This is a genomic window from Corynebacterium sp. H127 (assembly GCF_037482665.1).
Lineage (GTDB): Bacteria > Actinomycetota > Actinomycetes > Mycobacteriales > Mycobacteriaceae > Corynebacterium.
In genome coordinates, this window is the sequence record NZ_JBBHKY010000006.1 from 55862 (window position 1) to 112641 (window position 56780).

Genomic DNA, 56780 nt, shown 5'->3' on the forward strand with positions numbered 1-56780 from the left:
TGACGTTGCACCGGCGTCGTGCCAGGCAGATGATTGCTGCGTTGTGGCGCTTTCCTTCAGCGCGTTTGCGTTCGTAGTACTGTCTTGAAGGTTCGTAGCTGCGTATAGCGGCGAAAGCGGAGTAAAACAGCGCGTTTTTCAAGCGTTTGTTTCCAGACCGTGCGGGGAATTCCCCTCTGATCGACGATCCAGATCGTCTTGTGACTGGGGCAATTCCCGCGTAAGCAGCCAGGTAGCCAGCACTTTCGAAGTCGGAGTCATCACCGATCGCTAGGAGGATCTGTGCTGCGGTCTTGATGCCAACTCCAGGCATACTCATCAAGACCTCACAAAGAGGGAAATCATGAAGCATCCCTTCAACCTGCTCAGCAATTGTTTTACGCTGCTCTTTCAGTGCCTTGATGCTTGCAGCCAGCTGGGGAATGACGAGCTCAGCGTCGTCACTTCCAGGCACTGTGACTGTTTGAGCTTTCAAAGCAGCAAAAATCTCGTCTACAAGCGGGGTGGGGTTTTGCGTGTGTGCTTGATCATCCAGTTGAGTACTCGTTGGTATCCTGCCCGTTTAAGCCCCTGTGGCCCCTTGTAATGGATCAGCAAATCTAGGATGGGAGTGCGGGTCAGGGTGCTACCAGCAAAAACTCGTTCCAAACTTGGATAAATCTGGGTAAGGATGCTGCGTAGCCGGTTGACGGTTCGAGTGCAATCACGGGCGATGTCCTCATCGAATCCGGATAGCATCTTTAGCGCCGAGAGAACTTCGTTGTTTCGGTCTACAGCACGTAGCGTGTGGGGCATTGTACGAGCGGTATCGGCGATGATGAAAGCGTCCCGCTTGTCTGTTTTCGCACGCCCTGGATACAAGTTAGCTGCCTTGCGCATGGCCAGGCCCGGCAAATAGCCGACTTCGCATCCGCACTCACGGGCTACCGCAATAGGAAGTGCCCCGATCGTGTTGGGTTGGTCGACGACAACGAGTACTGTGCCGTGTTGTTGAAGTTGATGGAAAATGCCTGCTAGTTCGGATTCGAGTTGTGACAATGGCTTGTCGAAAACCTTGTTGCCGCCACGGTCTAGGACGCAGGCATGGTGTTCAGACTTGCCGACGTCTAACCCGAGGAAGATGTCGATGGAATGCCCCGGTGACATGATGAGCTCCTAGAAAACGAGATGGGTATGGCGTTGTTCTAGTCGTTGGTGTCGTGGCATTCGTTGCGAGCACCCACGCCTGCAAAGAGACCTAGTTTACCTACTGGACGTGCCCCTATTAGCTGTCATCGAACGTCCTGGTTCCCGGCGGCAACACCCCCGGATCATGGAAACTACAGGTCAGATAAGCCATACCGGGACCAGCGAGTATCCCCATTATCGGGGATACTCACAACGTAACGGGCAAAGGCTGTCGCAGAGATCGTGATACTGGCCAGACCCACCTAGATTAGTTTTGAGCATTCTGCTACCCGTTGGATTTGATGGCGCTTCTTCTGTTGGTAAGGCCCGAAGTCAGGCGGGCGTAGTGACAGTATCTGTCACCGCAGGGGGTAACCGAAAGCATAGCGGGGACTAGCAGGAAAGAAAGCAATAGTTTGTAAAGTTCTCGAATTGTTGAACTTTGATCCTCAACTCCATGCAGCTCGGTTTCAAATGAGAGAGCTGAACTGGATCAATGCAGCTCATCGTAACAGGTTTATAAATCATTGCTGAAAAGGTTTTCATTTTTGATAAATCGGTATAAATTGAATTCGTATCCAGTAAGGGATCGTTAGAATTAGTCCATCAGGGAGGTTCCATGGGTTGGAAAAAACAAGCGCTATATGTGTTAGTGCTCTAATGACAGTGCCACCAGTCGCGGCTGCTGCATCTCCAGATGGTGCAGAACCGGTGGTTGAACAAATTGTGGTTCAGGTCGATGAAACTGGCAAAATTGCCTCGTTGGATGCACCGACCTTCGGAGGGGGAATCAGTCGGGCTGGCGAAAGGGCCCCCGATTGTATTCGTGCACAATCCGAATGGGGATTTGTTCAGGTATATAATGATTGCCCGTTTGACTTGCGGGTCAAAGTGATTTTTGCATTCGCGGCTGATTCTGTGTGCAAATTGGTGCTTGCTGGTACGCGTACCAATATTTCCCCTTCCATTGGTCGGATTGATGGGATTGAAACATGCTAATCAGTGACAACGGCTTACGATGTCAGCTTATGCGTCTTAAGGTTCGAACAGTCCTTATTGGATTTGTAATTGTGTGTGTATCCAGTGTGTCAGCTCTTTTTCCTGCATCGGCATTCGCAGACATTGGTCAATTCATGTACGAGACAAAAGATCAATGCGAGAGGTCTCTTGAAGCGCTTCGAAGTGATCCGAGCACTGCTTATTGGGCTTGGAGCAAAGAATGTTATTGGCATCCAGATTTAAATGAAGGAAGAGGGATTTGGTGGTTGCATGGGTAGAGGTGCCACGGTTAATCTAACGAGGGGTGTACATGCTTGACAGATATGAAGAGTTTTTCGGCCACAGGCTCGAGAAATTCATCCGAGAAGCTGTTCCTAGGGTAGTAGGTGGGCTGACCGAATCCGAGCGCGCTGTGGTGTGTAATGCTAGTGGCCCGTTTCCGCGCGGTCTAGTTCAATCCATTCATAACGGGGCCAAATCTCCCAGTGATCAGGTTCTTGAAATTCTCGTGGTGATTGGTTCGTGGATCAATGCGTCTTCCGGATCTGTGTGGGCTATCGGCCCAATTGAGGATGGCTTTTACTCTGAGCGGGTAGGGATCGGAATTGCGGGATCCGACGGTAAATCCTTTACTCCATTGCTTGCTCTTGTTGAGCAAATGGTTACAGAAGATACTGCCAGAAGTGAAACTTTGGACATGATTGAGTCGCTGGCAGAGTTTAACAAAAGACAAATTCAATAGGCTCTTTCGAGTCTTTCGAGGTCTTTGTAGAATTTCGATTGCTGCTCGTTTGTTGCTGAGTCGACTTTGATTTCGCGAAGAACTGCGGATTGGCTCTCATTTAGTTCCAACTCCGAGCAATTCGCTTCCGCGTCGGAATCACCATGCCTAATCGTCGTTGGTCTCGCACGGGAGAGTTGGGAAAAGACAAATGAGTTTCCGGTAAGGGGTTCGCTCTACGTGATTGGTTGCTAGGTGACTGTCGCGAGATATCATTGCCTCAATGACTTCGCGTAAGAGCTGGCCTTTGCAGGTGACGACCTCTAAGTTGGGTTCCGACTTTTCGAAAGTTAGATGGGAGTATTTTTTGATTCTCCTCGTTTTGTAGGAGCCAATTCTGAAGTTGCGTCGGGAAACTGTTCAGGCAGGTTTCCGTAGCGCCCTAAGAACTAACTTGGAGGCTTTCCGCCCTGTCGCAAGGTTGAGCATGGATCAATTCTAGATTGCCCGTGAAAAGCCGCGGAATTTCGCAACTTTTCACGGGCAGTTGCTGTCGAATTCAGAAAACTAGTCCTGTGAAGCGATACCAGCTTCCCATGTCAGGTAACCGCCGTCGAGGTTGATCGCCTCGACTCCCAGGCCGGCAAGGGTGCGGATTGCAATATGGCCACGCAAGCCAACGCGGCAATGCACTATCACGGGGCCGCCAGCAGCCAATTCGCGTACCTCATCGATGCGATCGCGGAGGTCATCCACCGGGATGTTCACCGCGCCCGGGATCGGCTCGGAAGAATATTCTCCGGGGGTACGCACATCGATGAGCGGAAGCTTGGATGAAGCCAGCTCATGCCACTGGATCGTCTTCTCACCTGCGACCATGTTGTCATTCACCATGCCGATAAGCGCAACGGGATCCTTCGCCATGCCGAATTGCGGAGCGTAGGCCAGCTCTAGGTCGGCTAAATCAGAAGCCGTTAGGCCACCCGTCATGGCGGTGAGGATGACGTCGATACGCTTATCGACGCCGGCCTCACCCGCAGCTTGGGCGCCCAAAATCGCATCGGTAGCTGGATCGACCAGCAGCTTGATGGTCATTTGCTTCGCGCCCGGATAGTAGCCAGCGTGATTGATCGGGTGGGTATGGATCGCGCGATACTCGCGGCCCGCAGCCTGCAGTCGCTTCTCATTCCAGCCGGTGCCTGCGACTGCGAAGCCGAAAGCACCGATGATAGAGGTGCCATACACCGGTTTGGTAGCCACCGAACGTCCAGCGATCACGTCGGCGATGACACGGCCATGGCGGTTCGCATTCTGCGCTAGCGGCAGGGGGTTATCGGAGCCATCGAGGAAGTCGCGCTTCATCACGGCGTCTCCTAAGGCGTAGACGTTCGCCACGTTGGTGCGGCCGAATTCATCGACGAGGATGTGCCCGGAGCGTGCCGTCATTATGCCTGCCTCGGCGATAAAGCCAGCATCTGGGCGCACGCCGATAGCTGCGATGACCACATCGGCGGGGAAGTGTTCCTCGCCGGCTGTCACGTCCTTTTCGCCGATGGCGGTGACCATGGCGTTGGTGCGCACGTCAATGCCGCCCGTTTCGAGACGACGCTGCAGTAGGATCGCTATCTCGGGGTCGAAGGGCGCCATGATCTGGGGAGCTGCCTCGATCAGAGTGACGAACAGGCCACGGTGCTGCAGATTCTCCGCGACCTCAACGCCGATGAAACCGCCACCAATAACAACAGCAGTCTGTATGTCAGGGGAGACCAGGGACTTCAAGTGATCAAGGTCCTCTACGGTGCGCAGGCAGGCGGCACGCTCAATACCCGGGATAGGCGGGATGAACGGCTGCGCGCCGGGTGCGAGAACGAGATTGTCGTAGGGCTCCTCAGTGTCCACTCCCGAGTCGAGGTTGCGCACGACCACGGTGTTTGTGGCGGTATCAATGGACATGACTTCATGCCGCACGCGCACATCGATGTTGAAACGCTCGTGCAATGACTCCGGAGTCTGCAGGAGCAGTGCCTCGCGGTTCTCGATCACTCCACCGAGATGGTACGGCAAACCGCAGTTGGCAAAGGAGACGTAACCGGAGCGTTCAAAGACAGTGATCTCATGGTCTTCGTCGTTACGGCGCAAGCGCGTTGCGGTAGACATGCCACCAGCGACACCGCCGATGATGATGGTGCGTGCCACGTTAGCGACCCCCGAACAGCCGGCCCAGCATCCCGGCAGGCTTAGCAGCACGTGCTTCGGCCGTGGTCTGTGGCTTGCACTGACAGCGATTGGCGGGTGCGATGCCTGCCATCACCTGATCGACATGGTTTCCGCAACCGCTCCAGGTGGTCTTGTTGCACTTAGGGCATTGGACGGCTTGGCACATGGAAAGCTCCTTGACATAACTACTGGATAAGTTCACTTAAAAGAACGTGTAACTGAATTTCATTATTCCAGTAATGTGCTACGCGGGGGTAACTGTTTTGTGAGAATCACATATCCTTGGGACATAGATTTCATTATCCAAGGAGTAGCTATGCGTTTCGACCATCTCATTGCGGGGCCAGCCATCCTTTTCGCACCCGCTGGGCGGGCTGAGATTATTCCTAAGGCGGCGGCGAAATCGGACATGGTCATCTTGGATTTGGAAGACGGGGCGGGGGACGTCGATAGGCGCGTGGCTTATCACAACATCCGCGACTGTGGCTTGGACCCGGCGCGCACCATCGTCCGCATCGTAGGGCCGGATTCTCCGCACTTCTCGGCTGACGTAGAGTTTGTGCGAACTACCGATTATCGGCTGGTAATGGTGCCGAAGGTGGGGGCTGAGATCCCGGAGCAGCTGCAGGGCCTGCAGCTCATCGCAATGGTGGAGACTCCGCAGGCTGTCGTTGCGCTGCCGCAGTTGGCTGCCCATGAGGACGTGGTTGGGCTGTTCTGGGGTGCGGAAGACCTCACGGTACTGCTCGGTGGGACGCACTCGCGATTGCTTATCGACGAAGGTGCCCCAGAATCGCGCCCCGGACCGTACCGTACACCGATGGCGCTGACTCGATCGCTGATGCACATCCATGCCGCAGCACACGGCAAGTTTGTTATCGACGCAGTTCATGCTGATTTCCGTGATGAGGAAGGGCTGTATCTGGAAGCGGTTGATGCGGCACGCGCGGGATTTGTGGGTTTCGCTTGCATCCATCCGCAGCAAGTGGAGGTCGTGCGTCGGGCTTTCGCCCCAGATGCTGAACAGCTGGATTGGGCCCAGCGGGTGGTCGCGGAGGCAGAGCGTCATGCGGGCGCATTTAAGTTAGATGGGGAAATGATTGACGCGCCGCTGATTTCCCAGGCGTATCGGGTTGTGGCTCGTGGCAACCGCTAGGGAACAGGCTAAGCAGCGACGACGTGCCGAACTGCTTTCGGCAGCAGCTGTAATTATGGCGGATAAGGGCTTCCATCAGATGCGGCTGAGTGATGTAGGTGCTGCGGTGGGGATATCGGGCCCGGGCGTACTACGTCATTTCTCGAGCAAGGATGAATTGCTGGAGACAGTGCTGGTGGACATTTCGATTCGGCTGGTGGATGGCGCTCGGGAAGCGATTGCGCAGCATCAGGAGTCGGGTTCAGAGGATGCTGGCCAGCTGTTGCGGGCGTTGGTGCAGCGGCACGTGGACTTTGCCACTACCGAGCCGGACATTATTCGGGTGCAAGCGCGGGAGATTCACAACTTAGCGCCAGAGGCGATGACAAAGGTGCGTTCCTTGCAGCTGATGTATCTGCGACTCTGGACTGATGTGCTCCAAGAAAATTGTCCTAACCTTGATCGTTCGACTGCTCGCTTGCGAGTGCAGTTTGCTGCAGGGCTGATCAATTCTGCTCGGCACGTAATCCACTGGGCTGGTCCGGAACTGGTGAGCGAGCAGGCATATGAGATGGCCGTGGAGGCACTCACCGCTGGGGCTGGAGCTGCCTAGGGGGTATTTGCAAGGGGTGAATAAGGGGAATCAACATGGCGCTGGTAGCGCCATTTTTTCTGCCTGTTAACACCAGCAAATTGGTGTGATGCAAAATTAACACAGCAATAAAAGTGTTACGGGTCACACTGTGGCGGTAGTCTCGCATTTAAGTTAATCGCCATTAACTGAAATGGGAAGCGAGCCAAATGACTGCACCTAAGAACAACCGTCAACGCCACGAAGAGCTGGTCGCTGAACTGCGCCACTTTGTGCATACCACCGCAGAAGGTGGCTCCGAACGTGCCCGCGAACGCCACGTCAGCCGCGGCAAATTGCTGCCACGCCAGCGTATTCAAGAACTGTTGGACCCCGGCAGCCCATTTCTAGAAGTGGCACCGCTGGCAGCTCATGACATGTATGACGGCAAAGTAGCTGCTGCAGGTGCCGTCGCCGGCGTCGGTTTGGTGCAGGGGCGACGCTGCATGATCGTGGCGAATGACGCCACCGTGTCTGGCGGAACCTACTACCCGATGACGGTTAAGAAGCACTTGCGAGCACAGGAAATCGCTGCGGAGAATCGCCTGCCGTGCATCTACCTCGTCGACTCCGGTGGTGCGATGTTGCTGAACCAGGATGAGGTCTTTCCCGACCGTGAGCACTTCGGCCGGATCTTCTTCAATCAGGCCCGCATGTCCGCCGCTGGTATCCCACAGATCGCAGCCGTCCTCGGCTCGTGTACCGCTGGTGGCGCCTACGTTCCAGCTATGTCCGATGAGGCGGTGATCGTTAAGGAACAGGGCACCATCTTCCTGGCAGGACCGCCACTGGTGAAGGCTGCCACTGGTGAAGACGTCACACCGGAGGACCTGGGCGGCGGTGACTTGCACTCCAAGATCTCTGGCGTCACTGACCATCTCGCATTAGATGATGCGGACGCCTTGCACCGTGTCCGCAAGATTGTGGAGACTTTCCCTCAGGATCGCCAACCAGACTGGGACTTGAGCGAGCCAAAGGATTCAGTCCGCCCACAAACGGATCTTTATGACATCGTGCCAGTCGATGCCAAAGTCCCCTATGACGTCCATGAAGTCATCGAGGTAATAGTCGATGGTGGCCAATACCAGGAATTCAAGTCAGAGTATGGCACCACCCTGGTCACTGTTTTCGCCCGCATCTTTGGGCACCGGGTAGGCATCATCGCCAATAACGGCATCCTCATGGGAGAGTCCGCAGTGAAAGGCGCGCATTTCATTGAGCTTTGCGATCAGCGCGGCATCCCGCTCGTGTTCCTCCAGAACACCACCGGATTCATGGTCGGCCGCGAGTACGAGGCCGGCGGCATCGCAAAGCACGGCGCGAAGATGGTTAACGCCGTCGCCACGGCGCGCGTGCCCAAGTTCACCGTGGTTATTGGTGGCGCGTTCGGCGCCGGCAACTACTCCATGTGTGGTCGCTCCTACAGCCCACGCTTCTTGTGGATGTGGCCCAACGCCCGTATCTCCGTCATGGGTGGCCCACAAGCTGCAATGACCATGTCTACTGTCCGCCGGAACCAAATTGAGCGTGGCGGTGGCACCTGGTCAGCGGAGGAACAAGAGGAGTTTGAAAAGCCTATCCGCGAGAAATTCGAGCGAGAATCCAGCCCCTATTACTCAACGGCTCGCCTCTGGGATGACGGCGTGATCGACCCTGCCGATACTCGCCGTGTTCTCGGCTTGGCACTAGAAACCGCTGCTGGCGCACCACTGACTGACACCTCTTTCGGTGTCTTCCGGATGTAGGAGAAAACGCATGATTGATACAGTTTTGGTTGCAAACCGTGGTGAGATTGCTTGTCGCGTCATCCGGACCCTCAAACAACAAGGTGTCACTGCCGTAGCGGTGTACTCCGACGCTGATGCTGACGCGCCGCATGTGCGCGCAGCGGACGTTGCGATCCACATCGGTCCGTCACCCGCCCGCGAGTCATATCTAGTGATCGACAAGATCATCGATGCAGCCAAGCGCTCTGGCTCGCAGGCGATTCACCCCGGTTATGGGTTCCTCTCCGAGAACGCTGAGTTCGCTCATGCCTGCGCCAACAACGGCATCGTATTTATTGGCCCGCCCGCCAGCGCGATTGAAACGATGGGCGATAAGATCTCAGCCCGCGCGGCTGTGGAGGCGCGTGATGTACCCACTGTCCCAGGTATCTCTCGCCCTGGTTTATCCGATGAGGACATTATTGCTGCGGCTCCTGAGATCGGTTTCCCTGTACTGATTAAGCCTTCTGCAGGTGGCGGCGGTAAGGGCATGCACCGGGTTGAGAAGATCGAAGACCTTCCGGAGGCACTGAAGTCGGCGCGTCGAGAAGCAGCGGGTGCCTTTGGCGATGACACGCTGTTCCTGGAGCACTTCGTGGACACCCCGCGCCACATCGAGGTCCAGATCATGGCTGATACCCACGGCAACGTGATCCACCTCGGTGAGCGCGAGTGCTCTTTGCAGCGCCGTCACCAGAAGGTCATCGAAGAAGCGCCATCGCCGCTTCTCGACGCCGAGACCCGCGAGCGCATCGGCCAGGCAGCCTGCGATGCCGCCCGATCGGTGGGATACCACGGTGCCGGCACCGTCGAGTTCATTGTCCCGGCTGCGCGCCCGGACCAGTTCTTCTTCATGGAGATGAATACGCGACTCCAAGTGGAGCACCCAGTGACGGAAGAAGTCACCGGCCAAGACCTGATTGCTCTCCAGCTCGCTGTTGCTAGGGGAGACGAACTCCCGGTAAAGCAGGAGGACATCACCCTCACCGGGCATGCCATCGAGGCGCGCATCTACGCCGAAGATCCCGCCCAAGGCTTTCTGCCAACCGGCGGTTCGATTGCTAAGGTCACGATCCCGACTGGTCCTGGGGTCCGGGTAGATAGCGGTATTGCGGACGGCTCCGAAGTCTCTTCCCTGTATGACCCAATGCTGATGAAGGTCATTGTGCATGGTCGGGATCGCGCAGAGGCGCTGCATCGCCTAGACAAAGCGCTCGCAGAGACAAATGTGGCTGGGATTACCGTAAATACCGATTTCTGTCGCTTCCTCATGCAGGTCCCCGCGGTCGTCGCCGGCGATCTTGATACGGGACTGCTTGATAGCGTTAGTGACGAGTACCAGGTGTCCACGGTTTCTGATGGAGCATTGGCGGCTGCTGCGATGATTTGGCTGGCCAAGCGCTGGCCAAGCGGTCCCGCCTCCCCATGGGCGATACCCGATGCCTGGCGCCCCGGTCGCACGGCCGCGCAGCAAATCCGGCTTGCGCACGGCAATGACAGCACTCTAGTCAGCATCACCGGAACCCCTGCCCAGGCGGAAGTCGTGTTGCACGACACCATCGCAGGAACCCCAGAGGATGAGGGGGCCACTCCGAAAACAGTCACTGCTTCCGTGCACGCGGGCGGTAGCGAAGAAGACTGGCGAGTCAGCATCGATGGCACATCTGCTCACTGGCATCTGGTGGACATCCGGGGAGACTACTCACACTTCATCATCTCCGGACCTGGAGGCTCAAGCGAACTGCGTCGCGCCGAAGTAGTCCGGTCCGCTGAAGATGATGTGGATGGGGACCTCAACCTGGTGTCGCCGATGCCGGGCACTGTGATCGCACACGCCGTGGCAAACGGTGCAGCTGTGGCTGCAGGCGATGCGGTGATCATCGTCGAGGCCATGAAGATGGAGCACACGCTGCGCGCCGCAGCGGATGGCGTGGTCACGTTCCACGCAGAACCGGGTGAACAAGTGCCGGCCGGTAAGTTGCTCGCCTCCGTAGAACCAACGTCCTAACAACAACTCACAGCAAAGGATTTTCGCCATGACTGATATCAACATCTCCGATTTGCCAGAAGAGTACCGCGAGCTGCAGAGCGTCGTTCGCGAGTTTGCCAATGAAGTGGTCGACCCAGTGGCCTACAAGCACGATCAGGAGCATTCCTTCCCCTACGAAATCGTGGCCCAGATGGGCGAGATGGGACTGTTCGGACTGCCATTTCCTGAAGAGGTCGGTGGCATGGGGGGCGATTACCTCTCCTTCGGCATTGCCCTCGAAGAGCTCGCCCGCGTAGATCAATCCGTTGCCATCACCCTGGAAGCAGGCGTTGGCCTCGGCGCGATGCCCATCTTCCACTTTGGCAATGATTCCCAGAAGCAGCAGTGGCTCCCAGAACTGACTGCTGGTACCAAGCTTGCCGGATTTGGGCTCACCGAGCCCGGCGCAGGTTCCGATGCTGGTGCTACCCGCACGACCGCGCGTGAGGATGGATCCGATTTCATCATCAACGGTTCGAAGCAGTTCATCACCAACTCTGGCACCGATATCACCAGCTTAAACACGGTCACCGCCGTGACAGGTGAACGGGACGGTAAGAAGGAAATTTCCACCATCATCGTTCCCGCCGATACCCCGGGTTTCGTAGCAGAGCCCGCTTACGACAAGGTTGGTTGGAATGCCTCTGACACCCACCCGCTAACCTTCGCCGATTGCCGCGTGCCACAGGAGAACCTGTTGGGGGAGCGTGGACGTGGCTTCGCGAACTTCCTTTCCATTCTGGCGGAGGGGCGCGTTGCAATTGCTGCCCTGGCTACCGGCGCCGCCCAGGGGTGTGTTGATGAATCCGTGAAGTACGCCAAGGAGCGCACTTCTATGGGGCGTGCGATCGGCGAATACCAGGCCATCTCATTCAAAATTGCGCGCATGGAGGCCCGTGCTCACACGGCCCGCTTGGCCTGGATGGCCGCTGCTGCACGCATGGCCAAGGGCTTGGACTTCCGCAAGGAGGCTTACATCGCTAAGTTGATTTCCTCCGAGGCAGCGATGGACAACGCGCGGGATGCGACCCAGATTCATGGTGGCTATGGCTTCATGAACGAGTACCGAGTCTCCCGGCACTACCGCGACTCGAAGATCCTGGAAATCGGCGAGGGCACCTCTGAGGTCCAGCTCATGCTGATCGCGCGGGAACTGGGGCTGTAACCATGACAGATATCATTCAGCGTGGGTTGTGGTTCGAAGAGTACGAAGAGGGAGCGCGCTATCTGCATCGGCCGGGCCGTACCGTCACGGAAACCGATGACGTGGTGTTTAGCACCCTCACCATGAACACACAGCCGCTGCACCTTGATGCTCATTGGTCTGCTGCACAACCGGGATTCGATGGTCAGCGCCTTGTCAATTCCATGTGGACCATTTCCACGGTGGTGGGGCTATCCGTTTCGCAGCTGACTCTGGGCACTATCGTCGCCAACCTGGGCTTTAAGGAAGTGAGCTTCCCGAAGCCGATGGTCCACGGCGACACCCTCTACGCGGAGACTGTTTGCCTTTCCAAACGCTTGTCTAAGTCGCGTCCGGGCCAAGGAATCGTGGAACTAGAGCATATCGGACGTAATCAGCATGGGGATATCGTCTGCAAGGCGGTGCGCACCACCTTGGTGCAGTGCCAGCCGGAGGGACAGTCATGAGTGCCTGGACCCCGCTTGGGCCTGCGATCCTGTTCACCCCAGCTGACCGCGAGGATCGCTTTGCTAAGGCCGCTGAGCGTGCCGACATGGTCATCCTCGACCTCGAGGACGGCTGTCAGCCAGGCAATCGGGAGCAGGCACGCGCGGCCATCGAAAGCTGTGATCTTGATCCAGCGAAGGTTATTGTGCGGATCAACCCAGCAAACTCTGCCGATGGAAAGCTGGATCTCCAAGCTGTAGCTCGAAGTGCGTTCCGCCAAGTCATGATCCCTAAAGCGGAAGGGTCGGCCGACGTTTCCGCAGTAACCGCAGTGCTTAACGACGCCCAGCTCATCGCACTCATTGAGACCCCGCTGGGGGTACTGCGGGCGGATGAAGTAGCTGCCTGTGACAGTGTGGTGGCCATGTTCTGGGGCGCCGAAGACCTAGTGGCTGGGCTCTCGGGGACGTCGTCACGGCACGCCGATGGCACTTACCGGGGCGTCGCACAGCATGCGCGCTCGCGCGTGCAATTGGCTGCGGCGGCCTTTGACAAGGCAGCCCTAGACGCCGTGTTTGTTGATATCCCGAACACGGCGGGGCTTAAGGCAGAAGTAGCGGACGCCGCCGCACTGGGCTACGCCGCCACTGTGTGCATTCACCCATCTCAAGTGGATGCCATTCGCGCTGGTTACCAACCTTCAGAGGAACAACTCGACTGGGCTACCCGCCTATTGGCCGAGGCAGAACACAACCAAGGAGCCTTCCGCTTCGACGGCCGCATGGTAGATGAACCTCTCTTCAGACAAGCACAAGCAATTCTCAGCCGAGCAGGGCGTTAATCCTTCAAGAGAAAGTTGACCACCGATATGAGCACCGCAGCACCATTCAAATTTCAGTCCACCTCATATGGCAGCATCGCTACCGGCGAAGACGGAAAGCTTTTGTCCCACGTGATTGGGGCTACCGTGGACCAGGGCGCACCACCGCTGCGTGAAGAAACCCTCGGCCAGATTCTGCGTGCAATGGTGGAAAAGTTCCCGTCCCGGGACTGCATCGTTGACGTTTACGCTGATGTTTCCTTCACCTATGAACGCTTCTACAACCGTGTGCTACGCCTGGCCAGCGAGTTGGTACGAAAGGGCTATCGCCAAGGCGACCGGGTGGGCATTTGGTCCACTAACCGTTGGGAGTGGCTCGTCGTACAGTGGACCTGCCATCACCTGGGTCTGGTACTGGTGAACATCAACCCTGCGTACCGTCAGTCTGAGCTCAACTATGTGTTGGAGAAGGCCGGCGTGAAGCTGGTCTTTGCTGCCCGTCGCTTCAAGGACTCGGAATACCGCACGATGCTCAACGAGGCGCGTAAGCAGCGTGGTTCCCAGCTGCAAGAAGTGATCTACTTCGGCTCTTCCGATTGGTATGACGCTATGCATGGTGACATCGATGATCTTTCCGAGCACACGGCAGACATCAAGAACACCGATGCCATCAATATCCAATTCACCTCCGGGACCACCGGTTTCCCTAAAGGGGCGACCCTGACTCATCGCAACATCCTGAACAATGGCTTCTTCGTCGGGGAAAACCTGGGATACACCGAAGAAGACCGCGTGTGCGCACCAGTGCCGTTTTTCCACTGTTTCGGCATGGTGATGGCTACCATCGGAATCTTCAGCCACGGTGGTTGTCTCATCGTCCCAGCACCGTCCTTCAAGCCTCGCGAGACCCTCATGGCCGTGCAGGCTGCGAAAGCGACGTCCCTCTACGGTGTGCCGACGATGTTCATTAAGGAACTTGATGAGGCGCACGATCACGAGGAATACGGCTCCCCATATGGCCTGGAAACGCTGCGCACCGGCATCATGTCTGGCACCTCCTGCCCGTCCAAGACGATGCGTGAAGTCATGGAGAAGTTCAACATGGAAGGAATTTCCATTTGTTACGGCATGACGGAGACCTCCCCGGTGTCCTTCCAGACCCGCTCGGACGCGCCGCTGGAAAAGCGCGTGAATACCGTTGGCCAAATCATGCCGCATATTGAGTGCAAGCTGGTCAATGAGGAAACTGGGGAAACTGTCCCGGTGGGGACCCAAGGTGAAATTTACGTCCGTGGCTACTCAGTCATGCAAGGCTATTGGGAGCATCCGGAGAAGACTGCTGAGGCCATTGACGAGGACGGCTGGATGCGTTCGGGCGATCTCGGCACCTTCGATGAAGACGGCTACTTGATGGTTACCGGCCGACTTAAGGACATGCTCATCCGCGGTGGCGAGAACATCTACCCGCGTGAGATTGAAGAATTCCTGTTCACCCACCCAGACGTGGTGGACGCTCAAGTTATTGGTGTGCCAGACGATAAGTATGGCGAAGAGATCATGGCCTACGTCATCGTCCATGATGGCGTAGAGGATCTCTCCGTGGATGAAATCGCCGAATTTGCCCAAGGCAAACTCTCGCGCCACAAAATCCCGAAGTACGTCCACATCGTTGACTCATACCCGATGACCGTCTCGGGCAAGGTCCGTAAGGTTGAGCTGCGCGAGATGGCTCCGCGAGTCCTGGGGTGGGTGTAACACATGGATAAGGTTCGTTCCAACGCTGTCGAGTTAATCGGGGACCTCGTCAAAGATGGCGACACTATCGCCGTCGGTGGCTTCGGGCTCTGTGGTGTGCCATTCATGCTCATCGAGGCGTTGAGCGACGTTGGTCGCCGCAACCTGACGGTGGTGTCGAACAACATGGGTGTGGATGGCAAAGGCCTGGGCATCCTGCTGGAAAACAATCAGGTCCGCAAGGTGCTGTCCTCCTACGTTGGCGAGAACAAGGAGTTCGCCCGCCAGTTCCTTGCCGGGGAGCTCGAGGTGGAGTTCAACCCGCAGGGCACCCTTGCTGAAAGACTCCGAGCAGGCGGTGCTGGCATTCCAGCGTTCTACACGGCTACGGGCGTCGGCACGCTGGTGGCGGAAGGAAAGCCGACCGCTGAGTTCGACGGCCGCACCTATGTACAGGAGCGTGGCATCGTCGCAGATGTCGCGCTGGTGCATTCCTATCAGGGCGATGAGGCCGGCAACCTGGTGTACCGGCGAACGGCTCGGAACTTCAATCCCTTGTGCGCCGAATCTGGTCAGGTCACCATCGCCGAGGTGGAGCAATTGCTTCCGCGTGGTGGGATCGACCCGGATCTCGTGCATACCCCGGGCGTTCACATCGACTACATTTTGACCACTTCGCTTGAAAAGCAGATCGAACAGCGAACCGTGAGGAGCAGGTAATGCCTTGGAGCAGAGATGAAATGGCGGCGCTCGCTGCTAGTGAACTAAACGACGGCGACTACGTCAACCTGGGCATCGGGATCCCAACGATGGTGGCTAATCACCTGCCGGAGGGCGTACACGTGGTGCTGCAGAGTGAGAACGGCATTCTCGGCATGGGGCCGTTCCCCTACGAAGGTGAGGAGGACGCCGACACTATCAACGCCGGCAAGCAGACCGTCACGCTTATCGACGGCGCCGCCACCTTCGATTCCGCAACCAGCTTTGCCATGATCCGTGGCGGCAAAGTCAAGATGGCCGTGCTTGGAGCAATGGAAGTGGCCCAGAACGGGGACCTGGCCAACTGGATGATCCCAGGGAAGATGGTCAAAGGTATGGGCGGCGCGATGGACCTGGTGGCGGGCACCCCGCGCGTGGTGGTGATCACCGAGCACGTGTCTAAGAACGGCACCCCGAAGTTGGTGCGCGAATGCTCTTTGCCGCTGACAGGCGTAGGAGTGGTGCAGCGCATCATCACTGACCTGGGTCTTTTCGATGTGGAGGACGATCACCTCGTACTCCGACGACTCGCGCCGGGCGTGACACTCATGGATATTGAGAAAAACACAGCAGCAAACTATCGCGTGGAGTTGGAAGACATAGCCACGCGGTAGCGGCCAGTCGCCACTACCGGAAAACCGCCCCGTGAAACCGTGAAAAACACTCCGGAAAACCGGCTATTTCGCGGTTTCACGGGGCGGATTTCTTGTCCCGATCCGAAAGGACTAATCAACATGGCCCAAAACAGCTTCTTTACTCGCATCGGCGAGGATATTTATGTCCCGACGATCCACGCCGAAGGTGCCTGGTCCAAGGAGGACTATCACTTCGCCAGCCTCGCCGGACTGATGACGCATGTGATCGAGCAACACCGAGCGCAGCACGACGGCGGACTGCTCGACATGAGCCGCATCTCTTTTGACATCCTCGGGCGCCTGCCGTTCCAAGAAGTTGCCATCGAGGTTGAACTTAAACGACCAGGTCGGACGATCGAGTTGGTGGAATCCACTGCCACAATCGGTGGGCGAACAGTGATCATCGCGCGAGCCTGGTACCTGTGTACCTCGGATACTTCCGCGGTAGAAGGAATCGAGTATGACACTTTGCCTGCACCGCAGGATTGCCCCGAACGGCCGTTCAACCAGGAATGGGGTGGCGGTTACATCGCTCAGATCGAGGCGCGACAGGCCGTCGATAAGCGGGCCGGCAGGGGAGCGACGTGGTTGACCTCGCCGAACACGCTTGTCGACGGCGATGAGCCCATCGCTCTGGCGGAGTTCATCTCGCGTGTGGATGCGGCCAACGGTATTAACCCGCGCCAGTCGCCGGAGGACTGGGTTTTCCCGAACGTTGACCTGACCATCCACCTGTTCCGGCAACCGGCAGGCGAGTGGACTGGCCTGGACACCGCTGTGACCTGGGGTGCGCATGGCATCGGGCTGACCTCCTCGGTGCTGCATGATGTGCACGGTCCGGTCGGGCGTGCGGAGCAGTCGCTTACGGTGCGGAAGACGTAAGTGACTTAATCCTTAATGATCGGTGAAGACCTCGTGTAAAGAATTGATGAAATCTGTGCAGGAGGATTAAGGAAAAGAGGAATCTGTATTTTTTTACCTCTCCTTATCCAGGATGAAAACAGAGCCGATATTTCGAGATCCGTTGAAATCGTCTTGAATATCATTTTTATCTATAAAGGCGGATCGTGGAATTTTTGTTAATGCGTTAGATTCATTGGGCTTGGAGATTCTAAAAGTTGCAATATTGGTTTCCCCATCTTGCGGGGTGATGAAGTCGATTGATACAAGTGGGTCATCGAAAGTGGCCGAAATGACCATACCTTCACCAATGTTGAATTTTCCTTCAATTGTTGGGACTGTGGGCTCGGTGTCGATCAATTGGAATGAACCGTCCCTCTTTACTGTGAGGAGACCCTGGCCCAGCATCTGGGACCCTCTTGGTACCTCAAGCGGCCAAAGCTTATCCACAGTCTCACGAAACTCGAGCTGCGGAGAATCTAGTGGATTAGCGATGCGTACCTTTTGTGTTGCTGGTCCAGATTGAATCACAAGATCGAGGGACTTGCGATTACAATCAAAAATACCGTCGATAGTCTCGGATGGTTGTAAAGGGATTTGCATCTCTGTTTGTCGGCCATCAATTGACAGTGATTTTGCTAGAGCTTGGTTCGCGTCCCGATCGACCCAGAACAGATTTCCATCGTCGCACACCGTCAAGGCCAACGGAAAATAGTTTGACTCTGCCCTTGCTTGCCGATCCTGGGTTTGGAGATACAGAACATTGCCTGCCTTTAGAGGACCGAAACCTTCATTGAAAACGATCGCAACGGCTTGGTTGTTTTCTGAACTTTTGATATCAGTGAGGATGGAATGGTCTGAGTGCGGAATCCGATCAGTCTCAGATCCACTCTTGCTCAGGAGAATGAAATCAGTACGTGTCGTTGTGAGAAAACCGTCCTGAAATCTGACGGCCTGACCATTATATACTGATTCCATTTCTTCGGTAACAACACTTTTCCCTTGCTCATCAATTAATCGGACCCTAGTGGAAATGTCTGGTTGAAGAGTATCGGTGTTCTGGCCTAGCAAAGACCAATACTGTGGAGACGAGATCGATTCATGTTCTGCTGTATTATTGTTGTTCGAATCTGTGGCACAGCCTGCTATGAGAAATATGATTGTCAGGCTGGCGATATACCGCAGCGCGCTAGAAGCGTTCATCTATTGAAACTCTCGTGTATTGATAGAATTGGCGATGTCGATCGGGAAGACCGAGAACCGAGCGCCTGATTTTGGAAAATATTTGTTATCTCCAATGTCTACGCTCCCATCTGAAGCTGGCATGTATGCGGCCCACACTCAGGGCGTCCAGCTTCCCGGCCGTTGCGTGCCCACACGATGGAGTTGTGGGTGGTGACTGACCGTGCCCAAATGTCGGGGTAGATGCTTAATTCGTGGGCTTCTTTTTTGTCCACTTCGATTGGAATGTCCATGTAATCCGAGCTCATGTGTCCTTCGATAATCTCTGGCTTGGGATCGTCGGTGGGGATTTTGCCTTCGTAGATGTCCGGTTCGGAAAGACGCCGCAACTGAGATATTTCAGGCGCTAACTCCTCCTCGGTGGCGGTGGCGGTCAACGCTGGCGCGATTTTTAAGGTGGCCATCACTTGTGAATCTTTGGGGTATCGCGTGTGATGCGCGATGCGCTTATAGCTGGGTATGTTATAGATCTATCGTCAAATGTAAACCATCGACAACAAAAATGAACAGCGTTTGAGAGAAAGCTCACCAAACCCGCTAAGTTTGAGCTAACTGCCCCCGCCATCTCTCCATGCTTAAGGAGCGACGGCGGGGGCAGTTGAGTATCAGCTAGCGGTTCGTTACCTTTCCGAAGATGCGCGCGATCGGCGCGATCAGCATTGGGCGAGCTGCGAACACTGCGCCAACTGTGACCACGACAGACACGAGGAACAAAATGACGCCCATCCAGCCGCCGTCCGGGGTAGCGGCGAACATATGGCCGAGGTTCTTCTTCGCACCGGTGGCAAACACCAGGAACACATGCCCGAAGATGAACAGCACAAAGTACAGCATCGTTGGGAAGTGAACTTTGCGGGCGAATTCAATTGGGTAGAACTTCCATTGCTTCGGCCACCAATTGCTCATGCGGTAGCCAGTGATAGCTGCCAGCGGCGCGGCAATAAACACGGTGACAAAGTAGGCCACCTGTTGGAGTGCGTTGTAGTGGATCCAGCCGTTCTCGGACGGCCAATCCAGCGAGAGATATTGGATTGCTGCCGAAGCCATGTTTGGGAAGATATCCAAGCTGGTCGGCACGATTCGCATCCACTGACCGGTGGCGAACAGCAAGACGAAGAAAACAACGCCGTTCAGCAGCCACAACAGATCAAGCGAAGTGTGGAACCAGATAGTCAGGGACACTTTTTTCCCAGACTTTGAGGTGAAGTACGCCGGTGGTTTGCGCTCGCCGCGGATTTGCAGACCGGTGCGAATGATCATGACCATCAGGAACATGTTGAAGAAGTGCGACCAACCGAGCCATGCCGGAAGTCCTACCGGGGTGCTTGCCGGGGTCGGAGCTACGCCGGTGTACTTGGCGATGAACTCCGCACCGGACTCGCTACCCACGAAAGCACGCGCCGCGAACACGAGGAGTGCCAGTAAGATCACGCCACCGACGCCGGCGCCGATGGCCTTACCGAGCCACGCTGGACGCTCGGCAGGCTGCTTTTCAACGCTCTGAGCCTTCGTCTGCGACTTCTTTTGCGTTGCGCTTGCAGCAGCACCCGCCGCGCTTGCGGCTACCGTGGGTACAGCTGCGCTAGGAGGCGTGGCTGCGGGTGGTGTCGCGGTTGGTGCGGCAGCAGTAGGAGGTAGGGCCGCTGGCGGAGCTGCTGCCGGTGGAGCTGCTGCCGGTGGAACCGCCGAAGGGGGCGTGGCGGCTGGCGGTGCCGAAACCTGGGCAACATCTTGTTGCGGCCACGGCTGTCCACCTGGGGTGCGTGGCAATCCCTTACGCAGCTCGACTTCCGTTTGCGATGCTGCCGAGGGCCCAGCGGCGGCAGCTGGAGGTGCGGCGATCGGAGGCGCGGCGATCGGAGGTGCTGCAACTGGAGGTGTCGCTACTGGCGGGACTGCTACTGGAGTGGCACCTGTTGGGGGCGCTGCAGCCGGCGGAGTCGCAGCCACGTCAGGCCAAGGATCTCCACCTGCCACCCGTGGCAGTCCTTTGCGTAGTGGCTGTTCGGTTGCTGCAGCGGATGGCTGCGCTGGCGCGGTGTGCTCAGCGGTGTTAGCTGTATCAGCATTAACGGATGCCGCAGGCGCTACTGCCTGATGCGCCGGTTGTTCCGGCGCGGCATCTGTTGCTGGCGTGGCGACACCTTCTGGCGGCCAGGGGTCGCCGCCTGGCACGCGCGGCAGGCCGCGACGTATATTTCGTGCGCTCATGGCTTATCCCTTGCGCTTCTGGATCTCTTCAATGAGTTGCGGAATGATTTCAAAGACATCGCCTACGATACCGAAGTCAGCAATCTCGAAGATCGGCGCCTCCTCGTCTTTGTTAATTGCCACGATATTCTTTGAAGTCTGCATGCCTGCCAGATGCTGGATTGCCCCAGAAATACCTAGAGCAACATACAAGTCTGGGGAGATCGAGACACCGGTTTGGCCTACTTGGGCTGAGTGTTCGATGTATCCGGCGTCGACAGCCGCGCGGGATGCGCCAACCGCAGCTCCGAGCTCATCAGCGAGCTTGCCGACGAGCTGGAAGCCTTCCTCAGAGCCGAAACCACGGCCACCGGACACAACCTTCTTCGCGCCCACTAGGGATGGGCGGCCACTAGCGGTAGCGGCAGGGGAGGCGTTGAGCACTGTAGCCAGCCTGCGCTCACGTGGTGCTACGTCTACCGCTGAAACGGTTCCGGCGGCAGTGACAGCGCGCTCAGAGACGGCACCTTTGCGGAGCGTGACAATCGGGGAGCCGAATGTTGGCGCGGAGGTGACGTTGTAAGCCCCTCCGAAGACGGAATGCTTGATGATGACACCTTCGTCGTCGCGAGCAACCCCGATGGCATCAGTGGCAAGGGCTTGCTTAAGTCGCACCGACAGGCGAGCGGCCACGTCGCGGCCGGCAACGGAGTGCGAGAGCAGGACCACGGCAGGGCTTTCGGATTGGAAGACGTGCTCGGCGGCGTCGACAAGCGCGTCAGGAGTGGTGGTGAAGATCTTTTCCGCGCCGAGCTCTCCCAGGTTGCCAGCCTCGCCGGCTACGAGTGCGATCGGGGTGCCCAGCTCGGCTGCAGCCCCAAGTAGCTCTGCGGCGGATGGAGCGATAGTCCCGTCCAGGGCGGTATCGATGATTACGAGAATAGTCATGATGAGGTCCTTAGATGAGGGAATTGGCGGCCAGGAAATCGGCTAGTTGGGCTGCGGCGGTGCCGTCATCGGTGATTTTGACACCTGCATCTCGTGGCGGCTGCTTGCCAGCCTCCGTCATGATCAGGCGAGGATGAGAGAAATCAGCTGCATCAACACCGATCTCATCGAGGTCAAGCGTGGTGACGGGCTTCTTCTTGGCCGCCATGATGCCCTTGAAGTTCGGGTAGCGCGGGTCGGGGAAAGACTCAGTGATGGAAACTACCGCAGGAAGCTCCGCCTCAAGTTGGTAATCGCCTTCGTCGGCGCTGCGGGTGCCAGAGACCTTCCCGTCAAGCTTAAGCTCAGTGAGCTGGGTGAGGTGTGGCCAGTTCAAATGCTCCGCGATCATCGTGGGAAGTACTCCAGCGTTGCCATCGGTCGAGAGGTTGCCCGCGATGACCAGGTCATAGCCCTGCTTCTCGACGGCCTTTGCCAGCACTTCCGCGCTGAGGGTCAAGTCCGCTCCGCGTAGTCGCTCGTCTGAGATGTGGACGGCCTCATCGGCGCCCATGGCCAGGCCCTTTCGGATGCTCGTCAGCGCAGATTCGGGACTCATCGAAAGAACGTGGACCTCGTCTCCGTCCTGTTTGAGAGTCAATGCGGCCTCGATCGCGCGCTCGCAGATCTCATCGAGGACATTGTCGCAATTTTCGCGATCGGTGAGGCCGGTTTCGAGCGTCAGGTCACGTTCTCCGTAGGTGTCGGGCACTTCCTTCACCAAGACAACAATTCGCATTATGCTTCCTTTCCGCAGGTGGGTGGGGCCTGACGGGCAATTCAGTTAACGGTCATTAACTAACTTAGTGTACGAAGTGTGATCTGGGCAACGTTTATAGGGAGATTGTTGTGTTTTGAGTAAAAGGGTAGGGGCTCCGCGAGCATGATTTCACGATCATGATTATGCAAGTAGTGAAAGTGATACCTCGGCGTACTTCAAGGCTTCTCTCTCGCAATCATGATCGTGAAATCATGGTCCCCGAGTGCCTAACAAAACAAGCAGAGGCCCAACCAATAAAGGTTGGGCCTCTGCTAAGAGTTGTGCCGTGTCACGATTGCCAGCGGCACAAGCTCGCTGTGTTATCGATTAGCCCCGCTAGCGGGGCAGAGCGTTTTGCAATTACTCAGTCGACTTAGCGGCTGGTGAACGGCAGGAGAGCCATCTCGCGTGCGTTCTTCACAGCGGTAGCGACTTGGCGCTGCTGCTGTGGGGTCAGGCCCGTGACGCGACGAGAGCGGATCTTGTGGCGGTCGGAGATGAAAAGGCGAAGGGTGTTGATGTCCTTGTAGTCGACCTTCTCAACGCCTGCGGCCTTGAGTGGGTTCTTCTTTGGGCGGCGGGACTGCTCGATCCGCGCCTTCTTCATGTTGGTGCGCTTCATTTTAGGCATATCTCCTACTACCAGCTGGACTTACGGACGCCCGGCAGCTCACCGCGGTGAGCCATTTCGCGCATGCGAACACGGGACAGGCCGAACTTACGAAGGAAGCCGCGTGGACGGCCGTCAGCTGCGTCGCGGTTGCGAACGCGTGCTGGGGAAGCGTCACGTGGCTGACGGTTCAGTTCGAACTGAGCGTCAAGACGCTCTTCGTCAGTGGAGTTAGGGTTCTTGATGATTGCCTTGAGCTCGGCACGACGCTCCGCGTAGCGGGCGACGATTTCCTTGCGCTGCTCGTTCTTGGCGATCTTAGACTTCTTAGCCATAGATTATCGCTCCTCGCGGAATTCGACGTGCTTGCGGACTACCGGATCGTACTTCTTCAGAGTCATACGGTCTGGATTATTGCGCTTGTTCTTACGGGTGACGTAGGTGTAACCGGTGCCAGCCGTAGACTTCAGCTTGATGATTGGACGAATGTCATTACGTGCCATCGGTTAGATCTTCTCCCCACGTGCGCGGATCTGTGCAACAACGGACTCGATGCCGTCGCGGTCAATGACCTTAAGACCCTTGGTAGATACGGTCAGGGTGATGGAACGGCCCTCAGAGGGCAGGTAGAACTTACGACGCTGCACGTTGGGATTCCAACGGCGAGACGTGCGTCGGTGCGAGTGAGACACAGACTTGCCGAAACCCGGCTTGCGTCCCGTTACCTGGCAAATAGCCGACATAACTTTCTTTCTCCTAGCCGCCCACATAACAACTAGACGAAAGGTGCCGCACCTAACTAGCAGGTTAGGGGCACAACAATGTCAGCTGAGGAGGGCGAAAACGAATAATTCGACAACAGCAAGGGGAAACCTTACCGCGTGAAAGGTAAAAAACCTAATCCCCTAGTGGGGCACGCTTATCGACGCCACATGCGCCACAATCACATCGCCTGTGCCAGCTTAAGGGCCAATTGCGTGCGGTCAGCGACATGGAATTTTCGAAGCAACTGGGACACGTGGTTCTTGACCGTCCCTTCAGCAAGGACAAGTTTATCTGCAATATCGCGATTATTCATGCCGAGCGCCACCAACTTGGCGACCCGAGCTTCTGCCGGTGTCAGAATGGACAGCTCCTCGTGTCGAGCAAAGCGCGCTACGCGTGGATCGAGCACCAAGCCTCCCGAGGCGACGGCCTTGATTGCTTCGACGAGTTTGTCCAATCCGACATCCTTCAATAGGTAGCCAGCGGCGCCGGCATCGATAAGCTGCGAGACCGCCTGGGCGTCCTCAAATGTGGTCAGGATGATAACGGGAATGTTGGGGTGTCGCGCACGGGCCACCCGGACAAGCCCGAGGCCATCGAGTTCGGGCATGCGCGCATCGCTGACCACTACGTCTGGCTGTGCAGAGTTTATGACTGCGAGCGCTTGGTTGCCGTTATAGGCGGTGCCGACGACATCGATGTCGGTCACCTCTTCGAACATCAGCTGCATGCCTCTAAGGAGAAGATCATGATCATCTACCAGGACGATGCGCATCAGACTGTCACCTCCGCTGCTGGTAGGGAGAGGGATATTGTGAATCCGTTGTCAACGGAGTAGTTGAGGCTCGCGCCGAGTTCGCTGGCACGTTCACTTAAAGAGCGGATTCCAAAGCCTGGTGTGATCTGGCCAGCGAAGTTCCCATTGTCTCGGATTTCAAACTCGATTGGATCGCCGGAGCGCAGGCGCATGTGGACTCGCGTCGCATCAGAATGGCGTACCACGTTGGTCAGTGCTTCTTGAGCAAAACGAAGCACCAGGAGGGCCTGGTCCTCTGGGAGGGAAGCAACATCGGAATGAAAGCGCACATCTAAGTTAGTAGAGGCGAATGACTCCGCAAGAGCGGAAACGGTGGTGAGAGGGTTGTTGTCAATGGCAATCGGGTTCATCGCGCGCACGACTTTGCGCATGTCATCGATGGCCTCCGAAGTCAAGGACCGGGCGACCTGAGTTTCTTGGGTCGCACGTTCCGGACGAGTAGCGATAGTTTTTCCCACGTAATCCAAACTCATACAGACCGCGGTCAATTTGTGTCCGAGGCCGTCGTGCAAAGTGTTTGCGATGCGTGCTCGTTCTTGGCTAATTGCCAAGTCCTGGCTCTGCTCCAGCTGGCGTTGTAGCTTTAAGTAGGCGCCAGCTCGCTCCTGGTCGAGTTTCACAGCGCGTTGAAGTAGCTGCGCAAAATTGAGACCGACCGCCATCAACAGTGCCAACGCGGTGGATTCCCAAATGCCTCGGAGCAGATCCTCTCCCACGATGGCGTGCAGCACAAAAGTGATGCTGGACAGGATAGCTACGTAGCTCCACGCCCACTGGCTGTTTAAGCTGAAGATGAGTTGGGTCAATGCCAGCCAGAGCAGCGCCAGCCCCAGCAAATTTCCAATGAGGATGAACCCCACGGTGCAAGCGAGCGTAAAGACTACAGCCGTAACGGGAGAATCCTGTGGCGCTTTTTCCCAGCGGTGCCAGGACACGATCATCACAACGAGCGCGCTGATAGAAAGCACCCATCCGGCGGTGTCCTCAACGTAGCCGAACACTCGTAGGTACAGCGCAATGGTGATGTAGAAGAAGGCGTCGAAAAGCTTGGGATCAATGACGCTGCTTTCAAAGGAACGGCCAGTCATACTCTCAAGTTTAGGCAGCTTGGGCATGAAAAACCCGTGACTGTGGTCATGGGTTGTCGTGACCGTGGGGCATAGTTTTTGCCATCAAACGAGCCGAAACTAAAAGCATGACAACGAACTCTTTCCCCAAACCCCTTATCCCACTGACCTGGTGGGGCATCGCTATCCGGAGCGCCATCGCGGTAGGGATGCTGTTGGGAGCCAACCTCCTCGCTGGCGCTCTGCTGGAGGCGGTGGTCCCCATGGAAACACTGAGCAATAATCAGCAGTTGTGGGCAGTCCTGGGATTGTTCCTAGGGGTGTTCCTGCTAGTACTGGGGGCAGTCGCGCTATGGATGAAAACCATCGAGCGACGCCCGCTTTCTGCAACAGGAATGACTGTGCACTCCAAGTGGCTGACAGGATTGTTGCTCTCCACCGCACTCAGCGTCGTCATCGTCGTGACCACGCGTTTGATCGCGACTGGACTCTTTCCGGAAGCCCCGCGCGAAGCCATCGACGCTTCCCAGTTTGGCGAACTATCCTGGTTTACTTTCACCATCTTCATTTTGGGGCGAGCCTTCTTCTTGCAGGGGATTCCAGAAGAGCTGCTGTTTCGTGGCTGGCTGTTTCAGCTCTTGCCACAGCGTCCCAAAGTCACACTTGCCTTCACGACGGCTGTCTTCACTATCATCCACCTGACCTCGAATGGCGGTCAGCAAAGCGTCCTCGACCGTTTCCTCTATCTGATGATCCCGCTCGGATTTGGTCTCCTTGCTGGCGTCCTAGTATTGGCGACGGGCAACTTCTGGCATGCAGTCGGAATTCATGGCGGATTCCATATCGGAACAGTGCTCGCAGCGGTTGTGCTCCCAGAAACTATGGTGTCAGTGGACTGGGTAATTATCGGCGCAGGATATATTGCGGTTGCTGCCGGGATTGGCTGGTTCGACTCTCGGCGTCGACAAGCGAGTGCGATTTCTTCACAGGCCCGCCAAGGGGTATAGTCTTTGCGGTGCTGGCTTTAGTCGGCCTATTTTGTCAATCCCAACTCAGGCACGATCGGCAGCCGCCGCATAATGGCTGCGCAGAAGCGACCTGAAGTTCAATCCTGAGGGAATTAATACGTATGAAGAAGGATATCCACCCTGATTACCACCCAGTGGTATTCCAGGATGCAGGCACTGGCTTCCAGTTCCTGACCAAGTCCACCGCCAAAGGCGATCGCACCATTGAATGGGAAGACGGCAACGAGTACCCACTCATCGTCGTCGATGTGACCTCTGAGTCTCACCCATTCTGGACCGGTGCACAGCGTGTCATGGACACCGCCGGCCGCGTCGAGAAGTTCAACCAGCGTTACGGTGCACTCGCTCGCCGTAAGAAGAACAAGTAAAGAAGGAGGGAAAGTACCATGGCAGTTCCAAAGCGTCGTATGTCGCGTGCAAACACCCACGCACGTCGTTCCCAGTGGAAGGCTGACAATGTCGCCCTCCAAACCGTCAAGATCGACGGCCGCGAGGTTCAGATTCCTCGCCGCCTCGTCAAGGCAGCTCAGCTCGGTCTCGTAGACGTAGAGCAGTTCTAGGACGTTCTTAAGCTTAGAATTAACAGCCGACTCGATTCTGGTATTAGTTTCTCAGGATCGAGTCGGTGTTTTTGTATCTTCATGCACTAGGATTAGGGGTTATAGTCGGTGAAGTTACCGACGTTCCACTTTGGGCTGGTCATGCCGCTAATGGAAGTTAACCACCCTTTAAGCCAGACAGTTGGTGCACATGAAGCTCCTTGTAGTTGATGACGAGCAAGCCGTCCGCGAATCCCTGCGCCGTTCCTTATCTTTCAATGGTTATGAGGTGCTGTTGGCCGATAACGGCGCTGCAGCGCTCGAAGCGATCCACAAAAACCAACCAGATCTCGTGATCTTAGATGTCATGATGCCGATCCTGGATGGTTTGGAAGTGTGTCGCACGCTGCGCAGCGGTGGCGACAATCGACCAATCCTCGTACTAACCGCGCGGGACGGGGTGTCTGATCGTGTCGCCGGCTTGGACGCCGGTGCCGACGACTACCTTCCAAAGCCTTTCGCCTTGGAAGAATTGCTGGCCCGAGTTCGTTCTTTGCTACGGCGCTCCTTCAACGAGTCTGGTGGCAACGCCGAGGTTTCTGCAGAACTCGAGTTCGAGGATCTGCGTCTGAATACTGAAACCCGCGAAGTTTTCCGCGGTGAACGCCAGATCAGCCTGACTCGAACTGAATTTGCTCTCTTGGAATTGCTGCTAGCAAACCCACGTCGCGTGCTCAGCCGTACCCTCATTCTGGAAGAGGTATGGGGATATGACTTCCCCACCTCCGGCAACGCCCTCGAGGTATACATCGGGTACTTGCGTCGAAAGACTGAAGCAGAAGGGGAGAGCCGGCTGATCCACACTGCTCGTGGTGTCGGCTACGTGTTGCGTGAGAGCGCGCAGTGATTCTGAAAGATCCTGCCGCAGCGAAACCAGATTCGGCGCAGAATAGTTGGCAACGCAGTTCCTGGAGCAAAGCTCCACTGCGCTGGCAACTCGCAATAGTTACCGCCGTCATGGTCGCGGCGGCGGTGAGTGTGATGACCATCGTCGCCTATTGGACTGTCTCAACCTCCTTGAATCGCACGGTGGATCAAGAATTGAAGGCCACCGCGCATTCGGTGCTGGACCGAAGCGAAGCGCCTGGTTTCCGAGACTCGATAGAAGATGAGATCGGGATTTTTAAGACGTATAACCCCGATACTCAGATTCAGTTCTTTCCTAAGGACGCGGTGCGCGGTACGGGGGACAATATCCCCTTGAGCGTTGAGGGGAAGGTTGTTCGTGGTGAAGTTCAAACTACCCTCCGGAACCAGGGCGACCAGCGGGTAATCGCATTGCGTAATGATGCCGGGTCCACTGTGATCCTGTCTCAAGACCTCGGACCGACCTATGCGCTCGTTAGCTCGCTGGGGATGGTGTTGCTCATCATCGCAGGACTGGGAACACTGATGGCTATCGCAGCCGGCATGGTGGTCTCCACCACGGGGCTGCGGCCAGTAACCAGGTTGCAGCGGGCGGTGGAACACGTGACCGCCACGGATTCGCTTGAGCCGATTGAAGTTTTCGGTCGCGACGAATTGGCGCAACTCACCCGAAGCTTTAATGACATGCTTGCCTCGCTAGAGGCGTCGAGACGCAGGCAGACGGAACTGGTCGCGGATGCCGGCCACGAGTTGAAGACCCCTTTGACCTCGCTACGCACCAACGTTGAGCTGTTGATGATGGTCAGTAACTCGCCGACAGCCACCATTTCCGCGGAAGATCGTCGAGACCTGGAAAACGACGTTGTTGCGCAAATCGACGAACTATCAACGCTCATTGGGGACCTCGTCGATTTGGCCCGCGAAGATGCTAAGCAGGGCGAGATGGAACTGGTCGATTTGGAGGACACCATGGCAGGTTCTCTGGAGCGGGTGCGACGCCGCCGACCGGACGTTGAGTTCACGTTCAATCGCGCAGACTGGTACCTCAACGGTGACTCTTTCGCTCTTGGCCGGGCGACCGTCAACTTGATGGACAACGCTGCCAAATGGTCCCCGCCTAACGGGGTCGTTCGTCTAACCATGACACCGGTCGGGAACCGTTCCATCCGGATCGGAATTGCAGATTCTGGTCCCGGTATTCCAGCAGAAGAACGGGAAAAGGTCTTTGAAAGGTTCTTCCGTTCGGTGCAAGCGCGCTCAATGCCGGGATCGGGTTTGGGGCTTTCGATCGTGAAACAAGTGGTGGAACGGCATCACGGCACGATCGAGGTACTCGGCTCTGACGATGGTGGCACGCTGATGCAAATCACCTTGCCGGGAGGCCCGACACCGGAGCTCGGTGCCGCCAATACCACCCTCGACGGTGCCCGTTGAGTATATCGCCCCCAGCTAGGCTATTGTGCCAGCTTGGGGGCTTTTTGAGCTTGCTGAACCTTGCGAAGCCGTTGAAGAAGCGGGTACAGCTAACTTACAGTTAGTGTTCAGCTAGGTACTGGATCTGACACAGAACACGGACAGCGCGGAAAGGTTCAATTGATTCATGAACGAAAATACGGGTTCGAACCCACACCAGCCCCCACAGCAACCGCGTGAGAATCAGAGCAACAATCCTTATGCCCAGTTGGGTGGAGCAGGGCAGTCTGCTCCTGCGGGAGGCTTGCAGTGGCAAGCAGATTCGGGAAGTCCCGCAGGCTCAGATGCCAATGCACAAACGCAGCAATTTTCCCAAGCAATACCTCCGCAAGGTGATAGCCCTGAGCCGTATGCGACTAGCGCTGAGTCGAAGCCGAAGCGCACAGTGGGCCTCGGCACTGCGCTGGCGCTCATGCTGGCCGCATCAGTAGGTACGGGCGTAATTACTGGAGTGGCGCTCTCCGGAGACGGAGCGGGAAAAGGCACCGTTTATAACTCCCTGAATGAGTCACCGGTTTCCCGAAAAGAGCCCGCAGCGGCCGGATCTGTTGAAGATGTGGCCAATAAGGTGCTACCGACGGTTGTCTCAATCCAGGTCGCAACTCGAAACGGTTCCAGTGAAGGCTCCGGCTCAATTATTTCCTCCGACGGCATGGTGCTGACGAATAACCACGTCGTGGGCGATGCCAAATCCAACGGTCTCATCGAGGTTTCCCTTGCCGATGGCACCATCCACGAAGCCGATCTGGTGGCTGGTGATGCCAGCACGGACATCGCTGTGATCAAGATCCGGAACATCTCGGGCCTGCCTGCCATCAACTTCGGCAATTCTGATGATGTTGCCGTGGGACAAGAGGTTGTCGCGATCGGATCGCCACTTGGGCTTTCTGCAACCGTGACCTCGGGCATCGTTTCTGCGCTCAATCGTCCGGTGCGCGCCTCCGGTGGCGGCGGCGGGGAGAGCTCGCTTATCGACGCCGTCCAAACCGATGCCGCGATTAACCCCGGCAATTCAGGTGGACCACTCGTCGATATGCAAGGCAACCTGATCGGTATGAATTCGGTGATCGCGACCATGAGTGAAGGGGCATCGGGGCAGTCCGGGTCCATCGGTCTTGGTTTCGCAATCCCGGCGAACCAGGCCAAGCGTATCGCGCAGCAGCTCATTGACACTGGGGAAGTGAAGCAGCCCATGATCGGTGTCAAGGTCTCTCAAAACAGCAACTACCGCGGCGCGCTGATCGCGGAAGTCGACGCCAATGGGCCAGCTGGCAAGGCTGGAATAACTGCAGGAGACTTGGTGACCAAGGTCAACGACAGGACTATTGACAACGCTGACGCACTCATCGCCGCAGTGCGTTCCCATGATTTTGGTGAGAAAATCACTCTGGAGGTTACCCAGCCTGATTCTGATCAGCGACGCAGCGTAGAGGTGACACTACCTGCGCAATAGGTAAATCTGCGCTATCGGTATCATTTCTGGCTATCGCGCATTATTCTTCGTATAACGGACGTAACTACCAAAGTAGGGAAACTTCAGGAGATATGGACACCACCCTAGACCCCGCATCCTCGGCGGAATACCCCAACGACTTGATCGAACGAGAGGTATTGGCGCGGGGCGGAAGAAATTCCGGATTGCTCGACGGCCTTGATGAGCCGGATCCTGATTTTCTCATTGCGACCGAAAAGGAGGAGTCCTCCAGGAAGGCTATGCGACGCGCATTAGTCGTGTTGGTAGCCGATCATGCGCTGCCCGCCGGACATGATGCGGATCGCTTGGTCACTGAGCTGCTGGCAGAGGACGGTTTTGCTGTCGATGCCGTGGTGGAAGTGCGCGCCAAGAAATCCGCGATTCGGCAAGTTATTGAAACAGCCGTCGTTGGTGGCGTGGATCTAGTGCTGACGGTGGGGGGCGTCGGAGTCGGGCCACGGGATAAGACCCCGGATGCCACTCGCGCTGTCCTAGATCAGCTTCTTCCTGGAATCTCGCAGTCTTTGCGATCCTCTGGCTTGGCTTGTGGAGCAGTTGATGCTTGTACCTCCCGTGGTGTTGCGGGTGTATCCGGCTCCACTGTCATTGTCAATATGGCTGCTTCTCGCGCCGCGATTCGAGATGGCATGGCGACCCTTGGTCCGCTGGTGCACTTTGTCATTGACCAGCTGCAGACTGTCTCGGTTGATTAACATGACTGGCCCGCAGCGCCCGGCACGTCGACGCATTCAGCGTCCTACCGATGCCGAGAATATCGATCGAACGTGGGACTCCGCAGAGGCCGCAGCGGTTTTCACTGGCTCCGGTGAGGCAGTAGATCCGAAGGATCCGAAGCAGGCTGATGACTTCGTTGTCATCCTCGATGAGGGGCCTACTGACGAAGACGAAACTGGGGCCTTGGATGAAGAGTTTTGGCAGCAGCAACGGCCACCTCACTTCGGCCAATAGCTTGCCGTCTTACTGCACTACAAAAAACTGCCCTGAATGCGCTCGCATTCAGGGCAGTTTAGGTTTAGCTAATCACTAAGCGTTGCGGGCCTTGAGCAGATCGCGGATCTCTTCGAGGAGCTCAGCTTCGATGGAAGCTGGGCTCTCTTCGTCTTCATCAACGTTCTTGCGGGCAGCCTGGATTTGCTTGATCTTGTTCATCGGAGCAACGAGCACGAAGTAAACAACGGCCGCAATGATGATGAAGTTCAGTGCAGCGGTGATTACAGCGCCGAAGTCAAGGAACGTAGCATCGTTGCCATTAATGAGCTGGAAGCCGAGCCCGTTGACTTCCGCGCCACCGATAGATGCAATCATCGGGTTGATCAAGTTATTGGAAAATGCGGTGACGATAGCGGTGAAAGCACCACCGATAACCACGGCGACTGCCAGATCAATAACGTTGCCACGGAGAATGAAATCCCTGAATCCCTTAAGCATGTGAACTCCTAGTTTTGTTGGGGTAAATGAACAATGCACATGTTAGGGCCATGTACCTAACAATGCGCGACAGTTGTACTGTAGCCAATCCCCATGTGGAGATGTAAACAAAAATTCAAGAATAAAATGTTAGATTGCGTCAGCTGCTTCAACACTGTGCGGGAAGTCACATTGCAGGATTTGAACCTGCTCGCGTCCCTGCCATGACGATGGTCATGGGTTGACTAAGGGCGGCAGCGGCCACTTGTTGGGCTTGTGCCTCTGCCATCGCAAGCAGTACGGTTCCTGCCTCAGTACTATCGGATGCCTTCGCCGTTCCAAAGACAACTCGAGCGTTCTCGGCGATCACTTGTGACGCACCCGTGTCTGTCTGGGTCACAATGGATACTTGCGCCCCGCGTACTGCCAGCTCGGCTGCTGCGGGGTCAGCAAGCCGCACTGGAACCAAGCTGCTTCCGGTGCCGGTAAAGGCACGTGCAAGCTCTGTTCCAAGTATTGAGCGCTCGGTGAGAATATCGCCAGATGTTAGTGGCGCTGCGGCCACCTTGCCAATGGCATCCTCCGTGGTTGGTACTGGATTGGCAACGCGAAGGGTATTAGGGAAAGCAGCAGTTTGGATATGCTCCGCGGTGAGTATGGTGCCCGGGCGGATGTCAGTCCGTGCGACTACATAGTGGGATTGTGCCGCTAGTTGATCATGCAGAAAGCTTCCTGCAGCGAGGAATATCAGGGCGAAAGCTAGCGCTCGTCGTAGCAGCCAGCTGCGTCGCCAGCCAGGTGTTCGGAGAATAGTCGGGATTCGGTCATGAAAGCTGGATAGTTTTGAGTCCATACCTAAATAGACTGCAACCCGGCATTAAAAGGTTGCATTAATTGCGGAAGATGCGGGTGGGGGTAAGAACGATGCTGGTGGGGCGGTCGTGCGGCTGGGTCGGTATTTCGGGTAGGACCTCGGAATCGTAAACCAAGGCAATGGTGGTTGCTTCCTGCTGGGATGCAAGCGCGCGGTCGTAGTAGCCGCCGCCTTTTCCGAGTCGAAAGCCCGCAGGGGTGGCCGCCAACGCAGGTACGAGCACCAAGTCGCACTGGCTTAGCGGGTCGCCGGCGATGTGTGTGCCAACTGGCTCGGCGATGCCAAAAGCGCCCGGCTTGAATTTGGTTTCCTCGCGCACCAAGATCCATGACATAGTGCGATCCGGATTGCTGATCGGCACGATCACCTCTAAACCGCGGTTGCGGAGGAAACCAACGAGGTCAGCGCCCCCGGGTTCGGTGGGGAGCGGATTGTAAGCTGCGATGCGCCGTGGCTGAAATTCGTCGATGAGCTGCGACAATTGTTTGCGCAATCCCGCGTCGAGGTCGGCTTTGGTTGCCGCGGAGAGCAGGTTGCGGGCGTCGAAAAGCGCGGTGCGAAGTGCAGATTTCTCGGCTGCGGTAGTCATAAGGGTCACACTAGCGAACATGTATGTCGAGTCGCTCCCTGGGGCGGGGGAGTCGCCGGGTATCCTGATCACTTATGAACTTCCCTATCGACGAGCACAAGCATGCAGTGAAGACAGTGATCGTTCCTGCAGCGGGTATGGGCACCCGTTTCCTGCCTGCTACTAAGACAGTGCCAAAGGAGTTGCTCCCGGTCGTGGATACGCCGGGCATCGAAATGATTGCCGAAGAGGCTGCCAACCTCGGGGCCTCCCGGCTTGCCATCATCACTGCCCCGAAGAAGCAAGGCGTGCTCGCACACTTTGACGCGCACCCGGAGCTTGAGGCCACCCTGGAAGAACGCGGCAAGATGGATCAGCTGGGCAAGGTACGACGCGCCCCTGAACTCATCAAGGCTGTGGCAGTACAGCAGGAACATCCTCTTGGGCTGGGGCACGCCGTTGGTCTCGCTGAGTCGGTCCTAGATGATGACGAAGACGTAGTCGCAGTCATGCTGCCTGATGACCTCGTGCTGCCCATGGGTGCCATGGAAAAGATGGCCGAGGTGCGGGCAAAGTTCGGTGGCAGTGTCCTGTGCGCTGTCGAGGTCCCGCGTGAAGATGTTTGTAACTATGGCGTGTTCGACGTGGAAGAATGCGCCGAAGACTGTGCCGATATGAAGGTTAAAAAAGTCCGTGGCATGGTGGAAAAACCTGATGTTGAAGACGCGCCATCCAACTTTGTTGCCACTGGTCGCTACTTGCTTGACCGGGAAATCTTCGCCGCTCTCAAGCGTATTACGCCTGGTAAGGGTGGGGAGCTGCAGCTTACCGACGCCATCGAGATGCTGATCCTAGAAGGGCACCCAGTTCATATTCTGGTTCATGACGGCGTGCGCCATGATCTCGGCAATCCGGGTGGTTACATCCGGGCTTGCGTAGACTTTGGTTTGAAGCACCCTACATATGGCAAGGGACTGCGTCACTACATCACCGAACTGCTTAACGAGGGATAGCTCCCCGCAAAGCCTCAACGCACGAAAGGGGAACCACGCGCGTGCGCTCTGTAGAACAGCAACTTGCAATGGTCACTGACGCAGTGATCACACCTCAGCCGGTCCGAATCGCGATCGCAGAAGCCCTGGGGCTGATGTGCGCAGAGGAAGTACAAGCCACGCGTGCGCTTCCTGGTTTCCCGCAAGCTGCTATCGACGGCTACGCTGTGCGTGCCGTCGACGTGGGCGGTGCCCGTGCGCTGACCAACCGGAACCCGACTGTAGAAGTACAGCCTGCGCCCGTGAACGAGAAGTCCTTGCCGGTGGTGGGCGAGGTCGCCGCTGGCTCGCAGCAACCCTTGCGTTTGCAGCCAAAGCAAGCTGTGCGGGTCCACACCGGTGCGCCGTTGCCCACGCTTGCTGACGCCGTGCTGCCATTGGAATGGTCTGACCGCGGTGTTAAGCGCGTAGTGGCACATCGCCCGGTGAAGTCCGGCGAGTTTGTCCGCAGAGTCGGGGATGATATCCAACCTGGCGATGTTGCTGTCACCCCTGGTTCCGTACTGGGAGCAGCCCACATTGGATTGTTGGCCGCCGTCGGCAGAAACAAAGTGCTGGTCTATCCACGCCCGCGGATTTCCATCGTCTCCATCGGCCCTGAGCTGGTGGATATTGACCGCGAACCAGGGCTTGGGCAGGTCTACGATGTTAATTCCTACGCGCTCGCGGCAGCAGCACGAGAAGCAGGAGCTGAAGTACACCGAGTCGGCGTGGCCGCTGGTGAACCGCGACGCCTGCGCGAGATCATTGAAGGTCAGCTGATGCGCAGCGAGTTAGTGGTGATCTCCGGCGCAGTTGGCGGAGCTGCCTCTACACGCGCTCGTGACTTGCTGGGGGAGTTGGGGGAACTCGATATCACCCGAGTTGCTATGCATCCGGGCTCGGTGCAGGGATTCGGCTTGTTGGGGGACGCTCGCATCCCTACATTCCTGCTGCCGAGTAATCCGGTAGCAGCCCTGGTGAGCTTTGAAATTTTCGTGCGCCCCTGCATTCGGGCAGCGTTGGGGAAGAACTCTACTCGGCGTCGTCACGTGCGAGCCCGTGCGCTCGCTCCGATTGCCTCAAAGGAAGGACGTCGCGGCTACGTGCGCGCTCGTCTCATGCGAGATTCCGAGACCCAGGACTACCTCGTCGAGGGGCTGGGCGGCGCAACGGGAGCCCCTGCGCACCTCCTGGCCGGTATGTCAGAAGCCAATGCGCTGATCCGCATTCCGGAGGCAGTAGCTGAAGTGCGTCCCGGAGATGTGGTGGACGTGTTGTTCTTGGCACAGGGCAGCTAGTGGGCCCACTGCAGTTCGGACGCAATTTCAAGGTTGCAGGTGCAGGTGTTGCGCGTCATCATCGCCACCCCGGCTGGCCAGAACAAAGCCAACCAGTTCGGCTTAATGACGGTGAAGAGTTGCTGCTTCGCCCGATCATGCGACGAGATGGCGCGTCGTGGCGCTCACTGCGTTTGGCAAATCAGCCCGTGTTGCAGCCGGTAGAGCCGACCGTCCTTGGAACTTGGGAGGACGCGCACTCCTCGGAAGCATGGCGATTGACGTTTGGCTACCTGAGAAGTTCCGCCAACCAAGGGAACTTGGTGCCACTCGTCATTGAGCTAGCTGGTCAATTTGTAGGTCAGCTCACCCTCGGCAATATTCAACGCGGTGCCGTGTCGGAAGCTTGGATCGGATACTGGGTAGATCAGGAGGTCAGTGGCCGAGGCGTCGCTAAAGCCGCGGTTGCGTTGGGGATTGACCTTGCATTTGAGCGCGTCGGTCTGCATCGCCTAACGGCGACTTATCTTCCCAACAACCCTGCGTCCGGCGCGGTACTGGCGGCCAATGGCTTTCAACAAGAGGGAGTGCTGCGGCGCAGCCTGCATATCGACGGCGATTGGCAAGACCACGTCTACATGGCGCTGCTCGAGGATGATTTCGCAACCGGCGCTGTAGCGCGGCTGCGGCAGCGCGGCGCAATTCAGTGATTTCTTCGCCTCTTGTTTCGGCGTGGCGCTGCTGAGAAGTGCAGTTCGCTGGATAATCTCGGGAGGAAGAATACCGCGAAGCTTAAACATTAGGAAAGGCAGGGTGCTCTCCGCGTGTCCGGAACTCTTCCCATCGTTCTGATCGTGGTGGTATGGCTGTTTGTGCTGGCACCCATCGCGTTGCGGGGCCGTAAGCCCATTCGCCACACCAACGAGGCGTTTGAAGAAACACGCCTGATCCATTCGGGCGGTGATGATATCGCCCCGCGTCGACTTAAGCCCCGCGTGTCTACTTCTGATGTGCATGTCACCTCGGAAGATGAGGACTTTGAGCTTGTTGAAGTCGACGACGTTCTCGTCGAGGATCCAGACAGTGAACCTGGCCGTGGACTAGGCGATCGTTTCGGGCAGGCGTTTTCGCGTCGGGTTCGACGCAATAACTCGGATGACGCTGAGCGCATCGACTCTTTCGCTGTCGTCGATGGCTCGGTGGTAGCTGAGCTTCCGGAAGCAGAGCCCAGCGCAGCGGCAGCAGACCTGGAAATCGACGAGGACTTTGAGCTTGTCGACGACTATGACTACGAGTACGAAGACGCATACCCCTACGACGATGCCTATGTTTCCCCAGCCGACTACCTGCATGAGAGTGCGGACTACGGTGAAACTGGCGAATTTGATGAGATCGAACCTGACGTGGCGGCCGACTCCGTACCAGTGGATGAGCTCAGCGAAGAAGATCTCGAATTCGCTGCCAAGCGGCGTGGTCGTGGTGGATATGACCCGGAAGCAGATGCACTAGCAACTTCTAATCGCTTCCAGCGTCGTCAGCGTACCTTGCTTGCGCTCGTGGGTTTTGCGGTAGTTAGCGTGATCCTGGCAGCTGTATTCCGCGGATTCTTGTGGCTGCTGCCGGTTGTTGTTTTAATGCTGACCGTCGGATACCTCGTGGTCCTGCGCCAGCAGGTACAGCAGGAGCGGGCACTACGTGCCCGTCGTATCCAGCACATGCGCCGCGCTCGTTTGGGTGTACGCACAGTCGAAGGCGCCGAACTTGGTGTCCCGGCGCGGTTGCGTCGCCCCGGTGCAGTGGTTCTTGAGCTTGACGATGAGAGCCCTGATTTCATGGACTTGCCTGTCGCTACCGCTCAGTTCGACCTTGAAGAACCAGTGGAATTTACTCGGCAGCCTCGCCGGGTGAGCTAGTATCCAGGCCGGCGGGGTAATCTATTTGCCATGGATAAACCCGTTGTCAGAGACATCACCTTGTTCCTGCTGCGCGCAACCCTAGGTTTTGTGTTCATCGCACACGGTTGGGACAAATTCTTCCTCACCGGCATAGTAGAAACGACCGGTCAGTTTAGCGCCTGGGGCATTCCGCAAGCTAAGACCTCTGCATATCTAGTGGCAGGGGTGGAACTCATTGGTGGCGCGATGTTGGTGGTAGGTCTGCTGACTACCCTCGTTGCCGGCGTGCTGGCGTTATTTATGGCCGCTGCGCTGTACTTTGTGCACCTGGAGAACGGTATCTTGATCAGCCAAGGCGGCATCGAGTACGTGGCAGTTTTGGTGGTGTCACTCTTGATAGTGGTGGTCTTTGGCTCCGGTCGTGCCAGCATTGATGGGGCGTTGTCCTGATGCTCAACTGTGCTCAAGTACAGGCTGCCCTGTCCGCGCGCCTGGACGGTGAGGATTCGGGCGTGCCGGATGACATTCTGGACGCACATTTATCGGGGTGTAGAGAATGCCAGCGATATTACGACAAAGCAGCAGCTCTCAATCGAGTGCTTGCTTTTCAAGACGTGGGTGCTGATACGGATCTGGAGGCACCGGATTTGTCTGCCAGCATTTTGGAGGGCCTCGAACCTGAACGCCGTAAACAAGTGGCCCGCTTCGTCCTCAGCGACGCGCTGGTGCGGATGCTGCTAGTCCTGTTCGGCTCAGTGTACGTAGCGTGGGCCATAGCACTGCTGACTAATGTTGCCGCCCTGCCAACTTCTGGGCTACCTGCTGGCACTCTGGTGGCAACTGATGACCCGCTGCTCGCTGGACTACTCTTTGATGCCGCAGCGTTTCGTTTCGCCATGGCTTTCGGTCTTTTTTTCGCTGCATGGCGCCCGCAGGCCAGCGGCGGCCTTTTCCCTGTCTTTGGGGCATTGTTCACCTTCAGCCTAGGCTTCGGGGTGCGTGACATGGTGCTCGGATTTGCCACCGCGGGAGATCTGGGCGGTTTGGTCCTGTTGCTGGCAACTGCGGCGCTCGTGTTGGTCGCCTGGATCAAGACAATGCAAGAAGGGACCGTGCCACGGCTCTTGCGGTCCCTTTCTGCTAACCCGCTCACTGAAAGCTGAGATTACTTCCAGCTGCGCAGCCACATCATGCTCTGATAGTGCTGATCTGTAATGAGTGTGCCGTAGAAAATCGGGCTGAAGTAGAAAAACGCGATGATAACTAAGGCGAGGTAGCTGATGACAATGAGGCTTCCTGCCCGCACCGGTCCGCTAAAACCTGGAATCCGAATGGGACGCGCGAACCCTGCGATTAGACCGAGCGTGAGCGCCAGCATGATGATGATGAACGGTGCCAGCGGGATGGCGTAGAAGAAGTACATTTGTCGGTCATAGGTCAGCACCCACGGGATAAATCCAGCTGCGAAGGCGAGCAACGGGATTGCATAGCGACGATCCTTCAAAATGATGACGCACCAGAGTGCCCACAGGACTACCGGGACAGTGAGCCACCAAATGGGTGGAGTGCCGAACAGATAAATCATGCGGCGACATTGAGCCAAGCCATCACACGTTTGACCAGTTTCGGAGTAATAGAGGACCGGGCGAGCAGCAACTAGCCATGACCATGGCTTGGAATCCCAGGGATGGGAATGCCCGCTGGAGCTGGTCAGGGAGGCGTGGAATTTCAGCACGGAATCGTGGTAGTAGAACCAATTCGCAAGGGAATCGGGTAAATCGTAATACAACTTTTCAGCTGGCAAAGTGCCGGTTTCTTTAGCGTGGCGGTACACCGAAGTTTCGTTTGCAAACCAAGCGCGCCAGGACCAGGTATAGAGCAGTATCGGAAGAATCACGATGCTCGCGAAGGCCGGGAGGCAATCTCTTAAGAGCGTGCCTAAGAAGGGCCTATCCACGCGGTATAGTCGCCGAATCGAATAGTCCATAGCTACCGCAAGTGCGCCAAAAAATGCCATGTAGTACAGGCCGGACCACTTAACGGCAAGCGCTAGGCCCAGGCTGACGCCTGCGGCGAACCGCCACCAACGGAAGCCAAAACGCGGCCCGAAAACGCTCAGGTGCGTTAGCCCGGCTATATAGCCGCGATACATCCGCTCCCGCATTTGAATGTGGTCCCGGGTTAAAAAGTAGGCGGCCGCCACCACGAAAAATGTCAGAAAGATGTCAAGCATGCCGAAGCGACCGGCGACGAGGAGGACTCCGTCGCAAAGCGCGATGATGCCGGCGAACGCTGCAACCACAGTGGATCGGCTCAATCGACGGGTGATAGCAACGATGAGCAGGACCGTAGCGGTGGAAAATAGTGCCGTCATTACTCGCCACCCCATAGGGGTGTAGCCGAAAAGCATTTCGCCGAAGGCTAGCAGCTGTTTGGCCAGCGGCGGATGCACTACTAATCCGTAGGCAGGATTTGACTCGATGCCACCGATGATCGGGTTGGCTGTCGAAGTCACGATGTCCCAGGCTTGGGGAGCGTAGTGCTTCTCATCGAACACTGGGGTGCCATTATCTGTAGCTTGGCTCAGAGCCCAAAACCGGGAGATGAAAGCAAGGAGTCCAACCGTGGCATAAACCAGAAAATCCAGTGTTGTCCAGGGCTGTTTTAGGGGTTCCGCCAGTGATAGCGCGCGCGGATTGTGCGACACGGGGTGCGCTGCAACAGGGGAGTGTGCGTCATCTACTAGTTGGGCCACGAACTTCATATTAAGTAAAGTCACCGCAGTTTGTGCAATGCTTGGGAATTATGGAACCACGTTCAGCCCTGCCACACGGGATTATCATCGCCGCAACCCCACTCGGAAATGCTCGTGATGCGTCACCGCGGCTCGTGCAAGCTCTGGGCGAGGCGACGCTAATCGCGGCTGAGGACACCCGGCGTACGCGCAACCTTGCTGCAGCGCTCGAAGTAGAAATAACTGGCCAAATTGTTTCCAATTTTGACCACAATGAAGTCAGTCGTATTGAGCAATTAATCGCTCATGCACGTGCTGGGACAGTCCTCGTGGTCACGGATGCAGGCATGCCGTCAGTGTCGGACCCAGGGTTTCCGTTGGTGGAGGCCGCGCATGATGCGGGCATCCCGATCACCTGTTTTCCTGGGCCGTCAGCAGTGCCCACGGCGTTAGCGCTCTCCGGTCTGCCTGTTGGCCGTTTCGCCTTTGACGGTTTTGCCCCTCGCAAGCAAGGGGCTCGGCGTTCCTGGCTGGAAAAGCTCCGCTCCGAAGAACGCGCCGTCTGCTTCTTTGAGTCGCCACACCGCATTGCCGAAACGCTGCTCGACGCCGCCGAGGTGCTTGGTGATCAGCGTCGTGCAGCGGTGTGCCGGGAGTTGACCAAAACCTACGAGGAAGTGAAACGAGGCACGCTGCCGGAACTCGCCGAGTGGGCAGCCGAAGGCGTTCGGGGGGAAATCAGCGTGGTCATTGAAGGAGCTACTGAAGTCGAAGTTGATCTAGAGCAGCTAATTGATATCGCAGTGGAACGAGTTGCTGCCGGGGAAAGAGTCAAGGCCGTCGCCGCAGATTTGAGTGCCCAGCATGGGGTCTCTAAGAAGGAGATCTATGACGCGGTCGTTTTGCGCAGATAGCTAAATAGATAAACAAGCTTGCATCGTTATCGAGTTGTTATTTATGGTAGCCAATACCACACCCCTACTGCACAGGTACGGGTCACGATTGAGTAACTAGTAGGTGAAAACCGGCTGATCTGTCTGGCGAAATCGTCGTTTCAGTTTGAGAATCTGCAGCGTAAGCGCAGAAGCTGGAGTAATGACACCACCAGAAAGACCCCAAGACCAAGACGTTAAAATCGTCGAAGCAACGGAGCCTACTGGCACCGAGTCCACTGAAGTCGCGGATGGTTCCGCGTCCGCAATGCTCGCAGGAATGATCGAGCGTGGCGACGATTACGACGCGACCGTCCTCGACCGAAACATTGAGTACGCCTTTGAAGACGAATCGGCAGGAATCAACTGGCCGGTTACACTCACCGCCATTGTTTTTGCGATTCTTGCAATCGCCTGGGGCCTACTTGCGCCCAATAACCTAGCTTCCTTTGCCACTGGTGGCCTTAATTTTGTGGTTACCAACTTCGGGTGGGCGTTCATTTTGTTCGGCACCATCTTTGTAGCATTTGTTCTCGTGATCGCGGCTTCCAAATTTGGTTCCATCCGCTTGGGGCGCGATGACGAAGCCCCCGAATTTAGCACGCCATCCTGGGTAGCCATGATGTTTGCTGCCGGTATGGGTATCGGCCTAATGTTCTTCGGCGCCACTGAGCCATTGACCTTCTACCGAACTGGCGTCCCTGGGCACGAGTCTCACGAAGTGGACATAGCCTTTGCCACTACCTTGTTCCACTGGACCTTGCACCCATGGGCGCTCTACGCCATCGTCGGCCTGGCGCTCGCGTATGCCACTTTCCGTATGGGACATAAGCAGTTGCTGAGCTCCGCGTTCATACCGCTCATCGGCAAGAAGGGCGCAGATGGCGTCTGGGGGAAGCTCATCGACATTCTGGCCATCGTTTCCACCCTTTTCGGCACGGCATGTTCCTTGGGCATTGGTGCCACTCAGATCAACGCCGGCCTGTCTGCCAGCGGATTGATCGATAATCCGAGCCAGAAGACGGTCATCGGAATTGTTTTGGTTCTGACGCTAGCCTTCTTGCTCTCCGCAATGTCTGGCGTGGGGCGCGGTATTCAGCTGCTGTCCAACACGAACATGGTGTTGGCTGCCTTGCTCGCCATTTTCGTATTCGTACTTGGGCCAACCGTGTCCATCCTTAACCTCATCCCGGGAAGCGTCGGCGCTTACCTCGCTAACTTTGCCGAGATGGCGGGACGTACCGCAGAGTCCGCGGACGGCACTGCTGGGGAGTGGCTCAGCGGATGGACCATCTTCTACTGGGTGTGGTGGATGTCTTGGAGCCCGTTTGTTGGCATGTTCATCGCCCGTATTTCTCGTGGCCGTACCATTCGGGAGTTCATCCTGGGTGTGCTGCTGATCCCTTCCGCAGTGACCGTAGTGTGGTTTGCCATCTTCGGTGGCACCGCAGTGATCTTCGAGCGAGACGGTCGTTCTGTCTGGGGCGAGGGCGACTCCAAACGCATCCTGTTTGACATGCTGCATGAGTTGCCGGCAGGACAGATCACTTCTGCTCTTGCCATGGTGTTACTCGCAGTATTCTTTATCACCTCTGCGGATTCGGCTTCCACGGTCATGGGCTCGATGAGCCAGAATGGCCGTCTCGAGGCAAAGCCATGGATCACCGGCGTATGGGGTGTGCTCACGGCTGTGATTGGTTTGACCATGCTGCTCGCTGGAGGAGAAGACTCCCTGGCCAACTTGCAGAACGTCACAATCGTGGTGGCGAGCCCCTTCCTGATCATTCTGGTAATGCTGATGTTTGCCCTGGTAAAGGGGCTAAGTGAGGATCCGAACTACCTTGAGCAAAAGGAACACCAGCGCTTCCAGCGTCGCCTAGCGCGGGAGGGCCGGATTCACCGAGAAATGGAGGAGCGCGCCAAGCGCAGCCATGGGCGTCGAAAAGCACCGCGAGCCTAACTCACAACAAGCCAGCCAGTCTTAGTAAGGTAATTCCCATGACTAAGTCTGTGCTCGTAGCTGTTGCCTGGCCCTACGCCAACGGACCCCGTCACATTGGACATGTGGCGGGTTTCGGCGTTCCTTCTGACGTTTTTGCGCGATTCCAGCGAATGCGTGGTTCGAATGTTCTGATGATTTCCGGTACCGACGAGCACGGAACGCCACTGTTGGTGCAAGCGGAAAAGGAAGGCGTTCTGGTCCAAGAGCTTGCAGACCGCTACAACCGCCAGATCGTCGAGGACCTTGCTGGACTTGGATTGACCTACGATCTGTTCACCCGTACTACCACTCGTAATCACTACCAGGTGGTGCAAGAGTTGTTCCGCGGGCTGCATGACAACGGATACATGATCAAGCAGACCACGATGGGGGCTATCAGCCCCTCGACTGGGCGTACGCTCCCAGACCGCTACATCGAGGGCACCTGTCCCATTTGTGGGGCTGCAGGCGCACGAGGAGACCAGTGCGATAACTGTGGCAATCAGCTGGATCCCGCCGATCTCATTGATCCGGTGTCCAAGATTAACGGCGAATCCCCCAAGTTCATCGAAACCGAGCACTTCCTTCTTGACCTGCCCGCAATCGCCGAGGCACTCGCGGAGTGGCTCAAGGGGCGCGAGGATTGGCGCCCGAATGTTCTGAAATTCTCGCTCAACCTGCTCGAGGATATTCGCCCGCGTGCGATGACCCGTGACATTGACTGGGGCGTCCCAGTGCCACTGGATGGTTGGCAAGATGATAACGCTAAGAAGCTGTATGTCTGGTTCGATGCCGTTGTCGGCTACCTTTCTGCCTCGATCGAGTGGGCCTATCGTTCCGGCAACCCAGAGGCTTGGCGCGAGTGGTGGAACAACTCGGAGGCCCAGTCCTTCTACTTCATGGGCAAGGACAACATCACTTTCCACTCCCAGATTTGGCCAGCGGAGTTGCTCGGTTACCGCGGAGAAGGCGCTCGTGGGGGAGAATGGGGCTCATTGGGTGCGCTGGAGCTACCAACAGAGGTAGTTTCCTCGGAATACCTAACGATGTCCGGCTCCAAATTCTCTTCATCTAAGGGCGTGGTCATCTATGTCAAGGACTTCCTGAAAGAGTTCGGTCCCGATCCGCTGCGCTACTTCATCGCCGTCGCCGGCCCTGAGAACAATGACACCGATTTCACCTGGGACGAATTTGTCCGCCGCGTGAACAACGAGTTGGCCAATGGTTGGGGCAACTTGGTGAATCGAACGGTGTCCATGGCTCACAAGAACTTCGGCGCGGTGCCAGAGCCGGGTGAGCTTAAGGATGCGGATCGTCAGATTCTGCAATTGGCATCCGACGCTTTCGACATTGTCGGCGAGGCGCTGGAGCATAACAAATTTAAGGCCGGTATCACGCACGCAATGCACGTGGTGGGTGAAGCCAATGCATACATTGCAGAGATGGAGCCGTGGAAGCTAGCCAAGGACGAGTCGCAGCGTGAGCGTCTGGCCACTGTGCTGCACACTGCCTTGCAGGTGGTGTCTGACTGCAACACGCTACTTACGCCGTATCTGCCACATATTGCGCAGTCTGTTCATGAGACGCTGGGACGTACCGGTGTTTGGGCGGCTACTCCTTCGATCGAAGAAGTGCAGGATGATATGCCGGTAGCCCCAGTGGGAGTGAACCTGCCGGAAGCAGGGCGCACGTATCCGGTAATTACTGGCGACTACACCCAGCAGCAAGCTGTGTGGCAGCGAGTTGAGGTAGTGCCAGGCACTGAGCTGTCTAAGCCTAAACCGCTCATCGCTAAGCTCGAGTCCGAATTGGGTCAGACTGGGCCGGAATGGGCACCGGTCGCACAATAGTGTTGTTTTCAGTTCGGGTGTTGCGGGATGTGGAAGTAGGTTGTCTGGTCGCTAGGATGGAGTGCCGTGTCTAAGAAAAAGCCTCGACCAATTCCAGAACCCGCCGAATTCCTGCCGGGGCTGGTAGATGCCCACACCCATCTCGCCTCCTGCGGCGCGGTGTCTGAGGACGAAGTTCGGGACATAGTGGACCGTGCCGTTGCCGCAGGCGTGGACCGGATCTGTACTGTTGGAGACGGTCTCGCCGAGGCGGAGCTGGCGCTGCAAGCGGCGCAGCATCATGAGCGTGTGTATGCCGCATGCGCCATCCATCCCACCCGCGCCCTCGAGCTTGACGACGTCGCCAAGCAACGCCTCACCGAGATGGCGGCCGATCCCCGTTGCGTAGCTATCGGAGAAACCGGGTTGGACAGCTATTGGATTGGAAAGTCAGAAGAATGCGCGCCGTTGTCCGCTCAGGAGGAGGCGCTACGGTGGCATATTGACCTAGCGGTATCTTCCGGCAAAGCACTGATGATTCATAATCGCGAGGCAGATGCTGATCTGATGCGGATGCTCGCGGATTCACCGACTCCTGTGGCTATCATCTTGCACTGCTTCTCTTCTCCGCTTGACGTCGCTAAGCAAGCGCTCGATCGAGGCTATGTGTTGAGTTTCGCGGGAAACGTGACCTTCAAACGCAATACCGAGCTTCGTGAAGCTGCCCGATTGGCGCCTGCCGGACAATTCCTCATTGAGACTGATGCGCCGTATATGACGGCCGAACCGTTCAGAGGGGCTCGCAATGAGCCGGCCTTTGTCGGACACACCGCCTACTGTTTGGCTGAAGCCCGGGGAGAAGATCCGCGGGAGGTTGTCGCTGCGGTGAATGCGGCGTTTGACCGAGTATATGGCTTAGCCCTTTAGTCTGATTGTGGCCTGCGTAACAGCTCGGGGATTTTTAACGTAATTCACAGCTCTGGAAAACCCCAGCTCGGTTGTGATGTGTGTGATGAATTGTTATTTGGCGTGTTTTTCTTACACTGGCGTGATTTGGGCGCGGCCGCAAATGTGCTGGACTTCAACAACTTGTTACCGTACCGTGACAAAGCATGAAGTTGGATCCCTGCAATTGAGAAGATCGCTCGATTGTATGGGTGTCGCACTGTACTGTTCCCGAGTTTTAAGATTTGAGTTGTAGCAATCGTGGGTATGCACCAAAAGTCTCGAATTAACCGGCTGAACTCCGCACATTCAATTCCACTGCGCATGGCAACCGGTGGCATGTTGGCAACTCTGCTTGTCGGCGGTGTCTCCGCCGTCGGGATGAAGAAGGATGTCACGCTCGACATCAACGGTGAGCAGATCACCCTTGCCACCTTTTCCGGCGACGTGGCCGGGGCGCTTGACCAGGCCGGTGTGAAAGTACAGGCGCAGGATTTGGTTGCGCCAACTCCGGGCCAAGCGTTGAACAATGGGGACCGTATTACCGTCCGTTCTGCGCGCCCAGTGGCAGTGGTTATTGACGGCAAGCCACAGCAGATGATGTCCACCGCCCTCACTGTCGACGAACTGGCCAAGCAGCTAGACATTAAGGCTGCGGACAAGATTTCTTTGCCAGCCGACCAGGAAATCCCACTCGATGGGCTGACCGTCGATGTCACCACCCCAAAGATTCTGAAGCTCAACAATGGTGGCCAGGTTACATATACCCAGGTGGCGGCTGCCACAGTCGCTGACGTTCTTGCGGACAAGGGCATCGCGGTGGATGGTGACGATAAAGTCACGCCAGCTCTGGATGAGATTGTGGACCATAATGCAGAAATCAATGTTGTCCATGTCGATATGGATGAAGTCAGCGCAGTTGAGGATTTCAAAGCAGCGCCGGAGTTCATCGACGATCCAGAATTAGCCAAGGGTGAAGAGAAGGAAATAACTCCTGCCGTTCCGGGAAAGAAGGACGTTACCAAGAGCGTCGTCAAGGAAAACGGCAAGGTTGTTTCCGAGAAGGTCATCAAGGAGACCGAGGTTAAGGCACCGGTCCCAGCCAAAGTTAAGCGTGGCACTAAGGAAAAGCCGTCAGCACCTTCGGTGGCTGGTGGCTCAGTCTGGGACGCTCTCGCGCAGTGTGAGGCTGGTGGCAATTGGGCTATCAACACCGGCAATGGTTTCTCCGGCGGTCTTCAGTTCACCCCGTCTACTTGGCTAGCTTATGGGGGCGGCGAGTACGCACCACAGGCGCACCTAGCGACCCGTGAGCAGCAAATTGCAGTGGCCGAGAAGGTACAGGCGGGTCAAGGCTGGGGAGCATGGCCAGCGTGTACGTCAAAGCTCGGCATGCGTTAGATTCTGGAAGAGTGGCAGTTTCTGTTCCAGAGTCGCTGAGCGATGGGACAGATTTTCCCGCATTGGGATACTCTTTATTCTTATGGAATCCCGCCCCACAGCCAGTCTTTTAGGACCAGTAGAAATCCGGCAGCTTGCCGAGAAACTGGATGTCACCCCGACGAAAAAGTTGGGGCAGAACTTCGTGCATGATCCCAATACCGTGCGCATGATCGTTGCTGCTGCGGACGTTAATGAAAGCGATCATGTGGTTGAGGTGGGGCCAGGCTTGGGCTCGCTGACACTGGCGCTGTTGGATACCGTAGCTGATGTCACTGCGGTGGAAATTGATCCGCGGCTTGCAGCAGAGCTCCCGAACACCGTCGCGAGCCGGGCATCGGAATACCAAGAGAATTTGCGCATCATTTTGAAGGACGCGCTGCATATCAGTGCCCAGGATTTCCGGGATGCGGGTGCGCCGGAGCCGACTGCCTTGGTAGCAAACCTCCCCTACAACGTTTCTGTCCCCGTGCTCCTGCACCTGTTGGCAGAGTTTCCTTCCATCAAGCGTGTTTTGGTCATGGTGCAGGCGGAAGTCGCGGATCGATTGGCGGCACAGCCTGGTTCCAAGATCTACGGGGTACCCAGCGTGAAAGCAGCGTTTTACGGTGATGTTCGCCGTGCAGGGTCAATCGGAAAGAACGTGTTCTGGCCTGCGCCGAAGATTGAATCGGGCCTGGTGCGTATTGATCGTTTTGCGCCAGGAACTGAACCTTGGCCTCTCGACGATGCCACCCGGAAGCAGGTATTCCCAGTGATCGATGCGGCCTTTGCACAGCGACGCAAGACGCTACGCGCAGCGCTGTCCGGGTATTTCGGTGGGGGAGAGGCCTCAGAGCAGGCACTCCGGTCAGCAGGTATAGCGCCGAGCCTGCGGGGCGAAAAACTCAGCGTGACTGACTTTGTTCGGCTTGCGGGGGTTGCGCGATGACATCGGTACGCGGACGCGGGCATGCCAAGGTGAACCTGCATCTTGGTGTCGGTGATGCCCGCGAGGATGGCTTCCACGAACTCTGCACCGTATTCCAGTCGCTTTCCCTCGCGGATGAACTCACCGTGACCTCAATTGATGGTGATTCTCCACCCCAGTCGGGCAGCGTGGTGCGCGGGCTGGAAGTCATTGGTCTTGGAGCCGCGGAGGTTCCGACCACTCCAGATAACCTGGTGTGGCGGGCGGTCGACATGGTCGTCGAAAAGCACCGTGCACGTGGCGGCGCCCCAGTGCCGATGCTAGAGCTCACCCTAAACAAGGGCATTCCCACTGCGGGCGGCATGGCAGGCGGTTCCGCTGATGCGGCGACGGCACTATTGGTCATGAACAAGGTGCTGGAATCCTACGGCACGCGCCTCAGCCAAGAAGAGCTCCTCGAGATTGCGGCGCAGCTCGGATCCGACGTTCCGTTTACTCTGTTAGGTGGAACCATGCTGGGTACTGGGCGGGGCGAGCAGTTAGTTCCGATGCTCAGCCGCGGAACTTTCCACTGGGCATTGGCTTTCAATTCCGCGGGACTTTCCACCCCGAGGGTATTCGGAAAACTCGACGAAATGCGGGCTGCTCGGCCGGACTTGGCTCGGGCCGGTTCCGTGGATGCATTGAGTACGGCGCTCTTGAGTGGTGATGCGCGCGAAGTGGCACAACATTTGGCGAATGATCTCCAGGCTCCGGCACTTTCACTGCTGCCGGAGCTGCGGCGCACGCTGCGAGTAGGGGTGGATGCGGGCGCCTTGGCCGGAGTCGTATCCGGCTCGGGTCCTACCTGCGCATTTTTGTGTGAATCGCAGACACAGGCTGCCGAGGTTGCCGAGGCGCTTATCGACGCCGGAGTCGCCACTGCCACCGCTATCGCACAAGGGCCGGCGGCAGGGGCAGAACTGGCATGACGCCTAATGGCGGTGTGGTGCGCGCGCTTCCTCTAGGTTCGGAGCCTTGCCAGTTGCGATGGACATTTCCACTGGAGCAACTTCAAGCTGGATTTGCTTTTCCACTTTTCCGCTCACTAGGTCAATAACTACAAGCTTCTTGTTGGCAGCGTCGGTGACGTAGGCTTTCTCACCTGCTACCTGCAAGATTGGTCCTGGCTCCTGCCAGTTTTCCTTTTCTTCCCACGCTGAAATTGCCGGGATCTTCTTGGTTACTTCACCAGTTTCCTGATCGATGACATTCAGCTCACCGTTGTAGGTCAGTACTAGTGCTTCGCCTTTCGGGCCCCGTGCGAGCGAGCGGAACCAATAGGAAGACCCAAGCTCGACGCTACGGTAGCTGCTGTTCTCTGAGTCAATGAGAGCTACTTTGGTTGGGTGTTCCGCATCAGCATCTTTGTCCACTTTCTCATCACTGAGAACGATCGGCGATACCGGACTGCCAGCAAGGTTGCCGTTGCGTTGATATCCCGCGGCAGGAATCTTGTGGAATTGTCCGTCACGGAAAATGATGGGTCCATTTGTGCAGCCGAAGACTACGGTGTCTCTCATCGTGGTTGCTTCGCCGTGGACGCCGGGGCAGTCAGTGGTTACCGCGCTCTCTTTCCCATCTTTGATCTGAACGATGGTGTGACGTTCCTTCTCAGTGCCCTTGGTATGGAGCATGCTGCCGTCAGACAGCGGGACGGCGACGCCGTGGTGTGCCTCGCCGACCGAGGATTTCACCGCTTGTGGCTTCGCGTCCGCCAATGTCATCGGATCAAAAGTCTGCACCTCTCCTGAGCCGTCGGCAAACAAGGCCGTCTTGCCGGCATGGGTGACCACGTGGCCCGCGTGGGCTGCCGGGAAGGAAGCTGAGGTGAGCGCCGGGGTGCCAGCGTAGTAGTGGGAATGGTCGCCATGTGGCTGTTCTGAAATGGCTGCGTCATAGACCTGGAATTCGTTGCCATTCGTCACCATGATGTGTCGTCCGTCCCCTGCGCCAGCGAGCCGGTAGAACCCGGGTTGATCTACCTGGTGGAGGATTGTGCCGCTCTTTTCATCGAGGGTGATTAGCCCGCCTTGGTGGCTGATGAGGATGCGGGGCGAGGCTGACATGGTTTCGCTGAGCGGCTGCCCCAGTGCAGGTAGCTCTGCGGTAGGGCTGTCGACTTCTGGAGCCGAGCATGCGGTGAGCAAAGTCGAGAGCGCAAGCGCGCTTCCGAATGCTTTCATATTAGTGGTAGTCATGATCATTAATGTAACTGAAAAGAAGTTGCAATAGCGAATTGGGGGTGCCTATGCACTAGAATTGGCTGTCACCATGGCAAACCTGATCAATCTCGAAAATGTATCCAAGTCCTTTGGCTTGAAGACCCTGCTTGATGGGGTATCGCTGGGGGTTCAATCTGGTGAGCGCATAGGCGTCGTCGGACTCAATGGTGGTGGTAAAACCACCTTGCTCGAAGTGCTTACCGGCATCGAACCGCCAGATCAGGGGCGGGTCTCGCACAATAGTGGCCTAAGAATGGCCGTCGTTACGCAGCGCGCGGAGCTGGACCCACAGCACACGGTGGCAGAAGCGGTGCTCGCACCGCTGGGATTGCAGACCTTCGAATGGGCATCCAATGCTGCGGTGCGCGAGGTGTTGGGCGGGCTAGGGATCGTCGACCTCGGGCTGGATACGCTGGTATCCAATTTGTCTGGTGGTGAGCGGCGACGAGTGAATCTGGCCGCTGCGCTTGTGCAGGAACTGGACCTCATTATTCTGGACGAGCCGACCAACCACCTGGATGTTGAGGGTGTGCAATGGCTGGCATCCTATCTGCTGAACGCAAAGATGGCGCTCGTGGTAGTCACACACGACCGCTGGTTCCTGGACACGGTGGCAACCAAGACTTGGGAAGTACATGACGGCGTTGTTGATACCTATGAAGGTGGCTACAACGATTGGACCTTCGCCCGCGCCGAGCGCTCCCGTCAGGCGGATGCCATCGAACAACGTCGGCAGAACCTGGCCCGCAAAGAACTCGCGTGGCTGCGTCGCGGTGCCCCAGCGCGTACCTCCAAGCCTCGCTACCGTATCGAATCGGCAGAAGCTCTGATCTCAGACGTACCGGCCCCACGCGATTCGGTTGAACTCATGGCTTTTTCTAAAAAGCGACAAGGCAAGGTAGTAATCGAGCTCGAAGATGCGACTGTGAGCGCACCGGATGGTCGGATCCTTGCAGAAGATCTAACCTGGCGCCTCGCGCCGGGCGAGCGCATTGGTCTGGTCGGCGTTAACGGTTCCGGAAAAACTACCCTGCTGCGCACGCTTGCGGGGGAGCATCCGCTGAATGCCGGCCGGCGTATTGAGGGGAAGACCGTATCCTTGGGGTGGCTGCGTCAGGAACTTGATGACCTGGACCCGACACTGCGGCTTCTCGACGCCGTGGAGCAGATAGCTAGCTACGTGACCATCGGCAAGAAGGAAATTTCCGCCTCACAGCTGGCAGAGCGTCTCGGTTTTTCCGCTAAGCGTCAGCGCACCCCAGTCGGGGATCTTTCTGGTGGCGAACGACGCCGGCTGCAGCTGACTCGAGTGCTCATGGCGGAACCAAACGTGTTGCTCTTAGATGAACCGACGAATGACCTGGACATTGACACCCTGCAGGAGCTGGAATCCCTGTTGGATGGCTGGCCAGGCACCCTCGTAGTGATCTCCCACGATCGCTATCTTATCGAGCGGGTATGTGACTCCACCTGGGCGTTGTTTGGTGACGGCAAGCTCACCAACCTTCCGGGTGGTATTGAGGAGTATCTGCGTCGGCGTGCAACGGCTGCCTCTTTAGAAGGTGGCGTGATCGACTTGGGTGAGAAGTCCGAGGTGGTGCGGGAGGCTCCGAAGGTCGATTCGGCCACTCAGCGCAAAATACAGAAGGAAATGAATGCGCTGGAAAGAAAAATGGATAAGCTGCGCTCACGCGTAGCGTCACTGAATGATGACATGGCTGTGGCTGCTGCGGACATGGAAACCGAGAAGCTCACCGAGCTCAGCACAGCGCTGCAGGCGGTTAACGCTGAGCTCGAAGAGCTGGAGATGCAGTGGATGGAGCTCGGGGAGGAGTTGGAGTAACTGCCTAAGGTGCTAGGTTATCCACCGCATACTGAGCTTCTTCCGCAGTGAACTGCTCACCGTACTGGGAAGTTAGCTGGTCGTAGATTGCGCTTGGTGACATGCTCATCTGAGATAGGTAAGTCTTTGCTTTCTCCAAGGCATTCTTCTTGTAGTCTGCCTGTAGGTTCTCCACTGCGTATTGTGCGGCCTCCGGAGAGAATTGTTCTCCGTAATGGCTCGTCAGCTGATCGTAAATACCAGCCTTAGACATGTGCATCATCTTCGAATAGGATTCCGCCTTCCGGAGTGCAGAACGTTCCTCAGCGCTGGCTTTCGGGGTTTCCTGCTGGCGGGAAAGAGGCTTGGCTGGCGCAGGAACGGCGCTAGCGGGATCGTCCTTCGCTGGCTTGTCGACGACGGCCACCTCCGTGTTTTCAACGGGTGTTGTTTCCTTGCTTGGCGCTTGGGCAATTTGTGCTGGCGTATACACAGCGACTGTGCTGCTGGTGGAGGTGGGACTCGTTGTGTTTTCTGCGCCGCCCATGACCGCGTTGCAGGCAGCGGCAAGGAAGAGCACGCCGCCAACAATCGCTCCCCATCTCAGGCAGCCGCCCTTCTTCTTGGGAGCAAGTTTGTTGCCTGATGGTACGCCTTGCTGAGGATGGTACTGGTTGAATGATTCAATTGGTTGCTGTGGCTGGGAGAAAGTCATGATGCTCAGTGCTCCTTGGGTAGTCCGGGCGGCGGAATGCGGCCTCTTTTTGGAATAGCGATAACACTAAAGATGGCAACAGACATCTTTTGAGGTCATTCGAAAATAGGAGTTAGAGAGTTCTAATTCTTTGCAGTCTGAACCCGCGCTATGTTGCAGCGTATTGCGGTTCTTCGAATACTTAAGCGAGGCCATGGCTTCGACGTGTCAACGATTTGTCGCTACGCTTGAGCGCATGATCCTAATCAACGTGGAATACAAAGTGCGCCCAGAATTCGTCGATAGCTTCCGTGATGAGGTCGCAGCGTTTACCAACGCCACCCGCGCCGAGGCAGGTTGCCTCTTCTTTGAGTGGTACAAGTCCACCGATGAACCGGATGTGTTCATCCTCGTGGAAGGATTTGAAGATGATGCCGCGGAGGCCCATGTAGGCTCCGAGCACTTCAAACAAGCCTGCGTGGATATGCCGAAGCTGCTGGCGAAAACTCCGACCATTATTAACACCGCTATTCCGGGCAAACGGGAGTGGGATGAAATGGCCGAGTTTAAGGTCGAACGCTAGCCTTTCCCAGAATTTCAGATGCGGTGTGCTAGGCAAGTAGGCTGGTAGTTATGGGAAAAAAGGACGCAGTCAAACCACCGAAGCTTTCCAAAGAAGCCTACGAAGCCGAACTGAAGCGCCTGCAAGCTGAGCTTGTTGAGATGCAGCAGTGGGTTGTTGAAACTGGCGCCCGCGTGGTCATCATCATGGAGGGGCGAGATGCTGCTGGCAAAGGCTCCGCAATCAAGCGGATCACCCAATACCTCAACCCACGTACCTGTCGCATCGAGGCGCTCCCAGCACCGAACTCCCGCGAGCAGGGACAGTGGTACTTCCAGCGGTACGTAGAAAAGCTTCCTACTGCCGGCGAAATCGTCATCTTTGACCGTTCTTGGTACAACCGAGGTGGCGTGGAACGGGTGATGGGGTTCTGCACCTCCCAGGAATACCGACGCTTCCTGCACCAAGCACCCATCTTCGAGCGACTCCTCGTCGAGGATGGCATCCTGCTGCGCAAGTACTGGTTCTCAGTCTCAGACGAAGAACAAGTAAAACGCTTCAAGTCACGGCTTAATGATCCACTGCGCCGCTGGAAGCTGTCCCCCATGGATCTGCAGTCTATTACTCGTTGGGAAGATTACTCCCGGGCTAAGGATGAAATGTTCATCCATACGGATATCCCGTCCGCGCCTTGGTACACAGTGGAATCCGAAGATAAGAAGCGATCCCGCATCAACGTTATCAATCACTTGCTATCTTCAATTCCTTACGAGAAAATCGAGCGCCCACTGCCCGAGATTCCGGACCGACCTGAGTCCACCAACGATTATGTTCGTCCGCCACGCTCAGATTTCCGATACGTCCCAGACGTGGCCGCCAAGCTGGAAGCCGAGCGAATCGAAGAAGAGACGAAGTCCAAGAAGCCAAAGAAGAAAAAGAAGTAGTTGTTCGAAGCGAATGCCCGCCCTGGTGGCGGGCATCGTGCGTTTTACAGCGAATCGCGGAACCCCTTTTGCCGAGGTTTGCAGGTCGCTGTTATTGGAAATTAGCGACATCCAGGTAAGTTCGGCAAAAGGGGTTCGCGGAGGTGGGGAAGCGGAGCGGAGCGGAGTAGGAGCGGAGCCGCGCCGGCGCCACCAAGAACCCGACCCGTAATCTTCACCTCTCAAGCCCACTGCCCGCGGCTCCCTGATGTGGCAAACTTTGGGATATGGACAACATCGAACGCGCACCTCATGCTTTGACCTACACTCGTGCCTCCACGGGGGTTATTGAACTCAATCGGCCTAAGGCGCTCAACGCCATTGATTTTGAAATGGTTGAGATCATTTCTGCTGCGTTGGAAGAATGGCGTGAGGATCCTGAGGTGCATCGAGTGGTGCTGATTTCTGGGTCTGAGCGAGCATTCTGTGCTGGTGGAGACATCAAACTGGTACGTGACAAAGCGGTAGCTGGCGATCACGACTGGGGAGATCGATTCCTGCAACTCGAGTACACGATGAATGCGCAGATTGCGAACTTCCCGAAGCCTTATGTTTCAGTGATCAATGGCGTGGTCATGGGCGGTGGCCTGGGGCTCAGCGTGCACGGCAGCCACCGGGTTATCAGCGAGAAAGTGGTTGCCGCGATGCCTGAGGTGGCAATCGGCTTCGTGCCGGATGTCGGGGTGTCCTATATGAGCTTGAATGTGGAGAGCCACGAGGGGCGGCCACTGCCTGCCGTCGCTAAGTTCATCGGTGTGACGGGCTACCGGCTGAGCCCAGCAGACTTGCTGTTTACTGGGCTGGCAACGCATTTCGTGCCGAGCGGAAACATCACAGATTTCAGTGCCATGGTCATTGCTGAGTCGATTGATGAAGCACTGGAAAAGTACGCCGAGCCATTCGAGGAGGCTTCTCAACTCAAGCGTTTCCTGCCGGAAATCGAGGATTGTTTCGGACATGACACGTGGGAGGAAATCGAAGCAGCGTTGGAAGCATGTGAAAACGCCGAATTTGTGGATCTGGTGCGAGAGAACATGAGCAATGCGAATCCTGCATCCGTCGTAGCAACTACCGAACTCTACACGGCGAATGAGCAGGCAGTGAGCCTGGAGAAGGGCTTGCACAATGAATATGCCATTGGTTCCGTGTTGCGCCGTCAGCCGAACTTTGTGGAAGGCGTGCGCGCAGTGCTGGTGGACAAGGATCGAAACCCACAGTTCACACCGGAGCGTGCCTCCCATGTGGACCCGACTCAGTACCGGGAAGTTCTGTCCTAAGCCGAAGCAACGGGAGTGCCAGCGACCGTGAGGTTGTCGCCGCTTCGACCTAACCCGCGTGCATGCGCATAGGCTGCCAACGCACGTTCCTTAGCTATCCGCGCGGGCAGGGTGGTGTCCAACACGGCACGAACTGCCTCCGGGGTAGGTGGCGGTAGCTGCAAAGCAGGGTGGGAGATTAACGCCACTGCGTAGGTGTCGGCAGTTAGCGGAATGAATGAATGCGTCCAGACGCCGAGAATCGGTTTGACCACGCTTTCTAACCCCCAGGCCTGCGCCCGTTCCACCGGAAGGGAGGCAGTGCACAAT

General features: G+C 56.8%; 58 protein-coding genes and 1 pseudogene (2 of these 59 running past the window's edge). 38 read left to right on the forward strand and 21 right to left on the reverse strand.

The features are described from left to right. Window positions 1–1146, reverse strand: a pseudogene (locus WG936_RS07640) (IS110 family transposase); it reaches 65 nt to the left of the window's first position. Window positions 1147–1878: 732 nt separating this feature from the next. Here WG936_RS07640 and WG936_RS07645 point away from each other — a divergent pair. Further along, window positions 1879–2166 (forward strand): hypothetical protein, encoded by a 288-nt coding sequence (locus tag WG936_RS07645; protein WP_339572537.1) that lies wholly within the window; start codon window positions 1879–1881, stop codon window positions 2164–2166. 310 nt (window positions 2167–2476) lie between these two features. Further along, window positions 2477–2908, forward strand: a complete 432-nt coding sequence (locus tag WG936_RS07650; RefSeq protein ID WP_339572538.1) for a hypothetical protein — start codon at window positions 2477–2479, stop codon at window positions 2906–2908. 546 nt (window positions 2909–3454) lie between these two features. On the opposite strand, the gene WG936_RS07655 is transcribed toward WG936_RS07650, so the two are convergent. Then, complete coding sequence (locus tag WG936_RS07655; RefSeq protein ID WP_339572539.1) at window positions 3455–5083, reverse strand: FAD-dependent oxidoreductase; 1629 nt, start codon at window positions 5081–5083, stop codon at window positions 3455–3457. A 1-nt stretch (window position 5084) separates the two neighbouring features. After that, window positions 5085–5270, reverse strand: a complete 186-nt coding sequence (locus tag WG936_RS07660) for a hypothetical protein (RefSeq protein ID WP_339572540.1) — start codon at window positions 5268–5270, stop codon at window positions 5085–5087. 150 nt (window positions 5271–5420) lie between these two features. On the opposite strand from WG936_RS07660, the gene WG936_RS07665 reads away from it, so the two are divergent. The 11 genes from WG936_RS07665 (at window position 5421) to WG936_RS07715 (ending at window position 17125) form a co-directional block, all read left to right on the forward strand. Next, complete coding sequence (locus WG936_RS07665; RefSeq protein ID WP_339572541.1) at window positions 5421–6260, forward strand: HpcH/HpaI aldolase/citrate lyase family protein; 840 nt, start codon at window positions 5421–5423, stop codon at window positions 6258–6260. Then, window positions 6247–6852, forward strand: a complete 606-nt coding sequence (locus WG936_RS07670) for a TetR/AcrR family transcriptional regulator (protein ID WP_339572542.1) — start codon at window positions 6247–6249, stop codon at window positions 6850–6852. Before WG936_RS07665 ends, WG936_RS07670 begins: the two co-directional genes overlap by 14 nt. 188 nt (window positions 6853–7040) lie before the next feature. Then, entirely contained in the window at window positions 7041–8615 is a 1575-nt protein-coding gene (locus tag WG936_RS07675) for a carboxyl transferase domain-containing protein (protein ID WP_339572543.1), read from the forward strand. Window positions 8616–8625: 10 nt separating this feature from the next. Beyond that, the gene (locus WG936_RS07680) at window positions 8626–10644 is read left to right on the forward strand and encodes an ATP-binding protein (protein WP_339572544.1); all 2019 of its coding nucleotides are present in this window, start codon (window positions 8626–8628) and stop codon (window positions 10642–10644) included. A 28-nt stretch (window positions 10645–10672) separates the two neighbouring features. After that, the gene (locus tag WG936_RS07685; RefSeq protein ID WP_339572545.1) at window positions 10673–11830 is read left to right on the forward strand and encodes an acyl-CoA dehydrogenase family protein; all 1158 of its coding nucleotides are present in this window, start codon (window positions 10673–10675) and stop codon (window positions 11828–11830) included. A 2-nt stretch (window positions 11831–11832) separates the two neighbouring features. Continuing rightward, window positions 11833–12315, forward strand: coding sequence for a MaoC family dehydratase (locus tag WG936_RS07690; protein WP_339572546.1), 483 nt, complete (start codon window positions 11833–11835; stop codon window positions 12313–12315). Then, window positions 12312–13136 carry an HpcH/HpaI aldolase/citrate lyase family protein gene (locus WG936_RS07695; RefSeq protein WP_339572547.1) on the forward strand — a complete coding sequence of 275 codons (825 nt, stop codon included), beginning with the start codon at window positions 12312–12314 and terminating at the stop codon, window positions 13134–13136. The genes WG936_RS07690 and WG936_RS07695 overlap by 4 nt, the downstream gene beginning before the upstream one ends. Before the next feature lie 27 nt (window positions 13137–13163). Beyond that, a complete protein-coding gene (locus tag WG936_RS07700; RefSeq protein ID WP_339572548.1) occupies window positions 13164–14870 on the forward strand; it encodes an AMP-binding protein in 1707 nt (568 codons plus the stop codon). Window positions 14871–14873: 3 nt separating this feature from the next. Then, window positions 14874–15569 carry a CoA transferase subunit A gene (locus WG936_RS07705; RefSeq protein WP_339572549.1) on the forward strand — a complete coding sequence of 232 codons (696 nt, stop codon included), beginning with the start codon at window positions 14874–14876 and terminating at the stop codon, window positions 15567–15569. After that, a complete protein-coding gene (locus tag WG936_RS07710; protein ID WP_339563886.1) occupies window positions 15569–16222 on the forward strand; it encodes a CoA transferase subunit B in 654 nt (217 codons plus the stop codon). Before WG936_RS07705 ends, WG936_RS07710 begins: the two co-directional genes overlap by 1 nt. Window positions 16223–16342: 120 nt before the next feature. Further along, window positions 16343–17125 (forward strand): thioesterase family protein, encoded by a 783-nt coding sequence (locus WG936_RS07715; RefSeq protein WP_339563885.1) that lies wholly within the window; start codon window positions 16343–16345, stop codon window positions 17123–17125. A 93-nt stretch (window positions 17126–17218) separates the two neighbouring features. Here WG936_RS07715 and WG936_RS07720 read toward each other — a convergent pair whose 3' ends face one another. The 11 genes from WG936_RS07720 to WG936_RS07770 all read right to left on the reverse strand — a co-directional run bounded on the left by WG936_RS07720 (window position 17219) and on the right by WG936_RS07770 (window position 25602). Further along, window positions 17219–18346, reverse strand: a complete 1128-nt coding sequence (locus tag WG936_RS07720) for a hypothetical protein (protein WP_339563884.1) — start codon at window positions 18344–18346, stop codon at window positions 17219–17221. A gap of 98 nt (window positions 18347–18444) precedes the next feature. Further along, entirely contained in the window at window positions 18445–18789 is a 345-nt protein-coding gene (locus WG936_RS07725) for a hypothetical protein (protein ID WP_339572550.1), read from the reverse strand. 205 nt (window positions 18790–18994) lie between these two features. Then, complete coding sequence (locus tag WG936_RS07730; protein ID WP_339572551.1) at window positions 18995–20596, reverse strand: cytochrome b/b6 domain-containing protein; 1602 nt, start codon at window positions 20594–20596, stop codon at window positions 18995–18997. Window positions 20597–20599: 3 nt separating this feature from the next. Next, window positions 20600–21526, reverse strand: a complete 927-nt coding sequence (locus WG936_RS07735) for an electron transfer flavoprotein subunit alpha/FixB family protein (RefSeq protein WP_339572639.1) — start codon at window positions 21524–21526, stop codon at window positions 20600–20602. Window positions 21527–21533: 7 nt separating this feature from the next. Next, a complete protein-coding gene (locus tag WG936_RS07740; RefSeq protein WP_339572552.1) occupies window positions 21534–22301 on the reverse strand; it encodes an electron transfer flavoprotein subunit beta/FixA family protein in 768 nt (255 codons plus the stop codon). Between the two features lie 394 nt (window positions 22302–22695). Continuing rightward, the gene (rpsR, locus tag WG936_RS07745; protein WP_047239834.1) at window positions 22696–22944 is read right to left on the reverse strand and encodes a 30S ribosomal protein S18; all 249 of its coding nucleotides are present in this window, start codon (window positions 22942–22944) and stop codon (window positions 22696–22698) included. A 17-nt stretch (window positions 22945–22961) separates the two neighbouring features. Next, the gene (gene rpsN / locus WG936_RS07750; RefSeq protein ID WP_156192869.1) at window positions 22962–23267 is read right to left on the reverse strand and encodes a 30S ribosomal protein S14; all 306 of its coding nucleotides are present in this window, start codon (window positions 23265–23267) and stop codon (window positions 22962–22964) included. 3 nt (window positions 23268–23270) lie between these two features. Beyond that, a complete protein-coding gene (gene rpmG / locus WG936_RS07755; RefSeq protein ID WP_020975864.1) occupies window positions 23271–23435 on the reverse strand; it encodes a 50S ribosomal protein L33 in 165 nt (54 codons plus the stop codon). Window positions 23436–23438: 3 nt separating this feature from the next. Next, window positions 23439–23675, reverse strand: coding sequence for a 50S ribosomal protein L28 (gene rpmB, locus WG936_RS07760; RefSeq protein ID WP_339563880.1), 237 nt, complete (start codon window positions 23673–23675; stop codon window positions 23439–23441). A 200-nt stretch (window positions 23676–23875) separates the two neighbouring features. Then, entirely contained in the window at window positions 23876–24472 is a 597-nt protein-coding gene (locus tag WG936_RS07765; RefSeq protein ID WP_339563879.1) for a response regulator transcription factor, read from the reverse strand. Further along, a complete protein-coding gene (locus tag WG936_RS07770) occupies window positions 24472–25602 on the reverse strand; it encodes a sensor histidine kinase (protein WP_339572553.1) in 1131 nt (376 codons plus the stop codon). The genes WG936_RS07765 and WG936_RS07770 overlap by 1 nt, the downstream gene beginning before the upstream one ends. Before the next feature lie 107 nt (window positions 25603–25709). Here WG936_RS07770 and WG936_RS07775 point away from each other — a divergent pair, with 107 nt between their 5' ends. From WG936_RS07775 to WG936_RS07810, 8 genes are all read left to right on the forward strand, one after another. Further along, a complete protein-coding gene (locus tag WG936_RS07775; protein ID WP_339572554.1) occupies window positions 25710–26588 on the forward strand; it encodes a CPBP family intramembrane glutamic endopeptidase in 879 nt (292 codons plus the stop codon). Window positions 26589–26710: 122 nt separating this feature from the next. Then, complete coding sequence (locus WG936_RS07780) at window positions 26711–26977, forward strand: type B 50S ribosomal protein L31 (protein ID WP_339563876.1); 267 nt, start codon at window positions 26711–26713, stop codon at window positions 26975–26977. Between the two features lie 18 nt (window positions 26978–26995). Continuing rightward, entirely contained in the window at window positions 26996–27169 is a 174-nt protein-coding gene (rpmF, locus tag WG936_RS07785; protein WP_156192858.1) for a 50S ribosomal protein L32, read from the forward strand. A 190-nt stretch (window positions 27170–27359) separates the two neighbouring features. Continuing rightward, window positions 27360–28055 carry a response regulator transcription factor gene (locus tag WG936_RS07790; protein WP_339572555.1) on the forward strand — a complete coding sequence of 232 codons (696 nt, stop codon included), beginning with the start codon at window positions 27360–27362 and terminating at the stop codon, window positions 28053–28055. After that, a complete protein-coding gene (locus tag WG936_RS07795) occupies window positions 28052–29509 on the forward strand; it encodes a HAMP domain-containing sensor histidine kinase (RefSeq protein ID WP_339563874.1) in 1458 nt (485 codons plus the stop codon). The genes WG936_RS07790 and WG936_RS07795 overlap by 4 nt, the downstream gene beginning before the upstream one ends. Before the next feature lie 166 nt (window positions 29510–29675). Continuing rightward, entirely contained in the window at window positions 29676–31001 is a 1326-nt protein-coding gene (locus tag WG936_RS07800) for a S1C family serine protease (protein WP_339572556.1), read from the forward strand. A gap of 92 nt (window positions 31002–31093) precedes the next feature. Further along, the gene (locus WG936_RS07805; RefSeq protein WP_339563872.1) at window positions 31094–31735 is read left to right on the forward strand and encodes a MogA/MoaB family molybdenum cofactor biosynthesis protein; all 642 of its coding nucleotides are present in this window, start codon (window positions 31094–31096) and stop codon (window positions 31733–31735) included. A gap of 1 nt (window position 31736) precedes the next feature. Further along, window positions 31737–31991, forward strand: coding sequence for a hypothetical protein (locus tag WG936_RS07810; protein ID WP_339563871.1), 255 nt, complete (start codon window positions 31737–31739; stop codon window positions 31989–31991). A 75-nt stretch (window positions 31992–32066) separates the two neighbouring features. Here the strand turns inward: WG936_RS07810 and mscL are convergent, their stop codons facing one another. The 3 genes from mscL to WG936_RS07825 form a co-directional block, all read right to left on the reverse strand. Next, window positions 32067–32471, reverse strand: a complete 405-nt coding sequence (gene mscL / locus WG936_RS07815) for a large conductance mechanosensitive channel protein MscL (RefSeq protein ID WP_339563870.1) — start codon at window positions 32469–32471, stop codon at window positions 32067–32069. 166 nt (window positions 32472–32637) lie between these two features. Continuing rightward, a complete protein-coding gene (locus WG936_RS07820; RefSeq protein ID WP_339563869.1) occupies window positions 32638–33303 on the reverse strand; it encodes an SAF domain-containing protein in 666 nt (221 codons plus the stop codon). A 37-nt stretch (window positions 33304–33340) separates the two neighbouring features. Continuing rightward, window positions 33341–33913: a 5-formyltetrahydrofolate cyclo-ligase gene (locus WG936_RS07825; protein ID WP_339572557.1), complete on the reverse strand. Its 573-nt coding sequence runs from the start codon at window positions 33911–33913 to the stop codon at window positions 33341–33343. Between the two features lie 74 nt (window positions 33914–33987). Between WG936_RS07825 and WG936_RS07830 the strand changes: the two genes are divergently transcribed. The 6 genes from WG936_RS07830 (at window position 33988) to WG936_RS07855 (ending at window position 39261) form a co-directional block, all read left to right on the forward strand. Further along, on the forward strand, window positions 33988–34905 hold the full coding sequence (locus WG936_RS07830; protein ID WP_339563867.1) for a UTP--glucose-1-phosphate uridylyltransferase: 918 nt from the start codon (window positions 33988–33990) through the stop codon (window positions 34903–34905). Between the two features lie 41 nt (window positions 34906–34946). Further along, entirely contained in the window at window positions 34947–36224 is a 1278-nt protein-coding gene (gene glp / locus WG936_RS07835; RefSeq protein WP_339563866.1) for a molybdotransferase-like divisome protein Glp, read from the forward strand. Further along, window positions 36224–36913, forward strand: coding sequence for a GNAT family N-acetyltransferase (locus WG936_RS07840; protein ID WP_339572558.1), 690 nt, complete (start codon window positions 36224–36226; stop codon window positions 36911–36913). The genes glp and WG936_RS07840 overlap by 1 nt, the downstream gene beginning before the upstream one ends. A 114-nt stretch (window positions 36914–37027) precedes the next feature. Beyond that, on the forward strand, window positions 37028–38116 hold the full coding sequence (gene sepX, locus WG936_RS07845) for a divisome protein SepX/GlpR (protein ID WP_339563864.1): 1089 nt from the start codon (window positions 37028–37030) through the stop codon (window positions 38114–38116). A 30-nt stretch (window positions 38117–38146) separates the two neighbouring features. Then, window positions 38147–38548 (forward strand): DoxX family protein, encoded by a 402-nt coding sequence (locus tag WG936_RS07850; protein ID WP_339563863.1) that lies wholly within the window; start codon window positions 38147–38149, stop codon window positions 38546–38548. Next, the gene (locus WG936_RS07855) at window positions 38548–39261 is read left to right on the forward strand and encodes a zf-HC2 domain-containing protein (RefSeq protein WP_339563862.1); all 714 of its coding nucleotides are present in this window, start codon (window positions 38548–38550) and stop codon (window positions 39259–39261) included. Before WG936_RS07850 ends, WG936_RS07855 begins: the two co-directional genes overlap by 1 nt. Before the next feature lie 2 nt (window positions 39262–39263). On the opposite strand, the gene WG936_RS07860 is transcribed toward WG936_RS07855, so the two are convergent. Next, window positions 39264–40862 (reverse strand): dolichyl-phosphate-mannose--protein mannosyltransferase, encoded by a 1599-nt coding sequence (locus WG936_RS07860; protein ID WP_445227943.1) that lies wholly within the window; start codon window positions 40860–40862, stop codon window positions 39264–39266. A 41-nt stretch (window positions 40863–40903) separates the two neighbouring features. Between WG936_RS07860 and rsmI the strand changes: the two genes are divergently transcribed. From rsmI to WG936_RS07895, 7 genes are all read left to right on the forward strand, one after another. Beyond that, entirely contained in the window at window positions 40904–41746 is an 843-nt protein-coding gene (gene rsmI, locus WG936_RS07865; RefSeq protein ID WP_339563861.1) for a 16S rRNA (cytidine(1402)-2'-O)-methyltransferase, read from the forward strand. 181 nt (window positions 41747–41927) lie between these two features. Beyond that, window positions 41928–43724 (forward strand): BCCT family transporter, encoded by a 1797-nt coding sequence (locus tag WG936_RS07870; RefSeq protein ID WP_445227944.1) that lies wholly within the window; start codon window positions 41928–41930, stop codon window positions 43722–43724. Window positions 43725–43762: 38 nt separating this feature from the next. Further along, window positions 43763–45595: a methionine--tRNA ligase gene (metG, locus tag WG936_RS07875; RefSeq protein WP_339563860.1), complete on the forward strand. Its 1833-nt coding sequence runs from the start codon at window positions 43763–43765 to the stop codon at window positions 45593–45595. A 66-nt stretch (window positions 45596–45661) separates the two neighbouring features. Further along, a complete protein-coding gene (locus tag WG936_RS07880) occupies window positions 45662–46501 on the forward strand; it encodes a TatD family hydrolase (RefSeq protein WP_339563859.1) in 840 nt (279 codons plus the stop codon). A 279-nt stretch (window positions 46502–46780) separates the two neighbouring features. Further along, on the forward strand, window positions 46781–47920 hold the full coding sequence (locus WG936_RS07885) for a transglycosylase family protein (RefSeq protein WP_339572559.1): 1140 nt from the start codon (window positions 46781–46783) through the stop codon (window positions 47918–47920). Window positions 47921–48002: 82 nt separating this feature from the next. Next, window positions 48003–48890: a 16S rRNA (adenine(1518)-N(6)/adenine(1519)-N(6))-dimethyltransferase RsmA gene (gene rsmA, locus WG936_RS07890; protein ID WP_339572560.1), complete on the forward strand. Its 888-nt coding sequence runs from the start codon at window positions 48003–48005 to the stop codon at window positions 48888–48890. Further along, window positions 48887–49840 carry a 4-(cytidine 5'-diphospho)-2-C-methyl-D-erythritol kinase gene (locus WG936_RS07895; RefSeq protein ID WP_339563856.1) on the forward strand — a complete coding sequence of 318 codons (954 nt, stop codon included), beginning with the start codon at window positions 48887–48889 and terminating at the stop codon, window positions 49838–49840. Before rsmA ends, WG936_RS07895 begins: the two co-directional genes overlap by 4 nt. A gap of 3 nt (window positions 49841–49843) precedes the next feature. Here WG936_RS07895 and WG936_RS07900 read toward each other — a convergent pair whose 3' ends face one another. After that, window positions 49844–51109 (reverse strand): hypothetical protein, encoded by a 1266-nt coding sequence (locus tag WG936_RS07900; RefSeq protein WP_339572561.1) that lies wholly within the window; start codon window positions 51107–51109, stop codon window positions 49844–49846. A gap of 73 nt (window positions 51110–51182) precedes the next feature. On the opposite strand from WG936_RS07900, the gene WG936_RS07905 reads away from it, so the two are divergent. Continuing rightward, entirely contained in the window at window positions 51183–52976 is a 1794-nt protein-coding gene (locus tag WG936_RS07905) for an ABC-F family ATP-binding cassette domain-containing protein (protein WP_339563854.1), read from the forward strand. A 4-nt stretch (window positions 52977–52980) separates the two neighbouring features. Here WG936_RS07905 and WG936_RS07910 read toward each other — a convergent pair whose 3' ends face one another. Beyond that, window positions 52981–53670, reverse strand: coding sequence for an Ltp family lipoprotein (locus WG936_RS07910; protein ID WP_339572562.1), 690 nt, complete (start codon window positions 53668–53670; stop codon window positions 52981–52983). A 235-nt stretch (window positions 53671–53905) separates the two neighbouring features. Here WG936_RS07910 and WG936_RS07915 point away from each other — a divergent pair, with 235 nt between their 5' ends. From WG936_RS07915 to WG936_RS07925, 3 genes are all read left to right on the forward strand, one after another. Continuing rightward, window positions 53906–54232 carry a putative quinol monooxygenase gene (locus WG936_RS07915; protein WP_339563852.1) on the forward strand — a complete coding sequence of 109 codons (327 nt, stop codon included), beginning with the start codon at window positions 53906–53908 and terminating at the stop codon, window positions 54230–54232. Window positions 54233–54273: 41 nt separating this feature from the next. Continuing rightward, a complete protein-coding gene (gene ppk2 / locus WG936_RS07920; protein ID WP_445227947.1) occupies window positions 54274–55155 on the forward strand; it encodes a polyphosphate kinase 2 in 882 nt (293 codons plus the stop codon). A 266-nt stretch (window positions 55156–55421) separates the two neighbouring features. Beyond that, window positions 55422–56471, forward strand: coding sequence for a 3-hydroxyisobutyryl-CoA hydrolase (locus WG936_RS07925; protein ID WP_339572564.1), 1050 nt, complete (start codon window positions 55422–55424; stop codon window positions 56469–56471). Here WG936_RS07925 and WG936_RS07930 read toward each other — a convergent pair. After that, window positions 56468–56780: the final stretch of a DUF6882 domain-containing protein gene (locus WG936_RS07930; RefSeq protein WP_339572565.1), read on the reverse strand. The gene runs 845 nt beyond the window's last position; 313 of the gene's 1158 nt are visible here — the last part of the coding sequence; the start codon falls outside the window, past its right edge; its stop codon occupies window positions 56468–56470. The genes WG936_RS07925 and WG936_RS07930 overlap by 4 nt on opposite strands.

What these genes read in the sequence shown, in the direction of transcription:
- WG936_RS07870 (WP_445227944.1), top strand. Translation starts at nt 41,928, where the DNA reads ATGACACCACCAGAAAGACCCCAAGACCAAGACGTTAAAATCGTCGAA.
- WG936_RS07665 (WP_339572541.1), top strand. Translation starts at nt 5,421, where the DNA reads ATGCGTTTCGACCATCTCATTGCGGGGCCAGCCATCCTTTTCGCACCC.
- WG936_RS07710 (WP_339563886.1), top strand. Translation starts at nt 15,569, where the DNA reads ATGCCTTGGAGCAGAGATGAAATGGCGGCGCTCGCTGCTAGTGAACTA.
- WG936_RS07850 (WP_339563863.1), top strand. Translation starts at nt 38,147, where the DNA reads ATGGATAAACCCGTTGTCAGAGACATCACCTTGTTCCTGCTGCGCGCA.
- WG936_RS07690 (WP_339572546.1), top strand. Translation starts at nt 11,833, where the DNA reads ATGACAGATATCATTCAGCGTGGGTTGTGGTTCGAAGAGTACGAAGAG.
- rpmB (WP_339563880.1), bottom strand. Translation starts at nt 23,675, where the DNA reads ATGTCGGCTATTTGCCAGGTAACGGGACGCAAGCCGGGTTTCGGCAAG.
- WG936_RS07830 (WP_339563867.1), top strand. Translation starts at nt 33,988, where the DNA reads ATGAACTTCCCTATCGACGAGCACAAGCATGCAGTGAAGACAGTGATC.
- WG936_RS07660 (WP_339572540.1), bottom strand. Translation starts at nt 5,270, where the DNA reads ATGTGCCAAGCCGTCCAATGCCCTAAGTGCAACAAGACCACCTGGAGC.
- WG936_RS07720 (WP_339563884.1), bottom strand. Translation starts at nt 18,346, where the DNA reads ATGAACGCTTCTAGCGCGCTGCGGTATATCGCCAGCCTGACAATCATA.
- WG936_RS07905 (WP_339563854.1), top strand. Translation starts at nt 51,183, where the DNA reads ATGGCAAACCTGATCAATCTCGAAAATGTATCCAAGTCCTTTGGCTTG.
- WG936_RS07695 (WP_339572547.1), top strand. Translation starts at nt 12,312, where the DNA reads ATGAGTGCCTGGACCCCGCTTGGGCCTGCGATCCTGTTCACCCCAGCT.
- WG936_RS07680 (WP_339572544.1), top strand. Translation starts at nt 8,626, where the DNA reads ATGATTGATACAGTTTTGGTTGCAAACCGTGGTGAGATTGCTTGTCGC.
- rsmA (WP_339572560.1), top strand. Translation starts at nt 48,003, where the DNA reads ATGGAATCCCGCCCCACAGCCAGTCTTTTAGGACCAGTAGAAATCCGG.
- WG936_RS07700 (WP_339572548.1), top strand. Translation starts at nt 13,164, where the DNA reads ATGAGCACCGCAGCACCATTCAAATTTCAGTCCACCTCATATGGCAGC.
- WG936_RS07895 (WP_339563856.1), top strand. Translation starts at nt 48,887, where the DNA reads ATGACATCGGTACGCGGACGCGGGCATGCCAAGGTGAACCTGCATCTT.
- WG936_RS07725 (WP_339572550.1), bottom strand. Translation starts at nt 18,789, where the DNA reads ATGGCCACCTTAAAAATCGCGCCAGCGTTGACCGCCACCGCCACCGAG.
- WG936_RS07775 (WP_339572554.1), top strand. Translation starts at nt 25,710, where the DNA reads ATGACAACGAACTCTTTCCCCAAACCCCTTATCCCACTGACCTGGTGG.
- WG936_RS07925 (WP_339572564.1), top strand. Translation starts at nt 55,422, where the DNA reads ATGGACAACATCGAACGCGCACCTCATGCTTTGACCTACACTCGTGCC.
- WG936_RS07765 (WP_339563879.1), bottom strand. Translation starts at nt 24,472, where the DNA reads ATGCGCATCGTCCTGGTAGATGATCATGATCTTCTCCTTAGAGGCATG.
- WG936_RS07810 (WP_339563871.1), top strand. Translation starts at nt 31,737, where the DNA reads ATGACTGGCCCGCAGCGCCCGGCACGTCGACGCATTCAGCGTCCTACC.
- mscL (WP_339563870.1), bottom strand. Translation starts at nt 32,471, where the DNA reads ATGCTTAAGGGATTCAGGGATTTCATTCTCCGTGGCAACGTTATTGAT.
- WG936_RS07790 (WP_339572555.1), top strand. Translation starts at nt 27,360, where the DNA reads ATGAAGCTCCTTGTAGTTGATGACGAGCAAGCCGTCCGCGAATCCCTG.
- WG936_RS07900 (WP_339572561.1), bottom strand. Translation starts at nt 51,109, where the DNA reads ATGACTACCACTAATATGAAAGCATTCGGAAGCGCGCTTGCGCTCTCG.
- WG936_RS07860 (WP_445227943.1), bottom strand. Translation starts at nt 40,862, where the DNA reads ATGAAGTTCGTGGCCCAACTAGTAGATGACGCACACTCCCCTGTTGCA.
- WG936_RS07820 (WP_339563869.1), bottom strand. Translation starts at nt 33,303, where the DNA reads ATGGACTCAAAACTATCCAGCTTTCATGACCGAATCCCGACTATTCTC.
- WG936_RS07715 (WP_339563885.1), top strand. Translation starts at nt 16,343, where the DNA reads ATGGCCCAAAACAGCTTCTTTACTCGCATCGGCGAGGATATTTATGTC.
- WG936_RS07685 (WP_339572545.1), top strand. Translation starts at nt 10,673, where the DNA reads ATGACTGATATCAACATCTCCGATTTGCCAGAAGAGTACCGCGAGCTG.
- WG936_RS07855 (WP_339563862.1), top strand. Translation starts at nt 38,548, where the DNA reads ATGCTCAACTGTGCTCAAGTACAGGCTGCCCTGTCCGCGCGCCTGGAC.
- WG936_RS07650 (WP_339572538.1), top strand. Translation starts at nt 2,477, where the DNA reads ATGCTTGACAGATATGAAGAGTTTTTCGGCCACAGGCTCGAGAAATTC.
- WG936_RS07915 (WP_339563852.1), top strand. Translation starts at nt 53,906, where the DNA reads ATGATCCTAATCAACGTGGAATACAAAGTGCGCCCAGAATTCGTCGAT.
- WG936_RS07770 (WP_339572553.1), bottom strand. Translation starts at nt 25,602, where the DNA reads ATGACTGGCCGTTCCTTTGAAAGCAGCGTCATTGATCCCAAGCTTTTC.
- WG936_RS07910 (WP_339572562.1), bottom strand. Translation starts at nt 53,670, where the DNA reads ATGACTTTCTCCCAGCCACAGCAACCAATTGAATCATTCAACCAGTAC.
- WG936_RS07730 (WP_339572551.1), bottom strand. Translation starts at nt 20,596, where the DNA reads ATGAGCGCACGAAATATACGTCGCGGCCTGCCGCGCGTGCCAGGCGGC.
- WG936_RS07805 (WP_339563872.1), top strand. Translation starts at nt 31,094, where the DNA reads ATGGACACCACCCTAGACCCCGCATCCTCGGCGGAATACCCCAACGAC.
- rpmF (WP_156192858.1), top strand. Translation starts at nt 26,996, where the DNA reads ATGGCAGTTCCAAAGCGTCGTATGTCGCGTGCAAACACCCACGCACGT.
- rpmG (WP_020975864.1), bottom strand. Translation starts at nt 23,435, where the DNA reads ATGGCACGTAATGACATTCGTCCAATCATCAAGCTGAAGTCTACGGCT.
- rpsR (WP_047239834.1), bottom strand. Translation starts at nt 22,944, where the DNA reads ATGAAGCGCACCAACATGAAGAAGGCGCGGATCGAGCAGTCCCGCCGC.
- rpsN (WP_156192869.1), bottom strand. Translation starts at nt 23,267, where the DNA reads ATGGCTAAGAAGTCTAAGATCGCCAAGAACGAGCAGCGCAAGGAAATC.
- rsmI (WP_339563861.1), top strand. Translation starts at nt 40,904, where the DNA reads ATGGAACCACGTTCAGCCCTGCCACACGGGATTATCATCGCCGCAACC.
- WG936_RS07675 (WP_339572543.1), top strand. Translation starts at nt 7,041, where the DNA reads ATGACTGCACCTAAGAACAACCGTCAACGCCACGAAGAGCTGGTCGCT.
- WG936_RS07740 (WP_339572552.1), bottom strand. Translation starts at nt 22,301, where the DNA reads ATGCGAATTGTTGTCTTGGTGAAGGAAGTGCCCGACACCTACGGAGAA.
- WG936_RS07705 (WP_339572549.1), top strand. Translation starts at nt 14,874, where the DNA reads ATGGATAAGGTTCGTTCCAACGCTGTCGAGTTAATCGGGGACCTCGTC.
- WG936_RS07800 (WP_339572556.1), top strand. Translation starts at nt 29,676, where the DNA reads ATGAACGAAAATACGGGTTCGAACCCACACCAGCCCCCACAGCAACCG.
- WG936_RS07780 (WP_339563876.1), top strand. Translation starts at nt 26,711, where the DNA reads ATGAAGAAGGATATCCACCCTGATTACCACCCAGTGGTATTCCAGGAT.
- metG (WP_339563860.1), top strand. Translation starts at nt 43,763, where the DNA reads ATGACTAAGTCTGTGCTCGTAGCTGTTGCCTGGCCCTACGCCAACGGA.
- WG936_RS07825 (WP_339572557.1), bottom strand. Translation starts at nt 33,913, where the DNA reads ATGACTACCGCAGCCGAGAAATCTGCACTTCGCACCGCGCTTTTCGAC.